This is a genomic window from Leucobacter sp. NPDC077196 (assembly GCF_040687075.1).
Taxonomy (GTDB): Bacteria; Actinomycetota; Actinomycetes; order Actinomycetales; family Microbacteriaceae; genus Leucobacter.
On sequence record NZ_JBFBML010000002.1, the window covers coordinates 230,687 to 271,780 of the forward strand.

The following is a 41,094-nucleotide window of genomic DNA, read 5'->3' on the forward strand; positions in this document are numbered from 1 at the left end:
GACTAGAATCCACACCGTTTCCGGCGAGCACGATATCGCGCACCTGGCGGCGGGTGTTCGTCAATCCCGACATCTACACGGCGATGGAGTATCGGCGGATCAACCCGGTCGGTATCGACCTCATCACGACATCGACCGTGTCGGAGTACGATCTGCTGCGTCTCTCGGGAGGCGACTACGCCGTCTTCCCCGACAGTGTGCTGCATTCCGGGATGCCGCGACACGATCTGCTGCGCGTGCAGGCCGAGAGAGCGACGCGATCGGGACGACCGCCGGCGACCCTGATCATCGCCCCCTGCCTCCGTCAGCGGGCAGCCGCCGCGGATCAGTGGGCGCGGCACTGGGGAGCGCTCCTTGCGCATCCCGGGCTTCGAGCGGCGGCCGCTGCGGCAGGAGCGCGTGTGCAGTGGGTGCATCCCGGCGGCTCGATGCCGGTGCTCGATGTTCCGAGCTGGATCGACTGCGACCGGGATTCGCGTGTCCTCGACGAATCACTGGTGGTGGCTGCCGCGCTGGTGACGGACTACTCCGAACGATCCTTCGACGCTGCGGTCTGCGGCACGCCTACGCTGTTCTTCCAGTTCGATCGAACAGAGGTGATCGGCGCTCCGGCGAGCTTCGCCGACGCAGCCTTCACTGCGGCTCATTCCGGGTTCGGTTTGCTCGCTCGAGAAGCGGAGGAAGTGATCGACCAGCTTCCCGATCTGCTCGCGTACACGGGCCGTGAGATCGAAGCGCAGTTCTTTGCTTCGGATCGGATGGCTTCGGAGCGGGTGATCACTGCGATCGAAGGGATGCTCCGCGAATGACGCGCGGGCCTGCGCGCGAGGGGCCTGTCCGCTCAGTCGCCCGCGGCAGAGGTGGGCCGCAGCTCGCCGTGCCCGCGCCACCAGTCGACTTCGTCTTGCATCGGTTCGAGCGCTTCGGCGAGCGTGGAGCGGTCGACCAGGAGGTCTCCCGAACGATAGTGCGCGAGCAGCACGGATGCGAGCGCCGCATCGTGCCCCGCGCGCTCAATCCCCACGGCATTCACCCCGGTGAGGCGCGGCGGCGTGCCGTAGACCTTCGCAAACGGGGGCACGTCGCGCGTCACGGGCGTTCCCATCCCCACCATGGCGCCGGCAGCGATGACGCGGCGCTGGTGCACCACGGCATTCATGCCGATGTTGACGCGGTCGCCGATGACGCAGTGCCCGCCGATCGACACCCCGGCCGAAACGGTGGCATCGTCGCCGAGCACCACGTCGTGCGCGAGGTAGGCGCGATTCAGCACCCAGCTGCGAGCGCCGACGCTCGTCTCGCGATAGGTGCCCTGGTGGATTACGGCGTTCTCACGGATGACCGCGCCCGTCTTGATGCGCACACCCGCATGCTGGAGGTCGCCGTTCCAGGCCGCGTTCTGAGGCAGACTCGACATCTCCGGTGGAGCGCCGATCTGGGCTCCGGGTCCGATCCAGACGTCGTCCTCTACCACGCAGGGCCCGAGAATCACGGCCCCGGGGCCGATGCGCACGTTCGCTCCGAGTTCCACACCCTCGCCGATGTAGGCGAGTGGGCTGATGTCGTTCATGGGTCTCCTTCGGAAATTCGGTTCGTGCGATCAGCAGCCGGTGACGCGGTAGAGCACTGCGTCGCCTTCGCTGTCGACCTCGGTGAGAATCGGCGACCGGTCGAGGTGCTGCATGTCTTCGAACGGGATGCCGCGTGGCCCGGGGTCGGGAATCACGAAGGCGGTGCCGAAATCGAGCACGTACGAGATATCGAGCTCCTGCGACAGACTGCAGGCGAGCTCGGGATCGGGGACGAGTGCGTTGACGAACTCGTAGTCCCGTGGATCGTAGTTGCCGCCCGAGTGCGGGAAGGTCACAGCACGGTCGGCGAGCGCGTACGTGAGCGAGCTGCCGTTCAAGGGGTTGTTCGCGATGACTTCGCCTTCGGGCACCTCGTCGCCGAGGCGGTCGATGAGTGCCAGTTCGTCATCGTCGACGAGCATGGCGGCCTGCTGATCGTACGACTCGGTGACGATCTGCTGGATGCGGAAGGTGCCCGACTGGCCCACAGCGACGAGGAAGACGAGTGCGAAGGCGGTGAGTGCGCCGAAGGTGCGGCCGGGGCGGGTCGACGCCATGCGCGCCGCCCGAAGGAACGAGGGTCGCAGCATCGCCCATGCCGCTCGTGCTCCGAGCACCATGAGCGGCAGTGCGCCGAACGGCACGAGAGCGGCGAGTCGACGGGAATCGTTGTACCAGGGGCCGACGAAGAACGTGCGCCACTCCGAGGTGGGAAAGCCGTCGGCGATCACGTAGAAGGCGGCGAGCGTCGCGGCGCTTCCCACCGCCCATCGCAGCGACCGGTAGCGCCAGGCCAGCACGGCTCCCAGCAGCACGAGGAGCGCGACGACCCAGGCATGACCTTGAATGTGCGGTGTGCCGCCGATGAGTTGCAGGATCGCATCATGCACGATGAAGAAGCCCTGCCAGGCGTTGTCGGTCGTGCGTCCCACGATCCAGGCAGCCACGACCGTTGCCGCGAAGAGGCCGGCTCCGGCGACGGCGAGTACGGAGCGCAGTGGGCGCGAGGTCTTCGGCAGCACGAGCGCTCCGCCGGCTCCGGGCACCGGGCGCCCGCGAAGTGCGCGCACCACGGCGAAGAGCACGGGAATCGCGCCCCATACGAGGAGCACGTGGATGACGCTCGGGTGCGCGAGTACCGCTGCGCCCAACGCCCCCCAGAAGAGCAGCCAGCGCGTCACCGGAGTGAGCGGCTGCGCGCGTCGAGCCGGGCCGAGATTCAGCAGCTGCAGCCCCGCCACCAGCACGAACGGCATGAGGATCAACGCGAGAATGTTGGGGTACAGCACTCCGTAGCCCACCAGGAAGAGCGGGAAGTTCGGGAACGCGGCGGCCACCGCGCCCGAGATGAGGGTGGTTGCCACACTCGGCCCCGCGACCGCGCGCCCGAGAGCCACGACGCCGATCGGCCAGATCACGCACACGACGACGAACAGCACCGCGTTCGTAGCGAGGGGGATGCTCACGCCGCTCAGCTGCACGACCAACGCGACGAGCGCGTGCCAGAGGGTCGGGTAGAAGACGGGGGATCCGGGCGACGTGAGATCCATGGACACCGGTGACGCCGAGCCGCCGTCGAGGATGTAGCGCACGGCATTGAGATGGAAGTTCGCGTCGAAGGTCTGCGAGATCGCGCCCGGTTGCTTCACCGCCGCCACCAGGGAGATCGCGAGCACGATGCCGCCGATAGCGGCGGCCGCGAGTGAGAGCCACAGGTCGTGGCGCAGGTGGAGTGCCCGCGCGCGAAGGTGACGCGGTTCGGGGTGCGGCGCGATCCAGCGGCGCAGAGCGAGAAGCACCACGGTCAGGGCCGCTGCGAGCGCGAACGCGGGGAGCAGCGACCAGGGCACGCCCACGAACTGGGCGACGATGCTCGAGAGTGCCAGCACCGCGAACGATGCCGGAACGGCGACGAGGGCGACCGTGAAGCCCCGCAGACGCAACGCCCAGGCGATGGGAAGACCGGTCACCGCGATGATCGCCAGCGCCGTGACGACGGGAATGGAGAAACTCAGCCAGGCGATCATGCGCGCGGGGCTCCTCCGTCCGTGCGCTCATCTCGGTCACGTCGCGACCGTCCTTCGAGAATGCGCGCCTCCATCAGCGCGACCGCGCGTGCGAGCTCGGAGACACGCGCATCGCTGCGCGCCTTAGCCCGGACCACGGCCACTGCGAAGATCAGCATGGCGACGATGAAGAGGTACAGCAGCAAGTCCGTGCCTCGACCGATGCCGAAGAAGTTCGCCACCGTCGTGAGCATGCCCGGGAAGATGATGGCCGCCGCAGCTGCTGCGACGAAGAGGATCGCGAAGATGCGCTTGAGAGCCAGCGACCGCTCGCCCGGCAAGAAGCGCACGGCCAGGCTCGCCGCGGCGATGACGAACAGGATGAGGAGAACTTGGAAGAGAGTCACGGGTGCCTAACGAATGATGAGGTCCACGAGAATGTTCACGGAGTTGAGCAGCGACTGTCCCTTGGCCTTCGAATAGTCGGTGTAGATCACTTCGACGGGGAACTCGGCGTAGGGGAGCCCCGTCTTGCCGAGCTGCACCACGATCTCGGTGCCGTGCGCCATGCGATCCTGACGCAGATTGATGCGCGCCGCCGCGTCCGCTCTGATGACCCGGAGGCCATTGTGCGCATCGGTGAGTCGGGTGCGGGTGGTGACGTTGGTCACCCACACCGCGGTCTTCAAGACCAGCTTCTTCAAGATGCCGGGATTGGTGCGATCGTCGAGAAAGCGCGAGCCGAACACGATCGCGAGATCCTCAGCACGAGCCACCTCGAGCATCGCCGCCGCGTCGACCACGCGGTGCTGCCCGTCGGCGTCGAACGTGACTACGTATCGCGCGCCGCGCTCGAGGGCGTAGGCGAACCCGGTCTGCAACGCCGCGCCCTGACCCAGATTGATGGGGTGCTTCACCACGTGCGATCCGGCAGCTCTCGCGACGTCTCCCGAGCCGTCGCGCGAACCGTCGTCGATGCAGACGACGTTCGGGAATACGGGCAGGAGCTCGGAGATGACTCCGCCGATGACGGTCGCCTCGTTGAAGAGCGGGATCACGACCCAGGTGTCGGCGTTGGCGAACTCGCGAGGAGCCGCAGGGTCGGGCATCATGCGACCATTCTGACAGACCGGCGCCGTAATCACGCCCGGAACAAGCCGCCAAGGCTCGGCGTCAGCAGGCTTGTGCGTGTCGACCTTACAGCCGACTGCTGCGCTGGACGGTATCCTGGCAGCTGACGATCCGCATCCCGTGCGCGAAAGGTACTTCACTATGTCGACTGAGTTCATCCCTGCTGCCAAACCCCTCATCGGAGATGAGGAGCGTGAAGCGGTCGATCGGGTGCTGCGCTCGGGCATGATCGCGCAAGGGCCCGAGGTCGCCACGTTCGAGCAGGAGTTCGGCGCGCACTTCGCCGACGGCCGCCCGACCGTGGCCGTGAACTCGGGAACGGCGGGCCAGCACCTCGGGCTGCTCGCGGCAGGCGTCGGCCCCGGCGACGAGGTCATCGTCCCCTCCTTCACTTTTGCAGCGACCGGAAACTCGGTGGCGCTCACGGGGGCCACCCCCGTCTTCGCCGACATCGAGCCGAACTCGTTCACGCTCGACCCCGAGTCGGTGCGTGCGGCGATCACTCCGCGCACCAAGGGCATCATGCCGGTGCACCTCTACGGCCACCCCTTCCTCGTCGACGTGCTCGAGGCCATCGCCCGCGAGCACGGCCTGGCGATCTATGAGGACGCCGCTCAGGCGCACGGCGCGTCGTGGAGCGGGCGCTCCGTGGGAACGCTCGGCGACTTCGCGATGTTCAGCCTGTACCCGACGAAGAACATGACGTCGGGCGAGGGCGGCATGGTGACCTGCGCAACCGAGGAGCTCGCGCGCGGTGTGCGGCTGCTGCGCAACCAGGGCATGGAGACCCAGTACGCCAACGAGGTCATCGGCTTCAACGCGCGCATGACCGACGTGCACGCGGCGATCGGGCGCGTGCAGCTCACCAAGGTGGACGCGTGGACGGCGCAGCGCCAGGCCAATGCCGCGACGCTGAATGAGGGCCTGAAGGGTCTCGGCGGCGTCACCACGCCGATGGTGGCTGACGAGGCCGTGCACGTCTACCACCAGTACACGATCCGCGTCGACGCCTCGGAGCGCGACCGCCTGCGGGACGCGCTGAAGGAGGAGCACCAGGTCGGCTCGGGCGTGTACTACCCGATCCCGAACCATCGCCTCCCGTCGCTCGCGCACTTCGCCCCCGATCTGCACCTGCCCGAGACCGAGCGCGCCGCCACCGAGGTGCTGTCGCTGCCGGTGCACCCGTCGCTCACCGAGGGAGACCTCGCGCGCATCGTCGCGGGCGTCACCGCGGTACTGCGAGCCGGAGCCTAAGCCGGGTTCGCCCGCGCTCGCGGGTCACCCGAAAGCATTATGAAACAGATCTGGATCACCCTCCGTCAGCTCCTTCCGCTGCTTCCCCCCGGGGCGCAGCGCTACTTCATCGGCTACATCGTGGCCACGAGCCTCATCACCACGCTCGACGCCATCGGCATGGCGATCCTCGCACTGTCGATCGGGCCGATGCTCGCGGGCAACGCCGTGACGATTCCGGTGATCGGCGAGATCGGTGTCGAGGCGGCGCCCGTGCTCATCCTCATTGCGCTCGCGCTCATGATGCTGAAGTCGCTGCTCAACGTGATCCTGCAGTGGTTCGCCACGCGTCGGTTCGCGCGATACGAGCTCGAGGTGGGCGATCGCCTGTTCCGCGCCTACATCGGCGCGAGCTGGGAAGAGCGGTCGAAGCGCACCGTCGCCGAGATCACGCGTATCGCCGACGCCGGGATCGCCAACGCGATGGCCGGCTTCGTGCTGCCGCTCATGCGCGTGCCAAGTGCGTTCTTCACCTTCGTGCTGGTGCTCGGGGTGCTCGTGGTCTCCGACCCCGCGACCTCGGTCATCGCGTTCGTCTACCTCTCGCTCGTCATGCTGCTCGTGCACTTCGTCGTCACGAACCGGTCGCTCGAGGCCGGTCAGGTAAACCGCGACTACAGCTATCGCGTCGCGAACCTGATGACCGAGATGATCGACGCGCTCAAAGAGCTCAGCCTGCGCAACCGCCTTGGCGAGGTCGCCGACCTGGTGACCGACAACCGGCGGCACGGCACGCGCGCCCGCGCGAACGGCTCCTTCCTCGGCGTGCTGCCCGGCTTCGCGTTCGAGATGGCGCTGCTCGGCGGCATCGCCCTCATCGGCGTCAGCGCCTACTTCTTCCAGGGCGGGGTGCAGGGGGCGCTCTCATCGGTCGCGCTGTTCGCGACGACCGGGTTCCGCCTGATCCCCGCGCTGACCGCGGTGCAGGGCGGCATTGTGCAGGCGACCGCAAGCCTCCCCGGCGCCCGCGACGTGGTGGGGGACCTCATCGCGTCGGAGCGCGACGTGCAGACCTCGCAGACGCCATCGGATACCGCCACGCTCGCCGAGAACCCGCGGCTGCTCCGCCTCGACGACGTGCGGTTCAGATATCCGAGCGCTGACGACGACGTGATCAAGGGCATGTCGCTCGACGTGCCGCTCGGAAGCTCCGTCGGGATCGTGGGACCTTCGGGTGCCGGCAAGTCGACGCTCATCGACCTGTTGCTCGGGCTCAGCCAGCCCTCGCAGGGCACGATCGAGATCGATGACGCGTCGATGCAGTCGGTGCTGCGCCAGTGGCGCGGGCGCGTCGGGTACGTGCCGCAGCGCGTCGCTCTGTTCGACGGGACGATCGCCCAGAACGTCGCCCTCACATGGGGTGAGGACATCGATCGCGAGCGCGTCACGCACGCGCTCGAGCGCGCACAGCTCGGCTCGCTGATCTCGAACCGCGCTGGCGGCATCGACGAGCGCATCGGCGAGCGCGGGGTATCGCTGTCGGGCGGCCAGCAGCAGCGACTCGGCATCGCCCGCGCGCTCTACACCGATCCGCTCGTGCTCGTGCTCGACGAGGCGACCAGCTCGCTCGATACCAAGACCGAAGACGAGGTCACGAAGGCTATTCGCGCGCTGCAGGGCGAGGTGACGCTGATCTCGGTCGCCCACCGGCTCTCGACGATCAAGGATTACGACCGCATCTGCTACCTCGACGACGGCGTCATCGTGGCGCAGGGCAGCTTCCGCGACGTGGCGAGTCAGCATCCCGCCTTCGGTGAGCAGGTCGCGCTCGCGGGGCTGGCGAGCCTGCTGAGCGACGACCCGCCCGCGACCTCGTCCATCACCCCGTCCATCTGACAGGGTGCGGCGAATCGGCCGGACGAGCTACTCGGGGAAGATCTGGCCGGCGGGTTCGCGCTTCTCGGCCTGGAATCCGTCTTCGGCTCGGCCGACGGCCCAGTAGGCGGAGAGCGACAGAGCGCGACGCTCGATGCCCCACTCGTTGTGCAGCAGCCGTCGCAACTGCTGCATGGCGCCGCGCTCGCCATGCGCGAAGACTTCGGGCACGATCTCGGGCGCGGCGAGCGCTCGGGCGGCCTCGACCAGCAGGCTGCCGTGGGGAGCGACCGTGCCGTCCGGTCGCTCGCGGTGGAGCCAGCGCACCTCGACGCCGACGGGGCGACGCAGCTCGATCTCGTCGGCGGCGCTGCCCACTTCGATGAGCACGAGGCCGTGCGCACTCGCGGGCGTCTCTTCGAGCGCGGCCGCGACCGCGGGCAACGCCGACTCGTCGGCGAAGTAGAGACGCGGCAGGTGCGGGTCGATCGACGGCGCGAATTGACCGCCCGGGCCCGAGAAGGTGAGCAGGTCGCCCGGCTGCGCTGCGGCGGCCCAGGGGCCGGCGATGCCCTCGTCGCCGTGCACCACGAAGTCGATCGCGAATGTGCCGGTCGCCGCGTCGATGGAGCGGATCGTGTACGTGCGCCGCACCGGCAGGTCCTCGAGGGGCAGACGTTGGCGCAGCTCTTCGAGGTCGTACGGCGGCTCGAGAGCGAGCTCGGGCTTCGCGAAGAGCAGCTTGACGTATTTGTCGGTCATCGCGATCCGCTCGGGATCTGCTGCGCCGAGGAACGCCGCGAAATCGTCGCCCCCGAGATGCACGCGCACCAGGTGCGGGCTGATGCGCTCCGTGCGCTCCACGGTGAGGACTCGGGCGGGGCCGGGGCGGCGGCGGGCAGCGGTTTCGTTCACTCCCTTACCGTATCGCTGCTGCGCCGTCCGCCTCTAGTATCATCAGATGAATCTCAGCGCTCGGGGTCGGGCTGACGCGTGCCGAACCGCGAGTACGATGGTCAGCGATGATCGAGATCTTGAACGAAGACCAGTTGAGCCGCGCACGACGGGCCGGCGCACTCGTCGGCAATATTCTGCAAGCGTTGCGCGAGCACGCCGCCGTGGGAACGAATCTGCTCGAGCTCGACCGCATGACCGGAGAGCTGATTCGCGAGGGCGGAGGCGTCTCGTGCTACATCGACTACGCGCCGTCATTCGGCAACGGTCCATTCGGGCACTACGTCTGCACCGCCGTCAACGATGCGGTGCTGCACGGCATGCCGCACGACTACGCGCTCGCGGATGGGGATCTGCTCACGCTCGACCTCGCGGTCACGGTCGACGGCATCGCCGCCGATTCCGCGATCAGCTTCGTCGTCGGTGAGACCCGCGACCCCGCAGATCTCGCCATGATCGCGACCACCGAGGAGGCGCTTCGCGCCGGCATCGCGGTCGCGAAGCCCGACGCCCGCATCGGAGACATCTCGCACGCGATCGGCACGGTGCTCAAGAGTGCCGGGTACTCGATCAACATGGAGTTCGGTGGGCACGGGATCGGCTCGACCATGCATCAGGAGCCGCACGTGGCGAACAACGGGCGCGCCGGGCGCGGCTACCGGCTTCGCGAGGGGCTGCTGCTCGCCGTCGAACCGTGGGTGATGGCCGACACCGATCGGCTGGCCGTCGACGCCGACGGCTGGACGCTGCGAAGCGCCACCGGCGCGCGCACGGCCCACTCGGAGCACACCATTGCCATCACGGCTGAAGGCGCTGAGATTCTGACGCTGCCCGCGCGATAGTCTCGCTGCGCGGCTCCAGTCTCGCTGCGGTCAGCGCGCGCCGTTCATGATGCGGAAGCCGGAGAACAGCGTGCGGAACGGCGCCTGGCGCTGCAGTACGCGAAACGGGTTCTGCGGCAGCAGAGTAGGAATCGAGCGGTAGACGTGCCGCTTGTCGAGTGCCAGCGCGATGCTCTCGGGTGTGCTGTGCGGTGAAGCGAGTTCGGTGAACACCGCTCGGTCGGTGCGCGCGAGCAGCTTGTGGACGCCCGGAGCAAGGCGTTCGAAGCGCTTGAGCAGGCCGAGCAGATCAGATCGGTTGGCGTCGAGGTCGGCCTGCGTGCGCGCCCGCGCGAGGATCGCGTCGAACACGTGGATGCGAATCAGCTTCACGATGATCGCGAGGCGATCGGCGCGCAAGGCCTGCGCGAACCAGGGAAGCGCCTCGAGCTCGTCGAGAAACGCGAAGTCCCGGGCAACGGGCCGCGGGGCGAACGTGACGCGATCGCCGGCGTCGGCGTTGATCACATAAGCGGGGCCATCGAGGTCGTAGGCGAGCGTCTCGGCCGTGTACCAAACGGTCAACGAGTAGGTGAGATCCTCACCCGACGCCAGTCCCTCCGTCAGGCGGAGATCGCCGAACCGACGCCGGTCGATGAGCCCGAGGGGGGCGCTGCGATACGCGAGCCGATCCTTGCGCGGGTGCAGGCGCTCGGTGCGCCGACCGTTTCGCACCGGAGGATACGGATCCGTGCGCCCGGTATCGAGCTGAATGCGAGCGAGCACAGCCTCGGCCCCCGTGCGCTGCGCAACGGCGAGCCACGAGTCGATCGCGCCGGGAGCGAGCTCGTCGTCAGACCCCATGACCGAGATGTACGGCGCCGACGACTGGGCGAAGCCGTAGTTCATCGGCCCGGCGGGCGAGGGAATGCCATCGCGAAGCTCGAGGAGCCGCACGTCGGGATGCTGCGCGTACTCGCCGAGGTTGGTGCGAATGATCTCGGGGTCGATGTTGTGCGCGACCACGTTCACGCGCACATCGCTCGCGGTGTGATCGACCACCGACGCGACGGCGCGCGCGATGGGACGAGTCGCGGAGTGGACGGCGATGGTGAGGTCGACGAGCGGCTCGGTCATGCTTCGATGCTACCGGGCGCACCGCTGCGGCCCGGCCGCCCTCGGCTACACTGGTGCCGACCATCCGGCCGCCCGACCGGCCGCCCGCAATCGCGAAGGGAGCGCGTGCACGTATGGCGCGATCCGCCCTTCTCGCTCGGCTGCTGCCGCAGCGGCGCAACGACTACCCCCGGTGGCTCAACGCACTGATCGACTACGTCGCCGACCACCCGATGAGCCTCCCGGGCCGTATCGCCGCGTTGCGACTCGGCCTTCCGCGAGCGCACGCCCGCCCCGGGGTCTCCGAGCCGGGCACCGGCGATCCGCGCCTGCTGATCGCGCCGGTCAACTACTCCAACCAGTCGACGGAGTGGACGCGCGCCGTGCGCGAAGCGCTCCCCTCGGCATCGACCGCGACGATGGCGATCGATGTGCCGGGCGGCTTCGCGTTCCCCTCCGACCTGATCGTACCCGTCGCCACGTACCACAACGATCGCGTGTGGCAGCGCGCGCAGCGCGAGTCGGTGCGGGGCTTCAGTCACGTCTTGGCCGAAGCCGAGGAACCACTCTTCGGCCGCCTCATGCGCCGTGATTTCATGCGCGAGATCGCGTGGCTGACGTCGGCCGGGGTCGACGTCGCGTGCATCGCGCACGGCACCGACATCCGCGTGCCGAGCGCGCACGCGGAGCGCGAGCCCTGGTCGCCCTACGCGGATCCTGACCTGTATTCCCGCCGCCTCGAACGCGTCACCCGCAAGAACATCGCGATGCTCCGCGCCAGCGGGCGGCCGCTGTTCGTGTCGACCCCAGACCTGCTGCTCGATCTGCCAGAGGCGATCTGGTGCCCGGTCGTCGTAGATGCGGATCGGTGGGCGGCTGCGGTGCCACAGGCTTCGGCTGCGGACGCACGGCTTCGCGTGATCCACGCCCCGAGCGTCTCCCTGATCAAAGGAACGCAGCTCATCGAACCGATGCTGCGACGGCTCGATGCCGAGGGGGTGATCGCGTATCGCGAGGTGCGCGGGGTTGCGGCCGCCGAGATGCCCGACGTGTACGCGGGCGCCGACGTGGTGCTCGACCAGTTCAGGCTCGGGTCGTACGGCGTCGCGGCGTGCGAGGCGATGGCCGCAGGCAAGCTCGTGATCGGACATATCTCGGAAGGGGTGCGCAAGCGGGTGCGCGAAGATGCTGGTCTCGACCTCCCGATCGTCGAGGCGACCCCGCACACGCTCGAGGAGGTGCTGCGCGGTATCGCTCAGGATCGCGCGGCCCTTGCCCGAGCCCGCGACGAGGGCCTGCAATTCGTGCGGCGCTGGCACAGCGGAGCCGAAAGCGCGGCGGTGCTCATGCGGCACTGGCTCTCGCCCGGCCGCTCCCACCACACCCCGCAGAAAGGCGCATGATGCACCCCGCGATCGAGAAGCTCTGGAAGCTCGTACCGAAGGTCGTGCAAGACGGCATCGCGATGACCGTGGACCGAGTGCGGCGCGCGCCGATGCCGCCGGTGCCCAGTGCAGACCAGCGGTGCGAGGCTCGCGTGTTCATCTCCCCGGCGAACTACGCGGGGCAGGGGTACCGCTGGGGCCGGGCTGCGATGCGCGACGAGCGCGTCGACGCGAAGAACCTGGTCTACGCCGAGATCAACCCCTTCGGGTACCCGGCCGACTACTCGGTGCCGTGGCGCACCGTCACCCACGACCGCGTGTGGCAGCGACGCCTGCTCGAGGCGCTCGCCCGCGACTTCACGCACGTGCTCATCGAGGCCGAGTTTCCACCACTCGGGGGCATGTGGAACGGCGACGTGCGGCGTCAAGTGCGCGAGCTCCGTGCCCGGGGCCTGATCGTCGGCGCGGTGAGTCACGGCAACGACATCCGTCTGCCGAGTCGCCACCGCGAGCATGAACCGTGGTCTCCGTTCGTCAATGACGACTGGGTGCCCGTCGAGCGTCTCGAGAAGGTCGTGGCGGGCAATCGCCAGATGCTCGACGATCTCGCGGGCCCGACATTCGTCTCGACGCCCGGGCTCATGCTCGACGTGCCCTACGCTCACCTGCTCCCCGTTGTCATCGACCCGGATCCGTGGCGCACGGATGCGCCGGTGCTCGAACGCGAACGTCTGCGCGTGCTGCACATCCCCTCGAACCCGCTCGTGAAGGGAACGGCGGAGATCGAGCCGGTGCTGCGCCGATTGCACGATGAGGGCGTCATCGAATACGTCACCGTGACCGGGCTGACTCAGGCAGAGATGCCAGCGATGTTCGCGTCGGGCGACGTGGTGCTCGACCAGTTTCGCCTGGGCGACTATGGCGTCGCCGCCTGCGAGGCGATGGCGGCCGGTCGGCTCGTCGTTTCGCACATCGGCGAGTACGCGCGCGAAGCAGTTCGCGAGGGCACGGGGCTCGAACTGCCGATCGTCGAGGCGACCATCGAGACCGTTGAATCCGTGCTGCGCGACGTGGTGAAGGATCGCGAGCGCTACCGTGCCATCGCCACCCGCGGCCCGGCATTCGTCGACCGTGTGCACGACGGCTCCGCCTCGCGGGTCGTACTCGAACGCGAGCTGCTCGGAATCGCGCCGAATGAGTAGCGCTCACGAGTCCCGCAATTCAGACCCTCAGGGAGCACCCATGCCGCACTCACAGATGTCTCGACCGCCGCTGCGGGTCACCATCGCGAGCCGCATCTTCGCTCCGGAGCCCGCTGCGGCATCGTTCATGCTCGAAGCGATCGCGCGGGAGTTCGCGCGGCGCGGCGCGAGCGTCGAGGTGCTGACCACTCGCCCGCCGGGCTCGCGCGGCGGCTTCGCCGGCCCGGGGACCGCGGGCCGACGTGCGAAGCGCCCGGATGCTGCCGGCCGAGACTTCGTCGGCGTGCGCGTGCGCCGCTTTCCCGTGCTGCGCGACGCCGCCGGCTACGTGCGCGGATACGTGCAGTACATGAGCTTCGACGTGCCGCTGTTCTTCCGGCTGCTGTTCGGCCGACGGGCGGATCTGTACATCGTCGAGCCGCCGCCCACCACGGGCGCGGTCATGCGTATCGCGGCGGCGATCCTGCGTCGTCCGTATGTGTACGACGCGGCGGACCTCTGGTCGGACGCGGCGAGTCAGGCGACGTCTTCGCGGCTCGTGCTGCGTGTGCTGCGGGCGATCGAGCGCTTCGCAATGCGGGGCGCCTCTGCGGCGTTCGCCATCTCGCCGGGCCTCATCGCACGCATGCGCGAGATCGGGATCGAGACGCCGGCCACGCCCGTCGGATTCGGCGTGGACACGGAGGCGTTCGAGTATCGCGGCGCACGAGCTGCGGCCGTGGCACCGTACTTCGTCTACGCCGGGTCGTACTCCGAATGGCACGGGGCAGACATCTTCATCGACGCCTTCGCGCGCTTCTCCGAGCAGCACCCCGGATACCAGCTGCTGTTCTACGGCAACGGCTCGCAACGTGAGGCGCTCGAGCGGCGCATCGCCGAGCTCGGCATCACCGGTGTCGAATTCTTCGCGCCGGTCGGCGGCGAAGAGCTCTCGCACGTGCTCTCGGGTGCCGTCGCCTCCCTGGCGAGCCTGAAGCCCCGGCAGGGCTACGATTACGCCTTCACGACGAAGGTGTACGCCTCGCTCGCTTCCGGCTGCCCCGTCGTCTTCGCGGGTGAGGGCCCGACGGTCGACTTCATCGAGCGGCATCGCGCTCAGCACCCGGTGGGCTCGGCGGTCGGCTACGACGTCGAGGCCGCCGCTCAGTCGCTGGTCGATGCGGCGCGCGATCCGCTGAACGATGCGGAACGCCAGCAGCTCAGCGACTGGGCCTCTGAGACGTTCTCGATCGCGCGCGTGGCCGAGCAGGTCGCGGACTGCGCCGAAGCCGTGCTCCCACCGCGGCTGCGGGAGCGCAACGCGTGAGCGTGGAGCGGAAGGGGCTGCTCGCTGCGCCTCGTCGCCTCGCCGGGGCTCTCGTCGACGAGCTCATGGCCCGGCGCTCGAGCCTGCCGCGATGGGTGGTGCACCTCATGGAGGGCGTCGCCAAACGCCCAGGCAACCCGCTTTCGCGGCTCATCGCGTTCGGACTGGGCGGCACCCGAGCCGCCAACCGGCCGGCGCCCACCACGGTGCCCGAGCGCGCGGTGCGGGTGTACATCGGCCCGACGAACTATTCCGGGCAGGGCTATCTGTGGGCGCGCGCCCTCGAAGCGGAACGCCCCGACGTCGGTGCGCGCAACCTCTCGGTGCAACTGCCCGGGGGCTTCGGCTTCGACGCCGACCGAGACGTTCCGCTTCCGGTGCAGAATCTGTCTCGGCCCTGGCAGAGCGCCGAGCTCGCCGCAGTGCGGCGCTTCACCCACGTGCTCATCGAAGCTGAACGCTCGCTCTTCGGAGGGCTGCTGAACTGGAATGTCGCACGCGAGGTGCGCGCGTTGCAGCTCGCCGGCGTCTCGGTCGCTCTGCTCTCGCACGGCACCGACCTGCGCTCGCCGCGGCGTCACCGCACCCTGACTCCGTGGACGCCCTACGGGGAGGACGAGCAGCAAGACGCCGCGCTGCAGCGAGATGCCGATCGCAACGCGGCGCTCGTCGAAGCGCTCGATCTGCCGCTCTTCGTCTCGACCCCCGATCTGCTGCTCGATGCGCCGGGCGCGACCTGGTGCCCGGTGGTGATCGACGTCGCGAAGTGGGATGCAGCCGAGCCGCCGCTCGAACGGGAGCGCCCGATCGTGCTGCACGTGCCGAGTTCGGCCGCGACCAAGGGAACGCACCTCATCGATCCCGTGATGCAGCGCTTGCACGAGGAGGGGCTGATCGAGTACCGGCGCGTCTCGGGAGTCGCGGCGGCTGAGATGCCCGCGCGGGTCGCGGAGGCCGACATCGTGCTCGATCAATTCCGGCTCGGCTCGTACGGGGTGGCCGCGTGCGAAGCGCTCGCCGCCGGGCGCGTCGTGGTGGGGCACGTGCTGCCCCAGGTGCGGGAGGCGGTGCGCGCCGCGACAGGCGAAGCGCTGCCGATCGCCGAGGCCACCCCCGAGACGCTCGAAGCCGTTGTGCGCGAACTCGTGGCCGATCGCGCACGCGCAGGTGGTCTCGCGTCGGATGGCCGGCGCTTCGTGAAGAACGTGCATGACGGGCGCTTCAGTGCGCGAGCGCTCCTCTCGGCGTGGATCGACCCCTCGGCGGGCGGTGAGGGTGACGCCGCCTCGGGGAAGCACGTTTAGACTGAAACCACAGACGGCGGCCGTGAGCCGCGCTCGGGGTGGCGACCGCCGCGCGAGCCAGTCGAGCAGATTTGTGGAGGAACACTGTGGCACAACCGAACGTCGTACTCTTCGGTGCTGGATCGATGGGGCGCAACCACGCGCGCATCATCGCGAATTCCAGTCGAGCGAACCTCGTCGGAATCGTCGATCCGTTCGAGACGAACGGGCGTGCAGCGACCGACGCGTTCGGTGGAGAGTGGTACGCCGCGGCGGAGCCGGCCCTGAAGCACGCCGACGCCGTGGTCGTCGCAGCATCAACGGAGTACCACTACGACATCGCGCGCGAGATCCTCGATGCCGGGCTGCCCGTGCTCATCGAGAAGCCGATCTGCCCGTCGCTCGAGCAGACCGAAGAAATTCTGGCGACGGCTGAACAGCGCGGCGTTCCGGTGCAGTGCGGGTTTCTCGAGCGGTTCAATGCGGGCGTGATCGCGGCGCAGTCGCTCATCGAAGAGCCCGTGTACGCGCGCGCCGAGCGGCACTCGCCGTACTGGTCGCGCATCAAGACGGGCGTCGCCTGGGACCTCCTCGTGCACGACGCTGATCTCATCTCGCGCATGTTCGGATCGCAGTCGCCCGAGCGCGTCAACGCCGAGCTCGGGTACTTCCACCCTGAATCGCTCGAGAACGCCGAAGACGTCATCGATCTCACTCTCCGCTTCCCGGGCAACGGGATCGCATCGGCTTCCGCGAGCCGCATCGGCCAGCGCAAGGTGCGGCGGCTGACCATCCAGTCCCTCGACTCCATGGTGGAGGTCGACCTGCTGCTGCGCGGCGTGACGAAGTACCGTCACGCGAACATCGAGAGCACCATCGGCCATGCCGGATTCAAGCAGATGACCGAGATGGAGGTTCCTGAAGTCTCAGGAGCCGAGCCGCTCGCGGCGCAGTTCGATCACTTCGTCGACCTGGTCGAGGGGCGCATCGACATGGACGAAGAGCGACGCAGCATCCTGCCGGCGCACCGCATCATCGCTGCAGCCCTCGAACAGCGCTGAACGGTTCCGCTCCCGGGCTGCGCCCTCACGGCTTCGGGGTGAAGGCCCGTTCTGCGAGGTCGATGAGCTCGGCGACGCGCAGGCTGTCGCGGCGCAGTTCGTCGAGCTCGGCTTCGAGTCGTGAGATGCGCTCGCGCTCGGTCTGCAACTCGGCCTCGAGTCGCGCGATCGCATCGTGCGGGGTGCCGAGGATGCGTCGTGCTCGGCCGACGGCCCGCCGTGCCGCATTGGGTTCGTTCATGCTGGGCCTCCAGGAGTGTGGTCGGACGCGGAATGCGGATGCTGTGCTGAGTGCGGAGCGGAGTCGAAGAGTACGGTCGCGCCGACGGGGCGACGAGAGCGCCGCTTGAACGTTTCGGCACGCGCGAGCGGCATGGTGTCGACGACGCCATCCGGGAGATCGGGCAGCGGTTCGTCGATCGGATCGAACGCGAGACGGAGCCCGAACGCGGCGGCCTCGTCGACGAGCTGCGCCTCTTCGAGATGCCACCCGGTGGGATCGTCGAACGTCACATCGCGGGCATGCCGAGAGTGGAATGTGAATGCCGCCTGACCGCCCGATTGCAGCGCCATGCGCATCAGACGCCACGCGTACGCGCGCCCGTAGTGCCCGATCTGGTCGAGTACGTGGTTCGCGACGATGTCGAACGACCCGCATACGTCGAGCGCTGCAGTGATGCCCAGCGATTGCGTGCGATACAGGTTGAGGTGCTCGTACGCGGGCCCCTGCGCGTCACCGGCGAAGGTGCTCGCCCGGCGCAGGGCCTCGGCCGCGTAATCGAGGCCGACGACGCGGCTGCCCGGCAGGGTGACGTCGAGGGCGCGGGTCAGCGTGCCGCTGCCGCAGCCGACGTCGAGCACCACCGGCGAAGCGTCGGTGCGCAGGGCCTCGAGGAGCCACTCGCGCCCTGCGGTCCAGAGTGCCTCGGTCTCATCCCGTGTTGCTGCGTGTTGCGCGGCGTAGTGCTCGTCCCAGAAATCGCGATGAAAGTTGAAGGAGCCGAACCAGTTCTCGAAGCGACGCCGCGTCGGCTCAGGAGTCTCGAGCACATATCCGGGAATGGGCGTGCGCCAGTTCGCGTCGTAGTTGATGGTGAGCCACCGATCGGTGTCGGCGGGTGCGGGAAAGCCGGTGCCGTTGATGGAGACGCTGCTGAAGGGGAGCATCTGATCCATGCGCATCTCGCCGCGCACGTGGAACGGCTGATTGATGAGCCCGTCCGCGGTGAAGAACGCTGCGAAGACGTCGATGTAGTGGACGACCTCACCGCGATCCTCGTCTCGGAAGAGCAACTGCATATGGGTCGCGCTGTGACGCTTGATCTCGTAGCCGAGCACTTGCAGCGCGCGCCCCACCCGAAACGCTTCAACGGAGACGTCGACCGGGTGCGTATGCTCCGAGAGGTATGCGATGTCGGCATCATCGTCGTGGGGGAGGAGAGCTCCCGAGCGCACAGCGCCGAGCAGGGTGCCGCCGACCACGAACGGCCGGAGCCCCTGCTGCTGCAGCTGCTGGACGAGGATCTCGGAGCGCTCGACGATGAGCGCCTGGACCTCCTCGCCCATCGCGTCGAGCGCGACGCCGAGCCGACCCCACTTGTTGACGACGAGCGGGGTGCCCGTCTCGTCGACGACTGCTGTGCGATGCGCACCCTGGTCGAAGGCGACCTCGAACGCTTCGATGCACGCTCCGCTCGCCGAATCGTGCACGCTCAGGCGAGTGCTGCCCGTCAGATGCGGGCGCAGCATCTCGGGCCAGTCGATCTCCGCGGGAGTCACGAGCTCGCGCACGTCGATCGACCAGATGCGCGCATCGTCGAATCTGACGTCGACGGACACCGTGCGCTCGGGAAGCGCTTCCAAGACGAGGTGTCGAGACGTGGATCGTGAGTTCATATGCGGCAGAGTCATGCGGTTCGCCCAGTCTAGCGCCGGGGGCACCACGGCCAGCCTCTAAGCTAGAGACCATGGATCTTCTTGTCGTCGGATCAGGTTTCTTCGGACTCACCATCGCCGAGCGCGCTGCGAGCGCCGGCAAGCGAGTCGTGGTGATCGATCGCCGCTCGCACATCGGCGGCAACGCCTACTCGGAGGCGGAGCCCGAGACAGGCATCGAGGTGCACCGCTACGGCGCGCACCTCTTCCACACCTCGAACGAGACCGTGTGGGAGTACGTCAACCGGTTCACCACCTTCACGAACTACGTGCACAAGGTGTACTCGAACTTCAAAGACGAGGTGTACCCGCTGCCGATCAACCTCGGCACGATCAACCAGTTCTTCCGCGCGGCGTACGGCCCGCAGCAGGCGCGCGAGGTCATCGCCCAGCAGGCGGAGGAGTTCGACACGAAGTCGGCTCAGAACCTCGAGGAGAAGGGCATCTCGCTCATCGGGCGCCCCCTCTACGAGGCGTTCATCCGCGACTACACCGCGAAGCAGTGGCAGACCCCCACGACCGACCTGCCGGCCGAGATCATCAGCCGTCTGCCCGTGCGGTACACCTACGACAACCGGTACTTCAACGACACGCACGAGGGGCTGCCGACCGACGGGTACACCGCCTGGCTCGAGCGCATGGCCGACCACCCGAACATCGAGGTGCGCCTCGACACCGACTTCTTCGACGAGAGCCAGCCGTTGAACAAGCGGGCCGTCGTGGGCACCGTGCCGATCGTGTACACCGGCCCGGTCGACCGCTACTTCGACTATGCCGAGGGCGAGCTCGGGTGGCGCACGCTCGACTTCGAGCAGGAGGTGCTGTCCGTGGGTGACTTCCAGGGCACCAGCGTGATGAACTACGCCGGAGCCGACGTGCCGTACACGCGCATCCACGAGTTCCGCCACTTCCACCCCGAGCGCGAGTACCCGAGCGACAAGACCGTCATCATGCGCGAGTTCTCACGCTTCGCCACGCGCGACGACGAGCCGTACTACCCGGTCAACACCCCCGAGGATCGGGATCGCCTGCTCAAGTATCGCCAGCTCACCGAGGGTGAGAGCGGCGTGCTCTTCGGCGGCCGACTCGGCACCTACCAGTACCTCGACATGCACATGGCGATCGGTTCGGCGCTCACGATGTACAACAACAAGCTCGCCGAGGTGCTCTAAGCGTTCTCCTGATACACGTCGGGCACCCCGTCGTGGTCGGCGTCGATGCGGTCTCGCTGCTGCACCCGCCCGTAGTGGCGGTTGCGCGCACCCAGCAGGATCGCGGCGAGCGCTGCGGCGAGCACCGATGCCGCGAGAATCGCGACCTTGGCGGTGTCGTTGGCGGCGGTTCCGGCCGGGAAGCTGAGCTCGGCGACCAGGAGTGACACGGTGAACCCGATGCCCGCGAGGAATCCGACGCCCACGATGTCGATCCACCGGAGTGCCGGGTCGAGTTTGGTGCGGGAGATCTTGGTCACCAGCCATGTGGTGAGCACGATACCGATCGGCTTTCCGAACACGAGTGCCGCGACGATCCCGAACGTAACCGGGTTCATCGCTGCCGCCTGGAGCCCCTCCCAACCGCCCACGGAGACGCCGGCGGCGAAGAATGCGAAGATCGGAACGGCGAAGCCTGCAGAGATGGGGCGGAACCGGTGCTCGAATCCCTCTGCGAGACCCGGCGTAGATCGCTGCTCATGCTTGCGCGCGTGGAGCACGGGAATCGTGAAGCCGAGCAGCACACCAGCGATGGTCGCGTGAATTCCGGAGGCGTGCATGAGCGCCCACGCGGCGACGCCGATCGGCAGGAGCACGACCCAGGCCGCGAGAGGCCGGGTGCTGAAGAACCCGCGGAAGACCTGCGCGATGACGCCGTACACGGCGATCGCGAGCAGCGCGAAGAGCAGGGGAGCGACGGCGATCGTGTCGGTGTAGAAGACCGCGATGATGCTGATGGCGAGCAGATCGTCGACGACGGCGAGCGTCAGGAGGAAGATGCGCAGCGCGGCCGGCAGTTTCGAGCCGATGATCGCGAGCACGGCTACCGCGAACGCGATGTCCGTGGCGGTGGGTATCGCCCAGCCCGCCCTGAGCTCGGGATTCTGCCAGACGATCGCCGCGTAGATACCGGCGGGAACGACGACGCCGCCGATCGCCGCTGCGATCGGGAGCATCGCCGTGCGGAAGTGCTTGAGGTCACCCGCGACGAACTCCCGCTTGAGTTCGAGACCGACGAGGAAGAAGAAGATGGCGAGCAGCCCGTCTGCCGCCCAGGCGCCGAGGCTGAGCCGCAGGTGCCACGGCTCGTAGCCGATCTCCCAGTCGCGCAGGGCGAAGTAGGAATCCGCTGCGGGTGAGTTCGCCCAGATGATGGCGATGGCGGCTGCGCAGACGAGCAGGATGCCGCCGACGGTCTCCTTGCGCAGGATCGTGGTGATCCGTCGCGCTTCGGAGAAGGTGCCGTACCGGGGTACGGTCTGATCCTGAGTTTGGGGCGTGGATTCCACAGCGTCTCCATGATTCGTTCGCGGTCTGAACAGTGTGAGAACGGCAGAACGATGCTGCGTGGCTGCGTGGCTGCGCTGCGAGCCACGGCGATCGCGCCGTTCTAGGCGGCGACGAGTGTGGGAGCGGTGCCCGAGAGCATCGCCCCCCAGGAGGAGACGTATCCGTTGGTGCCGGGGTGCGACAGCATCCACTCCATGGGAGTGAAGGTCTGGGGAAGCCCGTGGGAAGTCATCCTTTCCAGGATACCAAACCGCAGGGCGCACTCACTGCGCGATCACTGCGCGCTCGCCATCACCCCTCGAAGGTGCGCTTCCACGTTTCAGGAGAGGTGATCTCGGGCAGGGCGGCCCGGTACTCGGCCGACAGCCGATCCCAGTTCTGCTCGATCTCCCGAGCCAGCGCCCGTGACTCTTTCAGCAAACGACGGAACTTCTCGCGATCGTGGCGGTGCCACATCTTGCCGCTGCCGTCGGCTGAGCCGATGATGACGCTCGAGTGGTGCGGGATGCGCCACCAGAACGCATCGCTCTTCGCGTACTCGAGCTCAGGGGTGCGTGCGTCGGCTTCGCTCACCGTGCGGCGCCAGTGCTGCGGCAGCATGCGCGCGGTGAATGCGGCGAGCCGCAGGCCTGTCGGGTAGTCGGTGGGTTTCTCGAGCATCGGCAGGGCCCGGCCCCCGCGCGCATACGGGGTGTCGGGATCGCCCGGCCGGTAGACGTGCGTCTCGGGGTAGTCGGCGGCTCGAGCGCGAGCCGCGGGCATGACGCGCGCGAGATCCTCATGGAGACTCTCAGGGCCGCGCAGCACGGCGCGCATGCCGTCAACGGCGAGCTGCGTCGCGTAGTACTGCATGTTGAGCAGTTTCTTGATGTCTTGCCGACCGCTGTTCTGCAGCAGCTTGCCGCCTCTCGGCTGGTCGGAGTGGAGCAGGCCCGCGATGATGCGGTTGCGGGTGTGGAAGAACGCCTGCCAGTCCTGGGAGTCGTCCTTGTCGATCCAGGAGACGTGCCAGAGAGCGACGCCCGGCAATGAGACGGTGCGGTAGCCGGCATCGCGCGCGCGCAACCCGTACTCGGCGTCGTCCCACTTGATGAAGACGGGGAGCGACAGGCCGATATCGGCAATGATCTTCTTCGGGATCATGCACATCCACCAGCCGTTGTAATCGGCGTCGAGGCGCGCGTGCATCCACGGCGTCTGGCGCAGATTGCGCTTGCGGAAGTCGTGGCGATGCTGCTGCTCGAACGATGGGCCCCACATGAATGGGCCCGGCCGCACGACCTCGGCCCAGGCGTGCAGTACCGGCTTGTCGAGCAGGTCGAACATGTGCCCGCCGACGATCACCGGGGTGCGGCTGAAGCGGCCGAACTGCAGCGCACGGAGGGCGCTCTCGGCCTCGAACTCCACGTCGTCGTCGAGCAGGAGGAGGAAGTCGGTGTCTTCGCGCTCGAGCGTCTCCGACATGGAGCGCGCGAATCCGCCCGACCCGCCGATGTTGCCCTGCTCGATGACCCGCAGTTTCTCGCCGAGCGCCGCAGCCACCTCGTCGAAGCCTGTTTCGTCGCGCACCTTTTGCGTGCCCTGATCGACGAGGAAGATGCGGTCGATGCCCTCGAGCAGATCCGGGTTGTCGGCAACGTTGCGAAGCGTGCCGACGCAGTAGTCGGGCTTGTTGTACGTGGTCATGCCGAGGCTGAGCTTGCCGGTCTCGACCGGCTGCGCTTCGGTCGACCAGCGGCCGCCCTGCAGTTGGAGATCCTCCGTGCTGGCGATGAGATCGAACCAGTACCAGCCGCCGTCGCTGAAGGAGCGGAGGGGGAGGTCGAAGGTCGTGGTGGCGTCGCCCGTCACGGCGTGCGAGTCGACGCGCTGCTGCACGCCCGAGGCGTTCGACCGGTAGACGATGATGGTTCCGGGACCCTGCGTGCGCAGCTCGAGCTGCACCTGATCGACGACCGTCCATCGCTGCCAGTACGAGGCCGGGAACGCGTTGAAGTAGCTCGCGAACGAGATGCGATTGCCCGAGCGCACGCGCATGCTGTCGCGCGAGAGCACGTTGTCGATGTGCGCGTTCTCGCTGAGCCGCACGGGCCGGTTGCGCACCGTGGTCCAGGTCTCGGCGTCCGCGTAGAGCGGCAGCACGTCGGGGTCTTTAGCAACGGGGAACACGACGTTCTGCAGGATGGTCGGCATCGGGAGCGAGCCTCTCTGAGCGTGCGGCGGGCAGAATACCGCAACAGTCTAGCGGCGAGGGGTGGGAGGTTGGCTGGAGGGGAACGAGTGCGGGTGAGTGGATTCGACGCGTCATAGAGTTGAACGGAGAGGCCCGATCCCGGGCTGCTGATCCTTCGTTCTGAACAGGAGCCCCAGTGCCCGCACCCAACTCAGCTTCAGTCGTCGCGCTCGCCCGCACGATCGATCACACGTTCTTGAAGCCCGAGGGGCGGCGCTCCGATGTGGAGCGGGTAGTCGCCGAGGCCGCCGCGTTGGGTGTCTACAGCGTGTGCGTGTCGCCGAGTGAGCTTCCGCTGACGCTGCCCGCGCGAAGCGAACTGAAGGTGACGGCGGTGTGCGGGTTTCCGAGCGGCAAGCATCAGTCGTCGGTGAAGGCCGCGGAGGCGGCGCTTGCGGTGAACCACGGGGCTGACGAGATCGACATGGTGATCGATGTCGGTGCGGCGATCGATGGCCGTATCGCCGAGGTCGAGGCCGATATTCGTGCCGTGCGGGCCGCAGTGCCGGCGCCGACCGTGCTGAAGGTGATCATCGAATCGGCGGCGCTCGATGACGAGACCATCACCGCGGTGTGCGGAGCCGCTGAAGCTGGGGGTGCGGACTTCGTGAAGACGTCGACGGGGTTTCATCCGTCGGGGGGAGCGACGGTGCACGCCGTCGAGGTCATGAGACGAGCGGTGGGGGATCGCGTGGCGATCAAGGCGTCGGGCGGCATCCGCAGTCGGGAAGATGCCGAGGCGATGCTGCGCGCCGGTGCGAGCCGGCTGGGGCTCTCGTCGAGCCGCGTGGTGCTCGAGGGCGGAACGGGCGCGGCGGGGTACTGAGCCGGGGTTTGGGGCCGAGGGTTGGGGTTCTGGGCCGGGCTGAGCCGGGGTGCCTTTGTAGGGTCCTCAACAACAACCGCTGGGAATCTTTGGACCGGGCCCGGTCTCTGAACCGCCATGAATGTCGATGGGTGCCGGCAGAGTTGATGCATGGAGGCCTCACCGTACTTTCCCGACCCGCAGGGCGGAGAGCTCGATGCGGTCGTGCGTGAGCTCTCTGAGGTTGAAATGGAACTCAGAGGGCTCGAAGCGCGCAAGCGGGCGCTGCTATCGCGTGTCCGCGATGTAGCGGATGAGGTGTGCGCGGCCGAGCGTCGCACGGGTCGCCCGGCCGAGCTGGTGTATCGGGCTGCCGCGGCAGAGGTCGGCTTTGCGCTCGGAATCGCGGATCGGAGCGCCGAGGCGTTGATCGAACGTTCTCATGACCTGTGCGCAACGTTTCCCGCGGCCCATGCCTCGCTCGCGGCGGGTCGCATCTCGGTGGCGCACGCATCTGCAGTGACTGATGCCGGGCTGGTCATCGCCGACGGCGCGGCTCGTGAGGCGTATACGCGGGCCGCGGTGGAGATCGCGGAGGTCGAGACGCCGAACCGAGCCCGGCGAGCTGCGAAGGTGGTGGCAGAGCGGTTCGCGGGCCGAACGCTCACGGAGCGGTGCGCGCGGGCCGCGGACGCGCGTCGGGTCTGGGTGACACCGCTCGACGACGGCATGGCAGAGTTGCACGCCGTGGTCGACGCGGTGCTCGCTTCGGCATTGCACGATCGGCTGACGCGCGTCGGGCAGGCGCAGGTGAACGCCGACCGCGAACGGGCCGAGGGTCGAGGGCGCGGCGGGAGTGCTGGTGAGGGTGCCGATCGTGGCGAGGATGCTCGTGCTGATGCTCGTAAGGGTGCTCGTAAGGGTGCTCGCGAGGATGCTCGTGGGGGTGTCGATGAGAGTGTTGCTGGTGCTGCTGAGGGTGGTGCTGAGGGCGGCGAGATCGTGCCGCGAACGCTCGATCAGGCGCGTGCCGACCTGCTCGGAGATCTTCTGCTCAACGGTGACCCATCGGACCTGTGGCGTTCGCGGGGCGGGGTGAGCGGCGAGCGGATCGATGCACGGGTGCAGGTGATCGTCCCCGTGAGCGCGCTCGCCGGCGGTCGCTCTCGAGAGAGTGCTCCCGGCCAGGGCCAGGACCAGGGTTCGGGCCAGAGCCAGGGCCGGGGGCAGGACCAGGATCAGGGCCACGGCCAGGCGCAGGCGGTCAGTTTGATCGAATCCCCGACGAGCGATGCCGTAGGCGCCGGGTACCCCGGGCCGGCGATGCTCGCAGGGTACGGCGTGATCGGACCCGATCGGGCTCGGCTGCTCGCCGGTCTCGCCCGCGGGTGGGACCGGGTTGCCGTGGACGATGCCACAGGCGTGGTACTCGCTGTCGACCGATACCGGCCTTCGGAAGAACTCCTTCGATATCTCCGGGCGCGGGATCAGCATTGCCGGTTCCCGGGCTGTCAAGTCGTGCCGTTCCGGGCCGATGTCGATCACACGCATGACGCTGCCAGAGGTGGAGCGACCTCGATCGCCAACCTTGCGGTTCTGTGCCGACGCCATCACACGATGAAACATCACGCGGGCATGCGGATGACGCAGCATTCCGACGGTGAGGTGGAATGGGTGACCGCGCTCGGGCGACGAAAACGAGAGCGCCCACCATCGCGAGTGATGTTCGCGCCGATGGAAAGCGAGGGCGCACGGGGGTACTCAGACTCAGCCGGTTCGGTACAACGCGGGAATCTCGCCAGCAGCGGTTCTCAGGAGCACGAGTCTGAAGCGAGGGCTGCTGCGGCGTGAACACGCGCGGTGTGTGCTCGTGTGCCGGTGCTCGTGCGCCGGCGCTCGCGTGCTCGTGTGCCAGTGCGCTTGTACGCAATCGCGCCCTAGTGCACCTGCAGTTCCTGGCCCGCCCGCCACACCGCGACGGTGAGCGGGGGAGCACTGGCGGCGATCTCGCGCAGCAGTTCGAACTCCACGCGATCCGCGTTGCGCTGATGAATCTCGGCATCGGAGCCACCGGCGCGAGCGGCGAGCCGGGCCAGGCCGAACTCGGCGAGGAGGCCGCGATCCTCCAGCATCTCATCGCGGAGCGCGCGCACCACGAAGTCGTCGACCTCCGGCGTCTCGGCGTAGGCGGCGGCGGGGTCTTCGCCATCGCGCACGAGGTGCTCCATGATGGTTTCGCGTTCGAGGCGAGCATCGGAGCGCAACTGCACGAGTCGCTCGGTCGTGAGATGCAGGGCGCTCATCGCTGCACCCCGATCGCGCCGGTGTCGTGGGTGATGGGTACGCGGCGCCAGGGCAACTGCGTCGGTTCGGCCTCGAGGGACGGCAACTGGAAGTCGAATCTCGATTTCACGGCGAGCAGCACCAGCAGCAGCCAGTTGCCCTCGATGATGAGTCGGCTCTCGGTCAACGACTGTACGAGCAGCGCGATGATCACGAGGAACGGCCAGAGCGCGCTCGTCGCGTAGGTCAGCGGCGGCCCGTAGCCGCGGCGCGGCTGATCGACGGCGCGGAACCAGACCCGCCACGTGGTCAGCACGATCAGCGGGGCGAACGCGAGCAGCCCGACGATACCGAGCTGCAACCACACGTCGAGCCAGGCGTTGTGGGCGCTCATCACCTGAATGCCGGCCTTCTCGTCGAGCGAGGCAAACGGCTCGGCCCACGGCGCCCAGTAGCTGATCCACCCCCAACCGAACCAGGGTCGCTGCTCGGCGAGATCGATCACCTTCTGCCAGGTCTCGACGCGCCCCGTGAGGTCGCCGCTCTTGCCGAGCAACCCGAACACGAAGTCGCGCGCGAACAGCACGAGACCGATGGCGACTGCCAGCACGGCCCCGCCGGTGATGTACAGCGGCACCCGCCGCTCGGGCCCGAGCCGTCGCGCCCAGAGCGCGAGCGCCAGCCCGACGCCCACGGCGGCGAGCGCCACCCACACGGTCGCCCCGCGCGTCAGCAGGATGGTGCCGAACGAGAGCACGAGCCAGAACCAGCCCCGCACGGGGCGCACCAGGCCGGCGCGCAGCTGGATGCCGAAGATGATGACCCCGAGCAGCGCGATGAAGCCGAGCAGCACCGAGCTCGCGACGAGACCCTGAATCGGTCCGCCGGCGAACAGGAGATCGCGGCTCCAGTAGAGCAGCTTCGAAACCTTGCCCGACTCGGGCACCTCGATGAAGTTCTGGAAGACCGGGCGCTGCACGAACACCGCCACGAACAGCTCGAAGACGAGGGAGAGCCCGATGAGGTACCGCAGCGCCGTGCCGAGCGTGCGCAGCACCTCGTGCCACGAGAGCACGAACGCGATGACGACCGCGAGCAGCGTGGTCGCGAGCTGCCCGAGCACGCCGAGCACGCTCTCGGCACGGTACTGAGACCAGATGATCGAGAGGATCGCCACCCCGAGGAACCAGTACAACGGCGCGGGCAGGCGATACCACCGGAAGCGCTCGGGCCGCTCCCGCACGAAGATCACGACGCCCCACACGACGAGCGCCGCCGCGAGCCCCAGAAATCCGGGCCAACCGACGAGATTGCGGATCCCGTTGCTGCCCAACGACAGAATGAAGACGCAGATCGCGTACGCGCTCACACCGAGTCTGGTCTTGCTCTCCGACATAGTCGGTATGGTAGTTCATGCCTCGTGGCGGACGGTGTGCGACGGCCGGTCGCGGAGGCGGAGGAGTGATGTGCTGATCTTCATCGAGAACACCCCGCGCGCCTATGCTTGGGGCTCGACCGACGCCCTCCCCGACATGCTCGGAACCACGCCGACCGGCGAGCCGCAGGCCGAACTCTGGCTCGGCACTCATCCGGGAAGCCCCGCGCACGTCGCCAAGGCAACCCCCGTGCAGCGCACGCTCATCGATCTGGTCGAGAGCGACCCCGAGCGTTACGGGGTCGACGGCGGACCGCTCCCATTTCTGCTCAAGGTGCTCGCGATCGGCGCGCCGCTCTCGCTGCAGGTGCATCCCGATCGCGAACAGGCCGCGGCCGGGTTCGCCGCCGAGGAAGCCGCGGGCGTGCCGCGCGACGCCCGCGAACGCAACTATTGCGACCCGACCCACAAGCCGGAGCTCCTGGTTGCGCTCAGCGAGGTGACCGCGCTCAGCGGATTCCGCGATCTCGCGGCCGCGCGCGAGGATCTGCTGCTCTTGGCTGCAGCGGCCCGCGAGCTGGGCCACCCCGAAGGCGCCGAGGGGTTCGAGCGCGCCGGCTGCCGCCTCGTGGGTCGCGACGCGGGCGAACTGCGACGCGCCTTCTTGACCTGGGCGTTCAGCCGCGATCCCCGCATCGTCGACGCGCTCTCCTGCCTGTTCGACGTGCTGCGCGCTGCGGAGGCCGGCGCGATCGGGTTCTGGGAGCGTGCCCTCGAGGAGGGCACGATCGATCCGGATCGCCTCGCCTCGCTCCGGGCGCTCGCCGCAGCGCACCCGAGCGATCCCGGGGTGCTCGTCTCGCTGCTGCTGCATCTGGTGCGACTCGCGCCCGGCGAGGCGATCTTCTTGGGCGCCGGCCAGATTCACGCCTATCTCGGCGGTGTCGCCGTTGAAGTGATGGCGTCCTCCGACAATGTGCTGCGAGCGGGCCTGACCCAGAAGCACGTGGACATCGACGAGCTGTGCCGCATCGTCGACACCGGAGAACTCGCCGACCCGCGCTTTCCCGCCGAGCGTCTCGATCACGGGCTTCTCGCGTGGCGCCCCGACGTGCCCGAGTTCCAGCTCATGCGGGCGCGCCTGCGCGAAGCCGACGCCGAGGCCGGCACCGGCTATTCCGATGCCGAGGCGGCCGTTCGCATCGACCTGCCGGCGCGCGGCCCCGTCGTGCTCGTGGTCACCGCGGGCAAGGTGCGCATCGAACGCCCCGAGGCGCATCCCGCCGAAGTCGCGAGCGTACGCCGCGGGCAGTCGGTGTACGTGTCTGCGGGAGAACCGATCTGCATCACCGGCCACGGAGAGGTCTTTCTCGCGAGCGTCGGCGCGGAGTCCGACGGAACGGCACTGCGCTGACTGCAACCCGTTGACTGCATCCCGCTGACTGGAACGCGCTGACTGCTACCCGCTGACTGCATCCCGCTGGCCGTACCGCGCTGGCCGCTCGGGGCACCGCCGCTCGTCGGGAGGTCCGGCGAAGGCGAGTACACTGATCCGCGTGTCGAACGCCGAATCCGAAGCCACTGCACTGCCTGCCGCAGACTCCGCGCACTCCGCGTTTTCCGGTCAGCCTGCACGCGGTCAGATTGAACGCGGTGCCGGCCAGCCCGGTGCTGACCGGCTCGGCTCCGACCGACTCGGCGGCCTGGGGCGCGTGCTCATCGCGGTGTACATCGTGCTCGCGCTCGCGGCGACCTTCCGCTCGGTCTACCAGATCATCGCGAAGTTCGACGAAGCCCCGCTCGCCTACGCGCTCTCGGCGCTGTCGGGCGTCGTGTACATCGTGGCGACGATCGCTCTCATCAAGCGCCGGGGAGCCTGGCGCGCGATCGCCTGGGGCGCCCTGATCTTCGAGCTCTGCGGCGTGCTGGTCGTGGGTCTGCTCAGCATCATCGAGCCGCAGCTCTTCGGCCACCCCTCGGTCTGGTCGTTCTTCGGCAGCGGCTACCTCTTCATTCCGCTGGTGCTGCCGATCCTCGGCCTCATCTGGCTGCGCAGCACCGGGCGGGCCGCCGCGGCACAGGCCGCCGAGCGGAGCTGGGCAGGGACCTCGGCGCAGACGTCGGCGCAGACCTCGGCGCAGACCTCGGCGAATCCCGGAGGATCCGCCTGATGCAGATCATCGAATCGCTCGAGGCGATCCAACGCTCCGATTTTGCTGCGGGCAGCTGCGTCGCCATCGGCAAGTTCGACGGGCTCCATCTGGGGCATCAGGCGATTCTCGAGCGGATGCGCGCGACCGCGGGTGATATCGGCGCGCGCAGCGTCGCCTTCACATTCGCGAACCATCCACTGAGCTACCTGCGACCCGACGCCTGCCCCCGGCCGCTCATGAGCCGTGAGCAGCGGCTCGAGGCGATCGCGGCCCTGGGGTTGGACGCCTGCGTGATGGTCGACTTCGACGCGAGCTTCGCTTCGATTCCCGCCGAGGAGTTCGTCGTGGACGTGCTGGTCGGCAAGCTCAACGCGAAGCACATCCTCATGGGCGCCGATTTCCGATTCGGGCACCACGGCTCGGGTGACGGCGACTTGCTGCGCGCGCTCGGCGAGCAGCACGGCTTCGTGGCCGAGGTGCTCGACTGGGTCGAAGACGATGAGGAAGGCCAGGTGTCGTCCTCCCGGATCCGCGAAGCCCTGCTCGCGGGCGACGTCGAGGGCGCCGGCCGCATGACGGGCCGCCCCGTCGCGGTGCGCGGCCAGGTCGTGCACGGCGACGCGCGCGGGCGCGAGCTCGGGTTTCCCACGGCGAACCTCGGGGGCCGCGTCGAGGGCCTCGTGCCGGCCGACGGCGTCTACGCCGGCTGGGCCGTGCTCGACGGGATCGCCCACCCGGCGGCGATCTCCGTGGGGAACAACCCGACCTTTACGCCCGACGAGGTTTCGCGCGTCGAGGCCTACATCCTCGATTTTTCAGATGACATCTACGGTCGCACCCTCGAAGTCCGCTTCGCGCACCACCTGCGCGGCACCGAACGGTTCGACGGCCTCGAGGCGCTCGTCGTGCAGATGAACGCCGACGTGGCCGAAGCCAGAACGCTGCTCGGCGCCTGACACTGCGCTGATCGGCGCCCGACACCGCGCTCATTCAGCTGCGCGCCCCGGTCATCTTGAGAACGCTCTCGCGATCCGCCCCGCGCCGGATGCTAGAATCGTAAGCACGGTCGCGCTTTCTGCGGTTCGCGAGTCCCATGCCGCGCATGAGGTCAGGCTCCGAACCCGCGAGCGGCCCGCGACTCGGTACGCGTTCCGAGACTGCAACTCGCCGATCAGGAGATCCATTGGCATCCACCACTGCCACGCGTCAGCCCCAGACGAAGAGCGGCGCGCAGCGCGGTCAGTCGCGCTCGAACGGTCGCCGCAAGCACACGCACAACGAGGGCATCATTCCGCTGCTCGCTCGCGCCGTGCGCGAGGTCGAGGCCTCCGCTCAGCGCGGCAAGGCGACTCCCGCGAACCGCACCAAGTTCCACGTCATCGCGCTGCTCATGCGCGAGGAGCGCGCTCGCGTCAAAACCGACGAGCAGGTGAGCGATTCGGAGCGCGCCGAGACGCTGAAGCGCCTCGATGGCGTCGCCTCGATCCTCGCGAAGACCGCGGCCCGCGACACGAGCCTCATCACGCTGCTCGAGCCGACCGCCCCGATCACCGAGGGCACGCGCCTGCTGAAGCGCAAGATGCTCTCGCAGGCCGGCATCGAGCTGCCAGAGGAGGAGAAGGCGGCGCCCGAACCCGCCCGCGCCATCGTGCCCCCCGAGCTCGCCGAGCGCCAGGTCGAACCGGCCGGCATCGAATCGCGCATGCTCGCGAATCCGTTCTTGAAGCCCGACCTCGCCCCGCCGAAGCAGCCCACCCCGGTCGTGCGCCTCGCGAACTGGGAGCTGCTCGGCCCCCTGCTCAAATCGTTCGAACAGGGCGGCGGCGGATCCGCGTGCATGGATCTGCCCGAGCCTCCGGTGCCGGATCGCCTCGCCCCGGCCGGCCGCGAACTCATGCCGCATCAGGCGCGCTTCCTCGCGAGCGTGCGCGATGGTCACCGCAGCTTCCTGCTCGCCGATGAGCCGGGCCTCGGCAAGACCGCCCAGTCGGTGCTCGCCGCTTCGGTCGCCGATGCCTACCCGCTGCTGGTCGTCGTGCCCAACGTCGTGAAGATGAACTGGGCCCGCGAAGTCGAGCGGTGGACGCCGCAGCGCCGTGTCACCGTGATCCACGGCGACGGCCAAGACGTCGACGCCTTCGCCGATGTCTTCATCGTGAACTACGACATCCTCGACCGCCACCTGAGCTGGATCTCCGATTTCGGCTTCGCGGGCATGGTCGTCGACGAGGCGCACATGATCAAGAATGTGCAGTCGCAGCGCTCCCGAAACGTGCTCGCGATCTCAGAGCGCATCCGCGAGCGCACGCCCGGGGTATCCCCGCTGCTCATCGCACTGACCGGTACGCCGCTCATCAACGACATCGACGATTTCCGCGCGATCTGGCGCTTCCTCGGCTGGACCGAGAGCGACAAGCCCGGCCCCGAGCTCATGGCGCAGCTCGAGAACAACGGCTGGACCCCGGCCGATTCGTCGTTCTACCCCGAGGCGCGCCAGAGCGTCATCGACATGGGCATCGTGCGCCGCCGCAAGATGGACGTCGCCGCCGATCTGCCCGCGAAGCGCGTCGTCGACCTGCCCGTCGAGCTCGACGATGAATTCGGCCGCGGCATTCGCGACGCCGAAGCGCAGCTCGCGAAGAAGCTGCTCGATCGCTTCCGCATCGTGAAGCGGGGCAAGCTGGGCGAGAAGCTCGACGATGCCGCCATCATCCGCATGGTCGCGTCGCAGGAGCTCGAGGAATCGCACGCCTCGGCCGACGGACTCAACGTGTTCACGATGGTGCGCCAGATCGGCCAGGCGAAGGCGTCGCTCGCCGCCGATTACGCCGTGCAGCTTGCGCGCTCGGTCGGCAAGGTCGTCTTCTTCGCGAAGCACATCGACGTCATGGACCGCGTCGAGCGCCAGCTCGCCGAGGCCGGGCTGAAGACGGTTTCCATCCGCGGTGATCAGACCGCCTCGTTCCGCCAGGAGCAGATCGACGCGTTCAACCAGGATCCCGACGTCGCTGTGGCCGTGTGCTCGCTGACCGCAGCCGGTGTGGGCGTGAACCTGCAGGCCTCGTCGAACGTGGTGCTCGCAGAGCTCAGCTGGACGGATGCCGAGCAGACCCAGGCGATCGACCGCGTGCACCGCATCGGTCAGGACGAGCCCGTCACCGCGTGGCGCATCGTCGCCGCGCAGACCATCGACGCCAAGATCGCCGAGCTCATCGACGGCAAGGCGGGCCTCGCGGCTCGAGCGCTCGACGGCGCGTCCGCTCCGGCGGAAGACGCCGACTCGGTGCAGCTGCTGGCGCTCATCAGCGTGCTCACGCAGGCGGTCGAGCGGGCGAGCGCGTAGCGGTACTCGCGGCACGGGCGGCTGGGCGAGATCTCGCCCGCCCGGCCTGGCCGGTTCCGTGCCGAATTTTGGCGAGATCGGTGGTGTCCGAAGGGATCCTGCCAAAGCTATGGTGGAACCGGGCAATTCGTCCCGTAATCCGCGCGCCGAGACTGAGGAGCCGCATGCGCATTGGAGTCCTGTGCTCAGGGGGCGACAGCCCCGGAATGAACGCTGCGATCCGTGGAGCCGTGCTCCGCGGCGTCGAGGTGCACGGCTTCGAAATGGTCGGCTTCATGGACGGCTGGCGCGGCTTCCACGAAGACGACCGGGTTCCCCTCGATCGCGCAGCCGTGCGGGGCATCTCACCGCTGGGCGGCGTGATTCTCGGCACGAGTCGTGTCCAGCCGTTTCTCTCAGGGCGCGGTGATGAGGCCGACATTCAGGCGATTCGGGATCGCGTCGAGCAGTACGGCGTCGACGCCTTTCTGCTGATCGGCGGAAACGGCACGCAGACCGTAGCGCAGCTGCTCACCGACCACGGCATTCCGGCCATCGGCCTCCCGAAGACCATCGACAACGACCTCGGCGGCACCGACTTCACGTTCGGCTTCGACACCGCTGTCTCCATCGCCTCCGAGGCGATCGACCGCTTGCGCACCACGGGAGACTCCCACCGCCGCTGCATGGTGCTCGAGGTCATGGGCCGCGACGTCGGGTGGATCGCGCTGCACGCGGGCATGGCCGGCGGCGCGCAGGTCACCCTCGTTCCAGAGTTTCCCGAGTCCATCGAGCAGATCAGCGAGTGGGTGCTGAGCGTGCGCGATCGCGGCCGCTCGTCGCTGGTGGTGGTCGCCGAGGGCTTCCGGCTCGCCGGCAACGACGCGCAGACGACTCGCGACGGTCTTGACGGCTTCGGGCGCAAGCGCCTCGGTGGCATCGCCGAGGTGCTCGCTCCGCTGATCGAGCAGCACACCGGCATCGAGACTCGCGCGACCGTGCTCGGGCACGTGCAGCGGGGCGGATCGCCCACTGCGTTCGACCGGGTGCTCGCCACCCGCACCGGAATCGCCGCCGCCGACGCCGCCCAGGCCGGGCAGTGGGGCACCATGGCGGGTCTGCGCGGCGACCGCATCGCGATGGTGCCGCTCGCGGAGGCCGTCGGCCACCTGAAGACGGTGCCGGAAGCGCGCTACGAAGAGGCCAGGCTCAACTTCGGGTAGCGCTACGCCGAGAGGCGCTCCTGCACGTCTTTGAGCGTCGGGTTCGTCGCCGTCGATCCATCGGGGAAGACGAGCGTCGGCACGACCGCGTTGCCGCCGTTCACCGACTTCACGAGTTCCTCGGTGCCGGGCGTCTCCTCGATGTCGACCACCGTGTAGCCGATGCCGGTCTTGTCGAGCATCAGCTTCAGGCGCTTGCAGTATCCGCACCAGACGGTCGAGAACATCGTGACCGTGCCCGACTCCGGGGTGAACTCGCTCAGCGTTGCAGTACTCATGCCTCCAGCGTACTCGCCCAAGCGCTCGAGCGGATGGGGTGCTGCACGGCTGAAATCCCTGAGTTGCTATGCCTGGAGTGATCGCGCATCGCTTTCTGGCGTCCAGGTAAACGGAGGGTGAACGCGGTTGGGTCAGCTTGACCTGCCGGGGGCGAGGTGGAACCATGATTACGGCGCTTGCGCGGCATGCTTCGAGGTTTACGGGAACGTGAACACGAGGTGACTTCGCCGGTGTTCGATAGGACCCCCCGACCCCGAACCGAAAGACGCCGGTGGAACTCACCATCATCGTGCTGCTGGTCATCGTACTGGCCCTCTTCTTCGACTTCACGAACGGTTTCCATGACACCGCGAACGCGATGGCCACGCCCATCGCGACGGGTGCGCTGAAACCGAAGACCGCGGTGCTGCTCGCCGCGATCCTCAATCTCGTGGGAGCGTTCCTCTCCACCGAGGTGGCGAAGACCATCTCAGGCGGACTCATCAACGAGGGCGGCGACGGTGGTGTGCTCATCACCCCCGAGCTGATCTTCGCCGGGTTGATCGGCGCGATCGTCTGGAACCTCGTGACGTGGCTCTACGGGCTCCCCTCGAGTTCGTCGCACGCGCTCTTCGGCGGCCTCATCGGCGCAGCCATCGTCGGCGCCGGCGCCGCGGCGATCAACGGGGGAGTCTTCCTCTCGAAGATCCTGATTCCGATGGTCGCCGCCCCGCTCACCGCCGGCATCGTCGCGTTCACCGCGACGAAGGTGGCCTACGCGATCACGCGGCGTCACGACGGCCGAAAGGACGGGCGCGGGCGGTTCCGGTACGCGCAGATCGCCTCGTCGTCGCTCATCGCGCTCGCGCACGGCACCAACGACGCGCAGAAGACGATGGGCGTCATCACGCTCACCCTCGTCGCGGCGAACCTGCAGGAGCCGGGCACCGGCCCGCATCTCTGGGTGGTCGTCGCCTGTGCGCTCGCCATCGCAATCGGCACGTATTCGGGCGGCTGGCGCATCATCCGCACGCTCGGCGCCGGCCTGACCCAGGTCAAGCCGGCTCAGGGCTTCGCCGCCGAGACGAGCAGCGCGGCCACGATCCTCGCCTCGAGCCATCTCGGGTTCGCGCTCTCCACGACGCAAGTCGCCTCGGGTTCCGTCATCGGCTCCGGCCTCGGGCGCCGCGGCTCCAGCGTGCGCTGGCGCACCGTTGGACGCATCGCCTCGGGGTGGCTCTTCACCCTTCCGGCATCCGGCGCCGTCGGCGCGATCGCGGCCGCCATCGCGCACACGGGCATGGTCGGTGTGATCATCGACGCCGTGCTCGGCCTGGCCTTCATCCTGTTCATCTTCTGGCGCTCGAGCCGCAACAAGGTCGACCACTCCAACGCGATTCCCGCGCCCGATGTCGCCGAGTCGGGGTACGCCGTGCGCATCCGCAAGGGCAAGGTCAAAGCGCCCAAGTCGAAGGCCGGCGCGCCGGCACTGTCGTCCGTCGCGCACACCGCGATCCGCGACGACGAGGCGGCCAAGGAGGCAGCGCGCGAGGCCGCGCGTGAAGCGGCCCTCGCTGCCGAGCGCGCGGGCGATGCGATGCCAGGCGGGTACGGACCGACGACGACGCGCGGTGCGCAGCAGCAGGAGGGCGACCGATGATCGACTGGATGGCATTCCTCATCGTCTTCGGGGCAGCGCTCGTCTCGGCACTCTTCGTCGTCTCGCTCTATTCGCTGGGCCTGCGCTTTCTCGCCACCCCGGCACCCGCTCCGCGACTCTCCGACGGTTCCGTTGCGCCGAACGGCCCCTCGCGCGACGACGAGGACGACGACGTCGATGCGATCGGCCGCCCGCGCTGGGCCACGGCGCTCGCGAACGTGTGTTTCGGGCTCTCGGTGCTGGTCGTGCTGGTCGGCATCTTCCTCATCATTCCTGCGTTGCACTTCTGGTGAGACGCCGAGAGTAGTGTGACCGCATGACTGCGACTGCACTCGATCGGATTCCGGCACTCGTCGCGGGGCTGCGCTACAGCCAGTCGCGCGGCATCACCCGTCCCGAGAGCTGGCGCCGAGAGCAGCTGACCCGCCTCCGCGGGCTGCTTCGCGATCGCGGCGCCGACTTCGAGGCGGCGCTGCGCGAGGATCTCGGAAAATCGGGCACCGAGGCGCAACTGACCGAGATCGGTTTTCTCGTCTCCGAGATCGACCACTCTCTCGCGAATCTCGCCAGTTGGATGCGACCTCGGCGCGTGCGCGTGCCGCTCGCGGTGCAACCCGCGTCGGCCCGAATCGTGCCTGAGCCGCTCGGCGTGGTGCTCGTGATCGCTCCCTGGAACTACCCGCTGATGCTGGCACTCTCCCCCGTCATCGGGGCCCTCGCCGCGGGCAACGCCGTCGTCATCAAGCCGAGCGAGCTCGCCCCCGCCACGTCCGCGCTGATCGCGCGCCTCGTACCCGATGTGCTCGACCGGCGAGCCGTGGCCGTGGTCGAAGGTGGAGTTCTCGAGACCACCGCGTTGCTCGCCGAGCGCTTCGATCACATCTTCTACACGGGCAACGCTCGCGTGGGTCGCATCGTGGCGCGCGCGGCGGCCGAGCATCTCACGCCGGTTACCCTTGAGCTCGGCGGCAAGTCCCCGGTCTACATCGACGGCACGGTGCCCCTCCACCTCGCCGCCCAGCGCATCGCCTGGGGCAAGTTCATGAACGCCGGCCAGACGTGCGTCGCACCCGACTACGTGCTCGGACGGCCTGAGATACTCCGAGAGCTGGCGCCGCTGCTCGCCGAAGCCGTGCACGACCTCTACGGGAGCGCACCGGCGCAGAATCCCGACTACGGCCGCATCGTCAACGCCGCGCAGTTCGACCGGCTCGTCGGGTACCTCGCCGACGGTGAGATCGCTTTCGGCGGCGAGCACGACGCCGAGCAGCGGTTCATCGCACCGACCCTGCTGGCGAAGGTGGATCGAGGCGCGCCGGTGATGCGCGATGAGATCTTCGGCCCGATCCTGCCGCTCGTCGAGGTGTCGGGTTTGGACGATGCGCTCGCGTTCGTCGGAGGCCGCGAGAAGCCCCTCGCCGCATACGTGTTCAGCGGCAACCCGACCGTGCGTCGTCGATGGGAGCAAGAGACGAGCTCGGGCGGGCTCGGGTTCGACGCCCCGGCGCTGCACCTCGTGGTTCCCGATCTGCCCTTCGGCGGCGTGGGAGAGAGCGGCATGGGCGCCTATCACGGTGAACGGTCGTTCCGCGCGTTCAGCCATGAGAAGGCGGTGCTCGCGAAGCCGCTCACGCCCGACACGCTCGCCTCGACGATCATGCCGCCGTTCACGGCCCGGAAGGACGCGCTCGTGCGTCGGTGGCTCGGCAAGCTGCGCGAACGCAGCGTATGACCAGCTTCGAATCGCTCCGTCGCTAGGATTGCCCTGTGGAAGACCCCCAGAACAGCCGAGACGTCGTTTCCCGAGGCGACGCGGCACATGAGCTGCCCCTCGGAGTGAGGGTCGCGGCGGCGTGGTCGTGGCGCCTGGTGCTGATCGGCGTCGCCCTCGCGGGCTTCCTGTGGCTCGTCGTGCAGGTGCGGATCATCGTGATTCCGCTGCTCGTAGCCATCCTGCTCACCGCCCTGCTCGCGCCCGTCGTGCACTGGTTCGAGCGGCAGAAGCTGCCGCGCTCGCTCGGGGTCGTGTTCGCACTGGCCCTGTTTGTGGCCATGGTCTGGGTGCTGGTCACCCTCATCGTCACGCAGCTGCGCGACGGACTCGGCGACGTGGCCAGCCGCTCCGAAGAGGTGTGGTGGGAAATGCTCCGCTGGGCGGAGGCGACCTTCGGCATCTCGGCGACGGAGATCGGTGCGTTCACCGACCAGCTCTGGAAGACCGTCGAAGAACACCAATCCGAACTCTGGAACGGCGCGCTCGGTGTGGCGACATCGGCCGGACAGTTCGTCGCGGGCCTGCTGCTCACCCTCTTCTCGCTGATCTTCATGCTGATCGACGGACGCCGCATCTGGAACTGGGTGCTGGGATTCCTTCCCGCCCGCGCGCACGCTCCGGTCGATGCCGCTGGTAGCGCCGGCTGGGTCTCCGTGGGGCAGTACGTGCGGGTGCAGATCTTCGTCGCCTTCGTCGACGCGGTCGGCATCGGCGTGGGTGCAGCGGTGCTCGGGGTTCCCCTGGCCATCCCCATCGCGATCCTCGTCTTCCTCGGGTCGTTCATCCCGTTCCTGGGCGCTATCAGCACCGGCGTGCTCGCGGCCTTCGTCGCACTCGTCTACAACGGGCCGGTGAACGCGCTCCTCATGCTGGGTGTGGTGATCCTGGTGAATCAGATCGAGGGGCACGTGCTGCAGCCGCTGGTCATGGGAAGCGCCGTGCGCGTGCACCCGCTCGGCGTCGTGCTCGCGGTGTCGACGGGTGCGCTGCTCGCGGGCATTCCCGGGGCGCTGTTCGCCGTTCCGCTCGCCGCGGCCGCGAACTCCATCGTCAACACGCTCGTCAAGCGGCAGTGGGAGACGGGTATCGACCCCGTCGCCGACTATCACCGGAGATACCAGTTGCAGCATCGTGCCCGGCATCGGGCGCGCGCCGTCGCCAAGATGCGGCGCAAGGAAGGACGTTCATGACCGAGCAGACCCCCGCAGCGGTGCTTTCCGCGCAGGCTCCCGCGCCCACGCTGGCAGATTTCGAGCGGGCACTCGAGGTCGTGCATCAGGTGACGCAGCGCACCCCGCTCGAGAGCTCGCGGTATCTCGCCGAGATTCTCGAGGTGCCGAAGGTGTACATGAAGTGCGAGAACCTGCAGCGCACCGGAGCCTACAAGCTTCGCGGTGCGTACTACCGGCTCACGCAGCTCACCCCGGAGGAGCGCGCGCGCGGCGTCGTCGCCGCATCCGCGGGAAACCACGCCCAGGGCGTCGCCTTCGCGGCCCGCGAGCTCGGGATCAAGGCGACGATCTTCACGCCGCTCGGCGTCGCACTGCCCAAGTTGCAGGCGACCCGCGGATACGGTGCCGAGGTCGTGCTCGAGGGCGCCACATTCCACGAGACCAATGCGGCGGCGCAGCGGTTCGTGGCCGAGACCGGCGCCGTCTTCATCCCGCCCTTCGATCATGAAGCGGTCATTCACGGTCAGGGCACCGTCGCGCTCGAGATCCTCGAATCCGCGCCCGAGGTCGAGACCATTGTCGTGCCGATCGGCGGCGGCGGGCTCGTGTCTGGCGTCGCGGCGGCGGCGAAGCTGCGCGCAGAGCGTAATGGCACCCCCATGCGCATCATCGGGGTGCAGTCGGAGAACGCGTCGCCCTTCGTGGCGTCGCTCGAAGCGGGCGAGCCGGTGACCATCACGACGAGGCCGACGATCGCCGACGGCATCGCCGTCGCGCGGCCCGGCGACCGCACCTTCGAATACGTGCGCGATTACGTCGACGAGATCGTCACCGTGAGCGACGACGACATCGCGCGCGCCATCGTCGTGCTGCTGGAACGCGCGAAGATGGTCGTGGAGCCCGCCGGCGCGGCCGGAGTCGCAGCGATGCTCGCCGGCAAGGCTCGCGTGAGCGGGCCGACCGCGGTGATCCTCTCGGGCGGCAACATCGACCCCCTGCTGCTGCAGCGCGTCATTGGTCACGGCTTGGCCGCCTCGGCGCGCTATATGAAGCTCCGGATCTTGCTGCCCGACGTGCCGGGTCAGCTGGTGCGCACGGCGTCGATCGTCGCGGAGCACAACGCGAACGTCGTCGAGGTGATTCACACACGCCACGCGACCGAGCTGCCTATCAGCGAGGTTGAGCTCGAGCTGCACATCGAGACGCGCGGCCACGACCACGGCGAGATCGTCGCCCAGGCCCTGCGCGACGCCGGCTACGTCGTGCGGGTGGGCGAGCGCTACTAAAGCGGCACGCATCGCGTGGCGCTGTAGCGCTCGGTGCCGCCCATGGCGGCAGCCCACGGAGCGAAGCGCGGGGTGGAGCGCTACTAAAGCGGCACGCATCGCGTGGCGCTGTAGCGCTCGGTGCCGCCCATGGCGGCAGCCCACGGAGCGAAGCGCGGGGTGGAGCGCTA

Annotated in this window: 36 protein-coding genes (1 of these 36 running past the window's edge); 22 read left to right on the forward strand and 14 right to left on the reverse strand. The window is 68.3% G+C overall.

Translation table 11 applies throughout. From position 1 onward, the window contains the following. Positions 1–809, forward strand: partial view of a glycosyltransferase gene (locus AB0O71_RS04715; protein WP_363742636.1) — the end only. It extends 1,828 nt beyond the left edge of the window; only the last 809 of its 2,637 coding nucleotides appear in the window; the start codon falls outside the window, past its left edge; the stop codon is at positions 807–809. A gap of 32 nt (positions 810–841) precedes the next feature. Here the strand turns inward: AB0O71_RS04715 and AB0O71_RS04720 are convergent, their stop codons facing one another. Genes AB0O71_RS04720 through AB0O71_RS04735 form a run of 4 tightly spaced genes read right to left on the reverse strand, consistent with a single transcriptional unit; the run spans position 842 to position 4,686 of the window. Continuing rightward, positions 842–1,570, reverse strand: a complete 729-nt coding sequence (locus tag AB0O71_RS04720) for a DapH/DapD/GlmU-related protein (protein WP_363742638.1) — start codon at positions 1,568–1,570, stop codon at positions 842–844. A gap of 30 nt (positions 1,571–1,600) precedes the next feature. Next, entirely contained in the window at positions 1,601–3,598 is a 1,998-nt protein-coding gene (locus tag AB0O71_RS04725) for a DUF6541 family protein (protein WP_363742641.1), read from the reverse strand. Next, positions 3,595–3,984: a DUF2304 domain-containing protein gene (locus AB0O71_RS04730; protein ID WP_363742644.1), complete on the reverse strand. Its 390-nt coding sequence runs from the start codon at positions 3,982–3,984 to the stop codon at positions 3,595–3,597. Before AB0O71_RS04730 ends, AB0O71_RS04725 begins: the two co-directional genes overlap by 4 nt. Positions 3,985–3,990: 6 nt before the next feature. Then, entirely contained in the window at positions 3,991–4,686 is a 696-nt protein-coding gene (locus AB0O71_RS04735) for a glycosyltransferase family 2 protein (protein ID WP_363742721.1), read from the reverse strand. A gap of 163 nt (positions 4,687–4,849) precedes the next feature. Between AB0O71_RS04735 and AB0O71_RS04740 the strand changes: the two genes are divergently transcribed. Both AB0O71_RS04740 and AB0O71_RS04745 read left to right on the forward strand, forming a co-directional pair. After that, positions 4,850–5,962: a DegT/DnrJ/EryC1/StrS family aminotransferase gene (locus tag AB0O71_RS04740; RefSeq protein ID WP_363742646.1), complete on the forward strand. Its 1,113-nt coding sequence runs from the start codon at positions 4,850–4,852 to the stop codon at positions 5,960–5,962. Between the two features lie 39 nt (positions 5,963–6,001). Beyond that, the gene (locus AB0O71_RS04745) at positions 6,002–7,837 is read left to right on the forward strand and encodes an ABC transporter ATP-binding protein (protein WP_363742649.1); all 1,836 of its coding nucleotides are present in this window, start codon (positions 6,002–6,004) and stop codon (positions 7,835–7,837) included. Positions 7,838–7,864: 27 nt separating this feature from the next. Here the strand turns inward: AB0O71_RS04745 and AB0O71_RS04750 are convergent, their stop codons facing one another. Next, a complete protein-coding gene (locus tag AB0O71_RS04750; protein ID WP_363742651.1) occupies positions 7,865–8,731 on the reverse strand; it encodes a siderophore-interacting protein in 867 nt (288 codons plus the stop codon). Between the two features lie 107 nt (positions 8,732–8,838). Here AB0O71_RS04750 and map point away from each other — a divergent pair, with 107 nt between their 5' ends. Then, on the forward strand, positions 8,839–9,612 hold the full coding sequence (gene map / locus AB0O71_RS04755) for a type I methionyl aminopeptidase (RefSeq protein WP_363742653.1): 774 nt from the start codon (positions 8,839–8,841) through the stop codon (positions 9,610–9,612). 30 nt (positions 9,613–9,642) lie between these two features. On the opposite strand, the gene AB0O71_RS04760 is transcribed toward map, so the two are convergent. Next, positions 9,643–10,728, reverse strand: a complete 1,086-nt coding sequence (locus AB0O71_RS04760) for a glycosyltransferase (protein WP_363742655.1) — start codon at positions 10,726–10,728, stop codon at positions 9,643–9,645. 113 nt (positions 10,729–10,841) lie between these two features. Between AB0O71_RS04760 and AB0O71_RS04765 the strand changes: the two genes are divergently transcribed. The 5 genes from AB0O71_RS04765 to AB0O71_RS04785 all read left to right on the forward strand — a co-directional run bounded on the left by AB0O71_RS04765 (position 10,842) and on the right by AB0O71_RS04785 (position 16,944). Next, entirely contained in the window at positions 10,842–12,110 is a 1,269-nt protein-coding gene (locus AB0O71_RS04765; RefSeq protein WP_363742657.1) for a hypothetical protein, read from the forward strand. Then, positions 12,107–13,294 carry a hypothetical protein gene (locus tag AB0O71_RS04770; protein WP_363742659.1) on the forward strand — a complete coding sequence of 396 codons (1,188 nt, stop codon included), beginning with the start codon at positions 12,107–12,109 and terminating at the stop codon, positions 13,292–13,294. The genes AB0O71_RS04765 and AB0O71_RS04770 overlap by 4 nt, the downstream gene beginning before the upstream one ends. Before the next feature lie 40 nt (positions 13,295–13,334). Then, positions 13,335–14,600, forward strand: a complete 1,266-nt coding sequence (locus tag AB0O71_RS04775) for a glycosyltransferase family 4 protein (protein WP_363742661.1) — start codon at positions 13,335–13,337, stop codon at positions 14,598–14,600. After that, on the forward strand, positions 14,597–15,904 hold the full coding sequence (locus AB0O71_RS04780) for a hypothetical protein (RefSeq protein WP_363742663.1): 1,308 nt from the start codon (positions 14,597–14,599) through the stop codon (positions 15,902–15,904). The genes AB0O71_RS04775 and AB0O71_RS04780 overlap by 4 nt, the downstream gene beginning before the upstream one ends. 86 nt (positions 15,905–15,990) lie before the next feature. Further along, positions 15,991–16,944, forward strand: a complete 954-nt coding sequence (locus AB0O71_RS04785) for a Gfo/Idh/MocA family oxidoreductase (protein ID WP_363742665.1) — start codon at positions 15,991–15,993, stop codon at positions 16,942–16,944. A gap of 25 nt (positions 16,945–16,969) precedes the next feature. Here AB0O71_RS04785 and AB0O71_RS04790 read toward each other — a convergent pair whose 3' ends face one another. Beyond that, positions 16,970–17,185, reverse strand: coding sequence for a hypothetical protein (locus AB0O71_RS04790; RefSeq protein WP_363742667.1), 216 nt, complete (start codon positions 17,183–17,185; stop codon positions 16,970–16,972). Further along, positions 17,182–18,840 carry a methyltransferase gene (locus AB0O71_RS04795; protein WP_363742669.1) on the reverse strand — a complete coding sequence of 553 codons (1,659 nt, stop codon included), beginning with the start codon at positions 18,838–18,840 and terminating at the stop codon, positions 17,182–17,184. The genes AB0O71_RS04790 and AB0O71_RS04795 overlap by 4 nt, the downstream gene beginning before the upstream one ends. Positions 18,841–18,911: 71 nt before the next feature. Between AB0O71_RS04795 and glf the strand changes: the two genes are divergently transcribed. Further along, positions 18,912–20,051, forward strand: coding sequence for a UDP-galactopyranose mutase (gene glf, locus AB0O71_RS04800; protein WP_363742672.1), 1,140 nt, complete (start codon positions 18,912–18,914; stop codon positions 20,049–20,051). On the opposite strand, the gene nhaA is transcribed toward glf, so the two are convergent. The 3 genes from nhaA to AB0O71_RS04815 all read right to left on the reverse strand — a co-directional run bounded on the left by nhaA (position 20,048) and on the right by AB0O71_RS04815 (position 23,573). Beyond that, entirely contained in the window at positions 20,048–21,379 is a 1,332-nt protein-coding gene (gene nhaA / locus AB0O71_RS04805; protein ID WP_363742674.1) for a Na+/H+ antiporter NhaA, read from the reverse strand. The genes glf and nhaA overlap by 4 nt on opposite strands. 101 nt (positions 21,380–21,480) lie before the next feature. Then, complete coding sequence (locus tag AB0O71_RS04810) at positions 21,481–21,612, reverse strand: hypothetical protein (protein WP_363742676.1); 132 nt, start codon at positions 21,610–21,612, stop codon at positions 21,481–21,483. A 59-nt stretch (positions 21,613–21,671) separates the two neighbouring features. Then, positions 21,672–23,573: a glycosyltransferase gene (locus AB0O71_RS04815; RefSeq protein WP_363742678.1), complete on the reverse strand. Its 1,902-nt coding sequence runs from the start codon at positions 23,571–23,573 to the stop codon at positions 21,672–21,674. Between the two features lie 176 nt (positions 23,574–23,749). Here AB0O71_RS04815 and deoC point away from each other — a divergent pair, with 176 nt between their 5' ends. Beyond that, positions 23,750–24,439 (forward strand): deoxyribose-phosphate aldolase, encoded by a 690-nt coding sequence (gene deoC, locus AB0O71_RS04820; protein WP_363742681.1) that lies wholly within the window; start codon positions 23,750–23,752, stop codon positions 24,437–24,439. Positions 24,440–24,589: 150 nt separating this feature from the next. Further along, positions 24,590–26,269, forward strand: a complete 1,680-nt coding sequence (locus AB0O71_RS04825; protein ID WP_363742683.1) for a DUF222 domain-containing protein — start codon at positions 24,590–24,592, stop codon at positions 26,267–26,269. A gap of 86 nt (positions 26,270–26,355) precedes the next feature. Here AB0O71_RS04825 and AB0O71_RS04830 read toward each other — a convergent pair whose 3' ends face one another. Further along, complete coding sequence (locus AB0O71_RS04830) at positions 26,356–26,721, reverse strand: hypothetical protein (protein WP_363742685.1); 366 nt, start codon at positions 26,719–26,721, stop codon at positions 26,356–26,358. Next, entirely contained in the window at positions 26,718–28,097 is a 1,380-nt protein-coding gene (locus tag AB0O71_RS04835; RefSeq protein WP_363742687.1) for an O-antigen ligase family protein, read from the reverse strand. Before AB0O71_RS04835 ends, AB0O71_RS04830 begins: the two co-directional genes overlap by 4 nt. A gap of 70 nt (positions 28,098–28,167) precedes the next feature. Between AB0O71_RS04835 and manA the strand changes: the two genes are divergently transcribed. From manA to AB0O71_RS04860, 5 genes are all read left to right on the forward strand, one after another. Then, positions 28,168–29,490 carry a mannose-6-phosphate isomerase, class I gene (gene manA, locus AB0O71_RS04840; RefSeq protein ID WP_363742689.1) on the forward strand — a complete coding sequence of 441 codons (1,323 nt, stop codon included), beginning with the start codon at positions 28,168–28,170 and terminating at the stop codon, positions 29,488–29,490. Between the two features lie 298 nt (positions 29,491–29,788). Then, on the forward strand, positions 29,789–30,247 hold the full coding sequence (locus AB0O71_RS04845; protein ID WP_363742723.1) for a hypothetical protein: 459 nt from the start codon (positions 29,789–29,791) through the stop codon (positions 30,245–30,247). Further along, positions 30,247–31,185 (forward strand): bifunctional riboflavin kinase/FAD synthetase, encoded by a 939-nt coding sequence (locus AB0O71_RS04850; RefSeq protein WP_363742691.1) that lies wholly within the window; start codon positions 30,247–30,249, stop codon positions 31,183–31,185. Before AB0O71_RS04845 ends, AB0O71_RS04850 begins: the two co-directional genes overlap by 1 nt. Before the next feature lie 227 nt (positions 31,186–31,412). Further along, positions 31,413–33,572 (forward strand): DEAD/DEAH box helicase, encoded by a 2,160-nt coding sequence (locus AB0O71_RS04855; protein ID WP_363742693.1) that lies wholly within the window; start codon positions 31,413–31,415, stop codon positions 33,570–33,572. Between the two features lie 164 nt (positions 33,573–33,736). Next, positions 33,737–34,774 carry an ATP-dependent 6-phosphofructokinase gene (locus tag AB0O71_RS04860; protein ID WP_363742695.1) on the forward strand — a complete coding sequence of 346 codons (1,038 nt, stop codon included), beginning with the start codon at positions 33,737–33,739 and terminating at the stop codon, positions 34,772–34,774. A gap of 2 nt (positions 34,775–34,776) precedes the next feature. Here AB0O71_RS04860 and AB0O71_RS04865 read toward each other — a convergent pair whose 3' ends face one another. Continuing rightward, complete coding sequence (locus AB0O71_RS04865; RefSeq protein ID WP_363742698.1) at positions 34,777–35,052, reverse strand: mycoredoxin; 276 nt, start codon at positions 35,050–35,052, stop codon at positions 34,777–34,779. A 272-nt stretch (positions 35,053–35,324) separates the two neighbouring features. Here AB0O71_RS04865 and AB0O71_RS04870 point away from each other — a divergent pair, with 272 nt between their 5' ends. The 5 genes from AB0O71_RS04870 to ilvA are packed head-to-tail and all read left to right on the forward strand — an operon-like array spanning position 35,325 to position 40,924. Then, positions 35,325–36,692 (forward strand): inorganic phosphate transporter, encoded by a 1,368-nt coding sequence (locus tag AB0O71_RS04870; RefSeq protein ID WP_363742701.1) that lies wholly within the window; start codon positions 35,325–35,327, stop codon positions 36,690–36,692. Beyond that, entirely contained in the window at positions 36,689–36,985 is a 297-nt protein-coding gene (locus AB0O71_RS04875) for a hypothetical protein (protein WP_363742703.1), read from the forward strand. The genes AB0O71_RS04870 and AB0O71_RS04875 overlap by 4 nt, the downstream gene beginning before the upstream one ends. A gap of 23 nt (positions 36,986–37,008) precedes the next feature. After that, on the forward strand, positions 37,009–38,424 hold the full coding sequence (locus tag AB0O71_RS04880; RefSeq protein ID WP_363742705.1) for an aldehyde dehydrogenase family protein: 1,416 nt from the start codon (positions 37,009–37,011) through the stop codon (positions 38,422–38,424). A 35-nt stretch (positions 38,425–38,459) separates the two neighbouring features. Further along, positions 38,460–39,656, forward strand: a complete 1,197-nt coding sequence (locus AB0O71_RS04885; RefSeq protein ID WP_363742707.1) for an AI-2E family transporter — start codon at positions 38,460–38,462, stop codon at positions 39,654–39,656. After that, entirely contained in the window at positions 39,653–40,924 is a 1,272-nt protein-coding gene (gene ilvA / locus AB0O71_RS04890) for a threonine ammonia-lyase (protein ID WP_363742709.1), read from the forward strand. Before AB0O71_RS04885 ends, ilvA begins: the two co-directional genes overlap by 4 nt. Positions 40,925–41,094: the final 170 nt, after the last annotated feature.

Bases quoted from the DNA above. Each gene is read 5' to 3' on its own strand.
- AB0O71_RS04720 (WP_363742638.1), bottom strand. From the start codon at position 1,570: ATGAACGACATCAGCCCACTCGCCTACATCGGCGAGGGTGTGGAACTC.
- AB0O71_RS04725 (WP_363742641.1), bottom strand. From the start codon at position 3,598: ATGATCGCCTGGCTGAGTTTCTCCATTCCCGTCGTCACGGCGCTGGCG.
- AB0O71_RS04735 (WP_363742721.1), bottom strand. From the start codon at position 4,686: ATGCCCGACCCTGCGGCTCCTCGCGAGTTCGCCAACGCCGACACCTGG.
- AB0O71_RS04740 (WP_363742646.1), top strand. From the start codon at position 4,850: ATGTCGACTGAGTTCATCCCTGCTGCCAAACCCCTCATCGGAGATGAG.
- AB0O71_RS04745 (WP_363742649.1), top strand. From the start codon at position 6,002: ATGAAACAGATCTGGATCACCCTCCGTCAGCTCCTTCCGCTGCTTCCC.
- map (WP_363742653.1), top strand. From the start codon at position 8,839: ATGATCGAGATCTTGAACGAAGACCAGTTGAGCCGCGCACGACGGGCC.
- AB0O71_RS04760 (WP_363742655.1), bottom strand. From the start codon at position 10,728: ATGACCGAGCCGCTCGTCGACCTCACCATCGCCGTCCACTCCGCGACT.
- AB0O71_RS04765 (WP_363742657.1), top strand. From the start codon at position 10,842: ATGGCGCGATCCGCCCTTCTCGCTCGGCTGCTGCCGCAGCGGCGCAAC.
- AB0O71_RS04770 (WP_363742659.1), top strand. From the start codon at position 12,107: ATGATGCACCCCGCGATCGAGAAGCTCTGGAAGCTCGTACCGAAGGTC.
- AB0O71_RS04775 (WP_363742661.1), top strand. From the start codon at position 13,335: ATGCCGCACTCACAGATGTCTCGACCGCCGCTGCGGGTCACCATCGCG.
- AB0O71_RS04790 (WP_363742667.1), bottom strand. From the start codon at position 17,185: ATGAACGAACCCAATGCGGCACGGCGGGCCGTCGGCCGAGCACGACGC.
- AB0O71_RS04795 (WP_363742669.1), bottom strand. From the start codon at position 18,840: ATGAACTCACGATCCACGTCTCGACACCTCGTCTTGGAAGCGCTTCCC.
- glf (WP_363742672.1), top strand. From the start codon at position 18,912: ATGGATCTTCTTGTCGTCGGATCAGGTTTCTTCGGACTCACCATCGCC.
- AB0O71_RS04810 (WP_363742676.1), bottom strand. From the start codon at position 21,612: ATGACTTCCCACGGGCTTCCCCAGACCTTCACTCCCATGGAGTGGATG.
- AB0O71_RS04815 (WP_363742678.1), bottom strand. From the start codon at position 23,573: ATGCCGACCATCCTGCAGAACGTCGTGTTCCCCGTTGCTAAAGACCCC.
- AB0O71_RS04825 (WP_363742683.1), top strand. From the start codon at position 24,590: ATGGAGGCCTCACCGTACTTTCCCGACCCGCAGGGCGGAGAGCTCGAT.
- AB0O71_RS04830 (WP_363742685.1), bottom strand. From the start codon at position 26,721: ATGAGCGCCCTGCATCTCACGACCGAGCGACTCGTGCAGTTGCGCTCC.
- AB0O71_RS04835 (WP_363742687.1), bottom strand. From the start codon at position 28,097: ATGTCGGAGAGCAAGACCAGACTCGGTGTGAGCGCGTACGCGATCTGC.
- AB0O71_RS04850 (WP_363742691.1), top strand. From the start codon at position 30,247: ATGCAGATCATCGAATCGCTCGAGGCGATCCAACGCTCCGATTTTGCT.
- AB0O71_RS04860 (WP_363742695.1), top strand. From the start codon at position 33,737: ATGCGCATTGGAGTCCTGTGCTCAGGGGGCGACAGCCCCGGAATGAAC.
- AB0O71_RS04865 (WP_363742698.1), bottom strand. From the start codon at position 35,052: ATGAGTACTGCAACGCTGAGCGAGTTCACCCCGGAGTCGGGCACGGTC.
- AB0O71_RS04875 (WP_363742703.1), top strand. From the start codon at position 36,689: ATGATCGACTGGATGGCATTCCTCATCGTCTTCGGGGCAGCGCTCGTC.
- AB0O71_RS04880 (WP_363742705.1), top strand. From the start codon at position 37,009: ATGACTGCGACTGCACTCGATCGGATTCCGGCACTCGTCGCGGGGCTG.
- ilvA (WP_363742709.1), top strand. From the start codon at position 39,653: ATGACCGAGCAGACCCCCGCAGCGGTGCTTTCCGCGCAGGCTCCCGCG.